This is a genomic window from Brevibacterium atlanticum, assembly GCF_011617245.1.
In the GTDB taxonomy this organism is placed as follows: Bacteria; Actinomycetota; Actinomycetes; order Actinomycetales; family Brevibacteriaceae; genus Brevibacterium; species Brevibacterium atlanticum.
The window spans coordinates 2934532-2991581 of the sequence record NZ_CP050152.1 but is presented as its reverse complement, the minus strand read 5'-3'; the positions used below and the strand labels follow the sequence as shown (position 1 = coordinate 2991581).

Genomic DNA, 57050 nt, shown 5'->3' with positions numbered 1-57050 from the left:
CCGCATGCGTGAGGCCGAGACGAACCGTGAGCTGACACGGGCGAGCAGCGCCGCGAGGCGCTTCGCCGCCGCACTGGCGCAGTCGGGACCGGCCGCCCTGGTGGCGGATCTGGCCGAGACGCTCGGCACTCGGGTGCGCTTCGTTTCGCCCACAGGGCGGGCCCTGACCGGGGACGATGCCGATCCCGACGTGCGCATGGTGCTCATCGAGGAGTGTCTGAAGCCCTCACTCGCCCCGCGGCTGGTCCGCACCGGCGAGCACATCGTCGAGGCCGTTCCGCTCGGCAGCGACCGGCCGCTGGGGTGGATTCTCACCCCCGCCGAGGCGGCCGGTTCTCCGAAGACGCGTGCCCTTCTCCTGTCGACTGCGGCCTCCCTGCTGGCGATGACGCTCTCGGATCTGCCTGCTCGGACCGGGCACTCACCGCTATTCACGACGGCGATGACCACCGAGGAGGCACGCGCCGAGTGGGTGCGGGCGACGGGGCTGGCACCGGTGGCGATGACCGGGATGCGCATCTTCGGCGGGGTGCGCGGGGACGCAGCGGAGAACCTCATCGCCGATATCGTCGGCGAAGCCCTGCTCACGCGTGCCGGGTCGATCCTCGCTGTCGCCGGGTCGACCGAACGGGGTCTCGACGATCTCGTGCTCCGCGCCGCCGAGGCGACGGGACTCGAGGCGCTGGCGGAGAAGAGAGTGGCACCCGCCGGGATTCACCACGCGTGGACGCTGTGGCGGAGCCAGCACGAATCCGCAGCATCGGAGGTCAGGGCTCTGCTGTCCTCGGTTGATGAGGACGCGGCCGCCCGCTTCGTCGACGGCGTCCTCGGCGAGCTCATCCGCGCCGGGGGAGGCCAGGAGCTGTTGGCGACGCTGCGGGTCTACATCGCCGCTTCGGGAGCTAGGGAGCAGGTGGCAGCGGAACTCGGCATCCACCGTCACACGGTGCGTGCGAGGCTGAAGAAGATCGAGGCGCTGCTCGGCCGGGACCTCACCCGGGCAGGCGACGTCCAGACCGTGGCGATGGCCCTCGAACTCGCCGAACTCTGACCGGTTTCGTCATTCCCGCTTCAGCCGAAGTGTTCGGTGCGGAAGGTCTGCGCGATCGACAGGACCCGTTCGAGCGCTTCGTCCTCGCCGATGCTGATGCGCACCCCGGCACCGAGGTTGCGCACCGCCACCGCCTGTTCGACGCAGGCGTCTTCGAAAGCGCCGGACTTCTCACCCAGCGGCAGCCAGACGAAGTTCGCCTGCGCCTCGGGCACGTCCCAGCCCTGTGCGCGCAGCGCCTGGGCGAAGGCGTCCCGTGTCGCAGCGATCGAGCGGGAACGTTCGAGCACCTCATCCCAGTGCTTGAGCGATTCGACGGCGGCGGCCTGGCTGAGGTCGGTGACGCCGAAGGGGATGACGGCCTTGAGCAGACCGGTGATGACCTGCGGGTGGGCCACCGCATAGCCGACGCGCAGTCCGGCCAGGCCGTGGGCCTTGGAGAAGGTGCGCAGCAGCACGAGGTTCGCGTGGTCTTTCACCAGTTCGAGTCCGCGAACGCGGTCGGGGGCAGTGGCGAATTCCCAGTACGCCTCGTCGAGGGCGACGAGCACATGGTCGGGAACCTCGTCGAGGAAGGCGCGCACCTCGGTGTCGGTGAGGACCGGGCCAGTGGGGTTGTTCGGTGAGCAGAGGATGATGAGGCTCGTCCGGTCGGTGATCGCTCGCGCCATCGCCGGCAGGTCGTGGCGGCCGTCGGCGGTCAGCGGCACTTCGATGCGCGCGGACCCGGCGAGTCCGGTCGTCTGCGGGTACATCTCGAACGACGGCCACGGGTAGATGGCTTCGGTGCTCGCATCCGAGGTGATCTGGGTGAGAGCCACGAGCAGTTCGGAGGCTCCGGTGGTGACGACGAGTTCATCGATGCCCACACCGAGGCGGCCTGCCAGTCCCTCTCGCAGCGTCAGAGCCGCGTCGTCGGGGTAGTGTGCCGGGTCCGTGGCATGGGCGACCATGGCGTCGAGCACCGCGGGCAGGGGTGGGAGGAAGTTCTCGTTCGAGGAGAGTTTGAACGACCGCAGCCCATCGACCTGACGCGGGGGCTTGCCCGGAATGTAGGGCGGGAAGGTGTCGAGGGCGGACCGCAGGCGCGGCCCCGATGGGGCAGAAGAGGAAGGGTTCTCGGCGTTCATGCCCTCATGATGTCACAGGCGCCGGGGCGGTCGACCGACTCACCACGGTTTGTCCGGTGCGGACCGTCCGCCGTCGCCGCCGGGGCCCTGCTGTTGCTGCTGCCGGTCGGAGTCCTCGCCGCGCTTCTCCAGCTCCTCCCGCTTCTTCTCGCGTTCGGACTTGCCGTCGGATTCCTCGGAGTTCTCCGAGTCATCGGAGCTCTCGTCCTCGGACTTCTCATCTCCCTCGGAGGACTTGTCGTCCTCGGACTTCTGGTCCCCATCCTGTGAGTCCCCATCCTGGGAGTCATCGCCCGAATCGCTGTCGTCGGTGCCGTCGTTCTTGGCTTTCTCGCCCTTCTTCTTGTCCTCGACGCGGTCTTTGGCCTGCTCGCTCTTCTGCTTCTCTTCGCTCTTCTTCGGCTGGCATTCCTCGGGTGCGTCCTCGAGGGTCTTGAGCGAACGGTCGTAGAGTTCCTGCGACTGGTCGGGATCCTGTGAGGAGATCTCATCGGCCTGTTTCTCGTAGACGAAGGACAGGTTGATCCGGACCGCGCATTCGGCGGAGGTCGGTGCGATCTTCAGCGCCGCCTCGAGGTCGGACTGGGCTTCGTCGTAGTCGCCGACGGCCGCCTCGGCGGTGCCGCGGTTGAAGTAGCCGATGTGCCGTTGGAGGGGGCTGAGCCGCAGGAAGGCGGTCGCGGCCTTCTTCGCTCCGGGAAAGTCGTTCGAGGTGTAGCGGACCTGGGAGGCGGTGCCGAAGTACGCTGTCACACCGATATAGGCGGCCACGAGTGTGAAGACCGTGCCGAGGATGAGGTTGATCTTCGTGATCCGGCGCAGCCGCGCCCACCGGCCTCTGATCCGGTTCATCGCGGGCCTCCTCGTTGGGCGGAGGATGCAGGCTGGCCGGACGACACGGGCTGGCCTGGTCCTGGCACCCCGCCGGGGGCGGGTCTGCCAGGCATGCCGCCTGGCCTCGGCTGGTAGGGAACATTCCCGGGCCCGGGAGGGCCGCCTCGGCGAGGGCGTGGGGGAGTGATCGCTTTGAGGCGGAGGTATTCGCGGACGCCGAAGACCAACTCCACGGCGATCCAGGCGAAGACGAGGATGAGGGGCACCCAGAAGTACTCGTCGACGGTGACCCGGCCGTCCTTCTTCACCAGGGCCTGATCGTACTTCGGGGCGGTGTAGACGCTGGAGATCGCACCCTTGCCGTCGCGGTGGTGATAGTCGACGCCGAGGTCGGAGGCGATCCGTTTGAGGTTTCCCTCGTCGATCTTCGAGATCCCCGGGTTGCCGTTGCCGTCGACGATGTAGTCATCGTGGTCGGCGCCGTTCGTGTCATCGTCACCGCCGAGACCCGGTTCGTCCCCTCCGGCGCCATCGCCGACGCCGGAGCCGAAGGGCTGCGAATCCCGCATCTTCCCGCCGGCTGCGGTGCCGTAGCCGAATACCGCTCCGCTGTCGATGCGGGAGGCGAAGGACGACCACGAGTCGGGGTCCTGATCGACCGTCTGCTCACCATCGCCGAAGTAGAACACGACGCTCTTGTTATCGGGGCGGTCCTCATCGTTGGCGCTCATGCGCTTGTCGAGCTCATCCCCGGCCTCGGTGATCGATGACCCCTTCGAATTCACGGAGGTCTCCGGGCTGAGCACGTCGACGGCGGAGGCGAAGGCGGTGTGATCGGTCGTCAGCGGCATCACGGTCGCCGCGGTCGAGGCGAAGGTGATGATGGACAGGCGAGTGCCGGGGAACTCCTTGGCGAGTGCGAGCATGTCCTCCTTCACCCCGTCGAGGCGGGTCCGGTCTCCGTCGAAGTCTTCGGCGGCCATCGACGTCGTCGTGTCGACGACGAAGTACACGTCCGCTTGGGCCTCGTACTCCTCGGTGGTGGACTTGATCGGGATGCCGGGGCGGGCGAGTGCCACTGCGAGGATCGCGACGACGCCCATCCGGGCGAACCATTTCCAGCGTGGACCGTCGCCGCGGATGGCGGGGATGAGGCACACGGTGAGAAGGGCGAGGACGAGGAAGCCCCAGCCGAACCAGGTGAAGACGGGATCGAAGATCATGATTTCGTCCTCCATGCCAGGACGAAGACTCCGGCGAGCCCGAACACGGCGAGCCCGAGCGGGATCGCGGGCATGTCGTGGACGATCGTGTAGGAACGGCCGGGAGTGTTCTCGGCCTCCTGGCTCTGGATCTCCTCGACGATGCGGTCGATGGTCGAGGCCGATCCCATATCGAACTGCTTGCCGCCGGTGCGGTCGGAGACCGATTTGAGCTCTTTCGTCTGCGTCGTCGTCAGGATCGAGGGCGGGGACAGGCTGTAGACGCGCACATCGGCATCGACGGCGATGTCGGCGGCCTCGTTGAGGTCGAACAGTGGATCTCCGGCGAGCATGTTGTCCGTGGCGAAGACGATCGACCGGGACCGCTTCTCGTCCTTCCGGTCGAAGTTGTCGACGCAGCTGACCAACCCGTCGCCGATGAGGGAGGAGCCGCCGATGTTCGGAGGCGAAGTCGACCACGAATAGTCGGTGCCCTCCGAGCCCCAGGTGCGGAAGCCGTCCTCGGCTTCGGCGAGGAAGTTCTCGACCATGTCGTAGTCGTCGGTGAGTGGGAAGGCCGAGACCGCTGTGGCATTGAAGACGGTCATGCCGATGCGTTCGCCGTCGAACCGGTCGACGAGTTCCTGATAGGCCTCGAGCAGGTCCGCGTCATAGCCGAGCATCGAACCCGAGACGTCGAGGCAGAGCATGACGTCGCGCAGCTTCTTCTCCGGGTTGACGGTTTCGATCCAGGCGGGGCGGGCGATGCCGGCCAGGGAGGACAGACCGGTGAGGACGATGACGCCGAGGAGGGCGACCGTGGTGAGCAGGCGGGTGCGCATGGCTCGGTGGAAGCTCGGCAGGCTCGTCATCCGACCGCTGTGGGCCACGGGCAGCGACGACGCTGTGGCTTTCGGGCGGCGGAAGAACCAGACCGCCGCGATGGCGAGGACTGCGAGGATGAGGGCCAGCCACCAGAACATCAGGACCATCGGGCCACCAGCTTCCTGGCATCGGCGATCTGTGCCTGCAGGTCCGCCGGCTCCGTTTCGGCGAACTCGGCTTCGTACAGGCCGAGGAGGCATGCGGCGAGGTCGTCGAGTCCGGCGACTGCGGCATCACGATAGGTCAGGTGTTCGGACTTGACGCCCCAGGCGTCGTGGGCGAAGTCGCGGACGATCTTCGCCAGCGTCCGCGCGGAATCGCGGACATCCGCGTTCTCCGTCTCCAGGTCCGACTCCACGCTCGAGATGCGCGAGAGGTAGGTGCTGCGCACCGGGATCGGGATGCGCGGGCCGCTGGCTCCGGTGGCACCGGCGGCGAGCCGGATGAGCGGGGCGAAGAAGTTGCCGGCGACGATGAGCAGCGCGAGGATCACCGCGACATACCAGGCGGGTGAGATCTGCAGGGGACCGACGAGTTCAGCGGGGCCCATGGCGGTGCCTCAGCAGAAGGGTGTGGAGTCGGCCCAGGGCCGACTTCGGATGATCGATCTCGGTGTGGGCGATGCCGAGCTTCGCGAGAAGGTCGATGCGATGCTGGCGGCGGGCCGCCTCGGCGAGGGCGAATTCCTGCCTCACCTGCGGTTTCGTCATCACCGCCGACGGCAGTCCATGATCGGGGCGGGCGACGTCGAACGGCGCCGAGGCGGCCGGCAGTCCCGCGAGATCCGCGTCGGTGACCGTGATCCACAGGACCTCGTGCTGGGCGCGGAGCCGGCGGATCATCGCCTCCTCGTCGGGACCGAGCGGGGCCTGGTCGGAGATGACGACGAGCAGCATCCGATGGTTGATGTGGGTGCTGATCCACTGCAGCTGGGTGTTGATCGCCCCGGGGGAGTCGGTGTCCGCTTCGGCGAGGATCTGCTGCAGGAGGTGCTCGAGGTGGGCTTCGCTGCCCTTGCGCGGGGAGGCGGTCGTGCGTTCGGCGCTGCCGTGGATGAGCATGACGTCGTCGCCGTGGCGCACGGCGAGGTAGCCGATCATTCCGGCCATGAGGATCGCCAGGTGGCGTTTGTCCGCTCCCGCCGAGGTCACGGCGTCGAAGTTCCGTGAGGTGTCGACGACGAGGCCGAGGATGTGCCGACGGTGAGCGACATAGCGTTTGACCAGCGGTTCGGTGTGTCGGGCCGTGGCCTTCCAGTCGATGTCGCGGATCTCGTCGCCGGGGATGTAGTCGCGCAGATCATCGAAGTCGAGGCTGTGGCCGTGGAACACCGAGGAGTAGTCGCCGTCGAGGAGGCGGCGAGTGCGGCGGTGGGCGTGGATGGTCATCCGCGCCTTGATGCGATTGAGCAGGACAGTCATCGTCGCAGCCGATCAGGGAGTGGGCACGGCCATGAGGAGGGCATCGACGACCTGGGCGCTCGTGATGTTCTCGGCGGCGGCTTCGAAGTTGAGCTGGATGCGGTGGGCCAGCACCCGGTGGGCGAGGTCCTTGATGTCTTCGGGGATGACGTAGTTGCGGCCGCGGATCATGGCGAGTGCCCGGCCGGCGTTCGTGAACGCGATAGAGGCGCGCGGGCTGCCGCCGTACTCGATGAAGGGGGCGTAGCGGCCGAGGTATTTCGACGTGTTGCGGGTCGCGTGGACGAGTTCGACGAGGTAGCGGGTGATCGCGGGGTCGATGTAGATGGTGCGGGCATAGCGCTGCATGGTCACCACATCGTCGAGGCTGCACGCCGGGTCCGGCACCGAGTCCTTGTCGAAGACGCCGGAGTCGAGTCGGGAGAGGATCTCGACCTCTTCGTTCGGGTTCGGATGGGTGAGCAGGTCCTTGATCATGAACCGGTCGAGCTGAGCCTCGGGCAGCTGGTACGTGCCTTCCTGCTCGATCGGATTCTGCGTGGCCATGACGAGGAACGGGCGGGGGAGTTCGAAGCGCTGACCGCCGATGGTCGTCTGCTTCTCCTGCATCGCTTCGAGCATCGCCGACTGCGTCTTCGCCGAGGACCGGTTGATCTCGTCGAGGAGGACGATGTTCGCATGCACCGGGCCGAGCACGGTGTTGAACGAGCCTTCCTGGGCGTTGTAGATCTGTGAGCCGATGATGTCGGCCGGCAGCAGGTCGGGCGTGCACTGGATGCGGGAGAACTTCCCGTCCACGGCATTGGCCAGGGCGGCCGCGGCCGTGGTCTTCGCGAGTCCCGGGACGCTTTCGAGGAGCAGATGGCCCCCGGAGAGGAGTCCGATGAGCAGGGATTCGCGCAGACGCTGCTGACCGACGACGAAATGGTCGAGATAGGACTCCAGCCCCTTGAGGATGGTCTGCGCGTGTGCGATCTCCTGGGTGTTGGCCGGTGCGGTCGCCGTCATAGTCCCATGCCTCTCGATTCGGTGCGGTGTGGTCTCCAGCATATTGGTTGGCACTGACGTGAGACAGTCCGTGACGTGTCAGTGCTGACACACGGGGCGGATGCCGGCCGTGATCCTCGCCTCCGTGTCAGTGCCGACCTGTAGCGTCGATGACACAGATCAGAACCGGGGAACCCGGCGCAGCAGAGGAGGTGAGGCAAGTGGTCCCGACACACCCACAGGCAGAAATTTTTTCTGTGGACAGCGGTGGAAAACTGCGTCGGGAAATCGGCGGAGAAACGACTCGTTCGTCGCTGTCCCCAGTGTCCTCGCAGGTGATCGAACTACATGGGTGTCTTTCACAGCCTGTGGACGAATGTGGACGGTGCGCACACAGCGATGTGGACCGTCGAAATGACACTGGTGTAACACTGGATATAGGGGTAAGGTCGTACCCGAACACAACATCTAGTGGTCGACCCTGGGCCTGCGCGTCGTGATCTTCATCATGATTCGGCAGGCGAAGGGCCCGATCACGCCACACAGAACGCGGAAGCCGCAAGGCAGAATTGAGGAGTCGCCATGATCACCGTGTACACCAAGCCCGCTTGTGTCCAGTGCAACGCCACCTACCGTGCGCTCGATGCCAAGGGACTGAAGTACAAGTCGGTCGATCTCAGCGTCGACGAGAACGCCCTCGACGTCGTCAAGGCCATGGGGTACATGCAGGCACCCGTCGTCGTCACCGACAACGATCACTGGTCGGGATTCCGCCCGGACAAGATCGCCACCCTGACCGGCGAGCAGACGGCGTCCGTCGTGGCCTGAAATGCTCCTGGTCTATTACTCCAGCAGCTCTGAGTTCACCCACCGCTTCGTCGGCAAGCTGCGGCATCCGGCTCTCCGGATTCCGCTGCTGACGAAGCAGGAGACGCTGAGAGTCGACGAACCGTTCGTCCTCGTGACTCCGACCTATGGGGCGGGACGCACCCAAGGCGCCATCCCCAAGCAGGTCATCAAATTCCTCAATAACGACGAGAACCGACGTCACCTCATCGGTGTCATCGGCGCCGGAAACACGAACTTCGGCGAAGATTACTGTCGAGCGGCCAAGAAGGTCGCCGTCAAATGTCAAGTACCCCTCATGTACCGAGTCGAACTCCTGGGAACCCCGGAGGACGTCGATGCGGTGAATCTAGGATTGGACAAACTGTGCGCGAGCTCGCTGAAGACCGCAATGTAGAGGACATCATCCGCGAAGAGACGGATCTGGACTACCACGCGCTCAACGCCATGCTGAACCTGTATGACGAGAGCGGTCGGATCCAGTTCGAACGTGACAAGCAGGCTGCCCGGCAGTACTTCCTCCAGCACGTCAACAACAACACCGTCTTCTTCCACGACCTCAAGGAGAAGCTCGACTACCTCGTCGAGAAGGACTACTACGAGCCCGAGGTCCTGGAGCAGTACTCGTTCGACTTCATCGAGGCGCTGTCGAAGCGCGCCTACGATCAGAAGTTCCGCTTCCAGACCTTCCTGGGTGCCTTCAAGTTCTACACCTCCTACACGCTGAAGACCTTCGACGGAAAGCGCTACCTCGAACGCTTCGAGGACCGCGTCGTCATGGTCGCCCTGTTCCTCGCCCGCGGCGATGAGCTGCTGGCGACCCAGCTCGTCGACGAGATCATCTCCGGTCGGTTCCAGCCGGCCACCCCGACCTTCCTCAACGCCGGCAAGAAGCAGCGCGGAGAACTCGTCTCCTGCTTCCTGCTGCGCATCGAAGACAACATGGAGTCGATCGGTCGGTCCATCAACTCCGCCCTGCAGCTGTCGAAGCGCGGCGGCGGTGTGGCCTTCGCCCTGACGAACATCCGTGAGTCCGGCGCCCCGATCAAGAAGATCGAGAACCAGTCCTCCGGCGTCATCCCGGTCATGAAGCTGCTCGAGGACTCCTTCTCCTACGCCAACCAGCTGGGTGCCCGTCAGGGTGCCGGTGCCGTGTACCTGCACGCCCACCACCCGGACATCTACAGCTTCCTCGACACCAAGCGCGAGAACGCCGATGAGAAGATCCGGATCAAGACCCTGTCCCTGGGCGTCGTGATCCCCGACATCACCTTCGAACTGGCCAAACGCAACGAGGACATGTACCTCTTCAGCCCCTACGACGTCGAGCGCGTCTACGGCATGCCCTTCTCCGACGTCAACGTCACGGAGAAGTACACGGAGATGGTCGACAACGCCTCGATCAAGAAGAAGAAGATCAACGCCCGCGAGTTCTTCCAGACCCTGGCCGAGATCCAGTTCGAATCCGGCTACCCGTACGTGATGTTCGAGGACACCGTCAACAAGGCCAACCCGATCGACGGCAAGATCATCATGTCCAACCTGTGCTCGGAGATCCTCCAGGTCTCCGAACCCAGCCGGTACGATGCCGACCTCGGCTACGACGAGATCGGCAAGGACATCTCGTGCAACCTCGGTTCGCTCAACATCGCCCTGACGATGGACTCGGAGAACTTCGGACAGACCGTCGAGACCGCGATCCGCGGACTCACCGCCGTCGCCGAGACCTCGGACATCCAGTCCGTGCCCTCGATCGCCCGCGGCAACAACATGTCCCACGCGATCGGCCTGGGCCAGATGAACCTCCACGGCTACCTCGCCCGCGAGCACGTGTACTACGGCTCCGACGAAGGCCTGGACTTCACGAACATGTACTTCTACACCGTCGCCTACCATTGTGTGCGGGCGTCGATGGAGATCGCGAAGGAGCGGGGCACCACGTTCGCCGGCTTCGAACGGTCGAAGTACGCCACCGGCGAATACTTCGACAAGTACACCGATAAGGCGTGGGTGCCGCGCACCGAGCGGGTCGCGCAGCTCTTCGCCGATGCGGGCGTGCACATCCCGACGCAGGACGATTGGCGCGAGCTCAAGGCCCAGGTGGCCGAGCACGGCATCTACAACCAGAACCTGCAGGCCGTGCCGCCGACCGGTTCGATCTCCTACATCAACAACTCGACGTCGTCGATCCACCCGGTGGCCTCGAAGATCGAGATCCGCAAGGAGGGCAAGGTCGGGCGCGTGTACTATCCGGCTCCCTTCATGGACAACGAGAACCTCGAGTACTACCAGGATGCATACGAGATCGGGTACGAGAAGATCATCGACACCTACGCCGAGGCCACGAAGCACGTGGACCAGGGCCTGTCGCTGACGCTGTTCTTCATGGACACCGCAACCACCCGTGACATCAACAAGGCGCAGATCTACGCATGGCGCAAGGGCATCAAGACCATCTACTACATCCGGCTCCGGCAGCTCGCGCTGCAGGGCACGGAGGTCGAGGGCTGCGTCTCCTGCATGCTGTGATCATCGAATCCGGCGGACCGAAGCGAATCGGTCCGCCGGATTCTTACGGGGTGCGCTTGAGCACCACGAGCATCGGCCCCGACACATCGGACGACCGCCTGCGCAGCAGACCGCTGAATCCGAGCACGAAGACGACTTCGTGACTCTTGCAGAACTGGACTTTTTGGGAAGAGGGAAACCCGTGGAGAATCTGACTCTGGCCTCGCATGTCGACGCCATCAACTGGAACCGCGTCGTCGATCCGATCGACGATGAGGTGTGGGATCGTCTGACCGGCAACTTCTGGCTGCCGGAGAAGGTTCCGCTGAGCAACGACATTCCCTCCTGGGCGACTCTGACCGAGGACGAGAAGACGCTGACGATGCGGGTCTTCACCGGTCTGACCCTGCTCGACACGATCCAGGGCACGGTCGGTGCGATCTCGCTCATTCCTGACGCTGTCACGCCGCACGAAGAGGCAGTGATGACGAACATCGCATTCATGGAGAGCGTGCACGCGAAGTCGTACTCGTCGATCTTCTCCACCCTGTGCTCGACGAAGGAGATCGACGAGGCCTTCCGCTGGTCGCGGGAGAACACTTACCTGCAGTCGAAGGCTGACATCATCCTCAGCTACTACCGGGGTGACGATCCGCTCAAGCGCAAGGTCGCCTCGACGCTGCTCGAATCCTTCCTCTTCTACTCCGGCTTCTACCTGCCCATGTACTGGTCAGCGCATGCGAAACTGACGAACACCGCCGACCTCATCCGGCTCATCATCCGCGATGAGGCCGTCCACGGCTACTACATCGGCTACAAATACCAGAAGGGGCTCGAGTCGCAGTCCGAGGAGCGCAGGCAGGAGCTCAAGGACTACACGATGAACCTCATGTTCGAGCTCTACGAGAACGAGGTCGCCTACACTCACGACCTCTACGATTCCGTGGGTCTGGCCGAGGACTGCAAGAAGTTCCTCCACTACAACGCGAACAAGGCGCTGATGAACCTCGGCTATGAGGCGATGTTCCCCAAGGAGGTCACCGACGTCAATCCGGCGATCCTCGCGGCACTCTCACCCGGCAGCGACGAGAACCACGACTTCTTCTCGGGTTCGGGTTCGTCCTATGTCATCGGCAAGGCCGAGAACACCGAAGACGAGGACTGGGACTTCTGAGACCCCAGAGCTTACTCGAGGCCCGAAAGGGGTGATGGGAGGCCCGGACCTGCAGGAAACTGCACGGTCCGGGCCTCTTTTCGTGCCTCCGTCCGAAGGACGGAGGAGGGCACGATGAGCACCACGAAGAAGCGTAAGACGGCGGCGTAGCGGGAGACCTGGGGGAGCCTTCGGAAGCTCTCGTCAGGACGGTGACAGGAGCGCTGCCCGGCCCCAGACGGGCCGATGCACTCGGCCCACACGGAGGACGACAAGGCGTTGACGTTCCTCACCAAGACCGACGCTCCCACGTGGCTCGCCAGTGTGCACACGATGATCGCGCAGGGAGAATGGGAGCCACCTTCAGGTGTCCGCTTCGTCCGATGACCCATTGTCCTGGGTGAGACGGTACGCCTGCGCGAGGGCTCCGATCTGTGCTGGGTTGTAGAGATCGGGCAGCGACTGGTACAGGGCGTGAATCGCCTCGCGTCTGCGCGCTGTTGTCGGCTGGGGCGGGATCCGTGTGTCGGGGTAGCTTTCGTGGATCCTGCGCAGCACTGGTACGAGCCGCAGGGCGACAGCGTGGATGGCCTCGGCGCTTGCATCGGCTGGCAGTTCGTTGAAAGCGATGTCGGTGTCCTGGTGGTGTTCGGCGATTTCGTGCAGGTCCTGCATGCCCTGTTCGTCATAGAGCAGTGTGCTGATCGCTATGAACGCCCTGTCCGACCCGGTGAGGCCGTCGGCAACGGATTCGAAGCCGACGGGAACGTCTGGTCCGGCTCGGTGGGCGAGCAGCTCGGCGAGGTCGGCTCTGATCTTCTGTTCACGTTCGATAGAGGCGGCGAGTCGAGCATCGAGCGCGCGTACGGTCTCGAAGAACATGTCCTCCGAGTCGTCCGCTGATCGGATCTCTGCCGTCGACATCCCCAGCTCCCGAAGCTGTTTGATCTGTAATAGTCGCACCAGGTGGGTCGTGCCGTACTGCTTGTAACCGTTGGACGCGCGTGCGGGCTCTTCGAGCACATCGGTCGCATGATAGTGCCGGATCGCCTTCACCGTGGTGTCGGCGAGGTCCGCGAGTTGGCGCATGCTCCAAGCCATCAACGGACACCAGGGCGAACATTCATGCCTCCATCCTCGTGGATGGGGGAGGGAATTGGAAGCACGGTCTTGACTGTGCCCTCGGGGCACGGGTTCCGATGGTAGTGAACATACCCGCCTTCGCGTAGGAGCCCCTGACATGACCAGTACTGGACAGACTTCCCAACGGCACGAGTTCGGGAAGCACTGCGTCCACCTTGGAGGAACGGCCTCATCCCGTTCGGCATCCGACTGCCGCCAGCCTACTGTTGCCCGGGACCGCTTCCGAACCCGGTGCCCCGAGCGCCGTACACAGGCACCGCTCTTCGCCGAGCAGACCCTCATCCCGCATGGGCCCTTGAGCTCCTCGCAGGAATGCGCTCACCGAGCCGTGCCGCCCGTCAGCCTCGGTGCGACGGATGGCTCCGCCGGATCGAGACCGTTCGAGGCCCTGCCCCAACGGGACGGGACGAGGCGCCACGATGGTTGACCTGCTCCTCTACGAAGGTGCGATGCAGGTTGTCCCGCTCATGCTCATCGTGTTCTTCACCTCGATGTTCCTGCTCGTGGGCACGGTGCCCATCAGCGCCCTCACCAATGCGATAGCCATCGCGGCTCTGAGTGGCTCAATCGGGTTGCTGTTCGGCGCCATCTGGCGACGCTTCGCCATCATCCCGGACGAATGCCCTGTCTCGTCCAACTCACACCGTCCCAAGGAGGACCACCATGACCGTCTCGCCTGACCCGACCCTCAACGAACCCCCGAGCGCCTCCCCGTCCGTCGACTTAACACGTCCTTTCGGCGCCCACCTGTCGATGCGGTGGTGGGTCCCCTTGGTCTTGACGATCGTCGTCGTCGCAGCGGTCTATGGCCTCCAGCTGATATTGGGAGGCATCGCCGCCCTCGTCGAGATCCGCCTGCTCGGCAAAGATCCCAATGACGCCTCGCTGACACCTTTGACCTTCCTGGCGATCAATCTCTCAACCATCCTCGTCGCCCCGCTGGCACTCGTCGTCCTCGCGAAAGCCGGGCGGGTTCCATGGCGATCCGCACTGAGCGTGGGACGGGCTTTCCGATGGCGCCGGCTAGGGATGTACGCCGGCCTCTTCGCCGCACTCATGATCCTCGCCAATGCGGCAGTCCAGCTGATCCACCCTTCACCGCTCTCGCTGTTCGCCGTCTCCGGCACCACCATCGCACTGCTGGTGGTGCTGGTGCTGACCACGCCATTGCAGGCTGCGGCGGAGGAAGTCGCCTTCCGCGGCGTCCTCACCGCCTCCTACGCCTCCTGGGTCCGTGCCTCCCGTCCGGCGCTCATCGTCGGAATCACCGGTTCGAGTGTGCTCTTCGCCGTCGTCCACACCAGCCTGGATCCGTGGATGATCCTGAACTACCTGGGCCTCGGGGCGAGCACCGCGGTCATGGCTCTGCTGAGCCGTGGTCTCGAAGCGCCGATCGCCTTCCACGTCATGAACAATGTCTTTGCCTACGGCATCGGGGCCCTGTTCGCCGAGGGCGGCGGTATCGGCCAGGACCGCAGCGCCGGTGCCGGCGGACCCTACATGCTGATCCTTCTCCTCGCACAGGCCATCGCGATCATCACTGTCTGGCAGATCGAAAAGCGCCGCCGGCGTCAGCGCTGCACGTCGAAGGCCATTGCCGGCGCATCGAGGTTCAGTGCAGGAAAAGGGCTGTGACGGCCTCAACCAGCGCAATGACCAGAAGCAGGATGACGATCATCGGATAGAGGCGCAAGTTGTCCTTGACACCGGCGAGGTACCCCTCCCAGGCCGATGACAGATTCAGTCGCCGGTAACCGAAGGTCGATCGCCAGAGGATGATCGATCCCAGCATCGCCAGGACATAGGCCTGGAACTCGATCAGCAGCACCGGCGAGACGGTGATCACGGTGATCAGCTCCTCGAGTGATGTCGGGGCGTAGGGCATGCCGATGAAAACAGCCCGCGCAATCGTCGCGACCACGCCGAAGAAGGGAATGATCAACGTGGGCAATGTCGTGGTCCCCAATGCTCCGAACAGCAAGTTGCCGAGGAAGGTCAGCAGCGCTGGTCTGACGATGCTGCCGCTGCTGTAGGCCTCGGCAACCAAGGACGACCCGGGCGAGCTGAGGAAGGCGTCGGTGTTCCGATGGCCGATGTCATGCAGGCCGGGGATGTAGACGGACACGATCATCGCCATTAGGAGAATGCCGTAGACCACGATGTTGGATACCAGGTACGGGTACCAGTTGACGCGCAGGATGGTCCGAAAGCTGTGGAAGATTCGCATGGGTAGGTTTCCTCACTCTGGTGGGTGTGATGGGAAGCGGGTGGACCGAATCGCCGAGTCGTGACCGGCGGTTCGCCTTGGTCCGGCAAAGGTGAAAGTCGAGACCTGCCACGAGAAGCCGGCGATCACCTGGAGGGCACGACGGTGCCCTGAGCCGTCGCCTGGCCGGCTGCGCAGGTAAGAGACAGGAGCCTAGGACGGCGGTCCCGTCTCGATGCGCATGAAGTCCTTCTGCCGGTCGTTCAAGTCGCGTTCTGCCAGATCGAGGATGACCTGTAACTGCTCCTCGGTCAGCGCCGGCAGTCCATCGGCGACCTCGGAGACCAGTCTCTGCGCCTGCGCCATGAGCTGACAGAGCTCGCAGTCGGTGGTGGTCTCGTCGATGGCGTCGAAACGCTCCTGCAAACGCGCCAGGGCCGACCGCATCTGCGGGTCCAGGAGCGCATCGGCGAAAACATCGATCTGCGGATGATCCCGGTATAAGTGGGCGATCGCGATGGCGACCGGTATGTCGGCGGATGTCAGGCTCAAAGCAGCCGCTGCCCTCGAGAGTCCGACGTGGCGCCCGGCGCGCGCTCGGGCCAGCCGCTCGCGTTGTTCGGTCAGAGCCGCGATCTTCTCTTCCAGGACCCGGTCCACCTCGTCCAGCGCCTCTTCGGTGGAAGAGGAACCGGAGTCAGCGGCCACGGCCCCAGCCTGTGCCAGCGACAGACCTGAGCTGGTCAACTGGCTGATCCTCAGCAGGGCAACCAGATGATCCGCAGTGTAATCACGGTATCCGTTGGACCGACGCGGCGGCTCCGGCAGCGCGCCGACCTGGTGGTAGTAGCGGATGGTTCGGACCGTCACCCCGGCGAGCTCTGCCAATTCTGCGATGCGCATCAGGGTGACACCTTCCCTAATCGATGGATACTGGGACTGAGCAGGGCCAGGGCGGCCGCGCCGATCCACAGGAGGACGAGAGCCGTCGTGGCCAGGTGCAGGCTACCGATCTCGATGAGCAGAGCGGCTCCACCGATGCCCGCCGACGGGACAAGAGTCATCAGGGCGTTCTGGGCACCCAATACTTTCCCGCGTTTGGCATCTGCGACGTTCTCCACGAAAGTCAGTCCGACGACGGCGTTCATGCAGCCGCCGCCCAGTCCGACGATCGCAGCCCCGGCGAAGATCGACCACACAGGTCCCAGGATACCGATGACGGCGAAACCGAGAGCGACGACGATGACACCGACGGCGAACCACCCCCGGCGCGGGATCCTGGCCCCGAATCCGGCGAAGAGCCCACCCCCGACAAGCAGACCCGCAGCCAACGCGCTGAGCACGAATCCAACGAATCCGGCCTCGTCCTGAAAGGCGAAATGTACCGGGATCACCATGCCCTGTGTGGCGGCGAGCACGACGGCCAGCGCCAATCCCAGCAGGACGACGGTGCGCAGGAGTGGTGTGCGGAAGATGATCGCCAGGCCGTGGAAAATGGAGCCGGGCGGCTCGGACTCAGAATTCTCCTGCTGCGCGGGCGGCAGTCTGGAGGCGTGGGAGGGAATGACGAGGGTCAGCAGGGCAGCCAGTGCCGCGATGCCGGCGGTCACCCACATGACCGTCACCGGTTTCAGGGAGGCGACGAGGATACCGGCGATGGCTGGGCCGACCAGCAGCGAGACCCCTGCGAGGGATTCCCGCAGGCCGATCAGCCGCGAAGAGTCCAGCCTGGCGGCCCGAGCGATGGCCGGGAGCATGGCCTCCCGCGCCGTGATACCGGGGACGTCGCCGAAGGAGTTCAGCATCGCCACGGCGATGAACCATCCCAGGTTCAGTCCGAAGGTGAGATCGATGACGGGCAGGACCATCAACGCCACAGCCGAGATCACGTCGGAGAGGACCGCGGCGGTGCGACGGTTGATTCGGTCGATGAGTGAGCCCATCAGCAGTCCGGCGAGAGCAGAGGGCACTGCGGCGGCGAGAGCAACGGCCCCGGCTCCCAGCGGACTGCCCGTGGTGAATAGGACGAGTAGTGGGAGCACTATCGCGGTGATCGAGTTGCCCAGCAACGATGTGCCGAAGGAGGTCAGGTAGAAGAAGATGATCCGTGTCATGTGACAAGCACAAACGATGACGTCGCGTCAGAGTCAAGCCCGTGATTGGGATGTCGTGGGCAGGCCCGGGGAGACGAGCAGGCGCCGACACCCATCGATCGTCTTCTCGTTTGTCTTTGGGACCTCGAGGCCGCGTCGGCTCAGAGCAGCGTCGGCAGGACGCCGCCGTCCGCACGGAGCGCGGCCCCGTTGACGGCGGAGGAGATCGGACTGGCGAGATAGGCCACGAGTCCGGCGATCTCCTCGACCACAAGAATTCCCGCCTCTCACCGGGAAGGACGATGACTGTGCTTCCTAAGAGAGCAAGAACTGGGACTTCTGAACTCCCATCCGATTCAGCTTCACGAAGCGGCCCATCCGGGCAGAGTGTTCCCGGAGGGGCCGCTTCTTGCTGCCGTCGCATTCGCAGTCATCCCCGCAGATGAGATGGTGTCCGCACACTGGATTCTCCACCGACGCCACCACCGAACTCCGCTAGGATGGTTCAACAGTTCCGTTCTTCGGTCAGAGGTGATTGGCAATGGCACAGGTGCGCGGCCGCAAGGTCGAATTCGACGACATCGACGAGGATGATCTCGTCGTCAGCACACCGAAGACCGCGGCGGCGGGCCTCAAAGCCGTCGAAGTCGCCTTCGAGCGCGGTCTCAAGCAGGGTGGAGCCAGCCGCACCGTGCGCTCGATGTTCCGGGTCAACCAGCCGGACGGAGTCGACTGCCCCGGATGCGCCTGGCCGGAATCGATCACCGGGGACCGGAAGAAGATCGAATTCTGCGAGAACGGTGCCAAGGCTCTCGCCGAGGAGAACACCACCCGTGTCGCCACCCCCGGCTGGTGGGAACAGCATCCCATCGCGGAACTCGAGCAGAAGACCGAATACTGGCTGGGCCAGTCGGGCCGGATTACCCATCCGATGATCATCCGCGACGGTGACACCCACTATTCGCCTATCGCGTGGTCCGAGGCCTTCGACATCATCGGCGAGCACATTCGGGCCACCGACCCGAACCGATCGGTCTTCTACACCTCGGGTCGGACTCCGAACGAGACGGCGTTCCTCTACCAACTCCTCGCGCGCAGCATCGGCACGAACAACCTTCCCGACTGCTCGAACATGTGCCACGAATCCTCCGGCACCGCCCTGTCGCCGACGATCGGCATCGGCAAAGGCACCGTCTCACTCGAAGACCTCGAGAAGGCCGAACTCATCTTCGTGGTCGGACAGAACCCGGGGACGAACCATCCACGTATGCTCGGCACACTCGCCGAATGCCGCCGCAACGGCGGCAAGGTCGTCGCGGTGAATCCGCTTCCCGAAGCGGGCCTGCTCCGGTTCAAAGACCCGCAGACTCCCAAGGGCCTGCTCGCCGACGGAAAGCGCACCAGCGACGAATTCCTGCAGATCCGCGTGGGTGGAGATCAGGCACTGTTCCAGGCTCTCGGCCACCTGCTCCTGAAGAAGGAGGCCGACGCCCCCGGCACCATCGTCGACCGCGACTTCATCGAATCCTCCACCGACGGATTCGCCGACTACGCGGACGCCCGCAAGGATCTCAACTGGGCCGAGATCGAACTCGCCACCGGTCTCGAACGCACCGAGATCGAACACGTCGCCGACATGCTCGCGGCCTCGAAGGCGACCATCTTCTGCTGGGCCCTCGGAATCACCCAGCAGCCCCACTCGGTCGACACGATCAAGGAGATCGTCAACCTGCTTCTCCTGCAGGGCAACTTCGGCAAACCCGGGGCCGGTGCCTGCCCCGTGCGCGGACATTCCAATGTCCAGGGCGACCGGACCTTCGGGATCTGGGAGAAGCCCAAGGAAGACTTCCTGCAGCGCCTCGACACCGAATTCGGCATCAGCGCACCGCGGGAGCATGGCTACGACTCGACCGAGGCGATGCACGCCATGTCCCGCGGCGAGGTCGACGTCTTCGTCTCCCTCGGTGGGAACCTCGCGATGGCGAACTCCGACACCCCCACCATGGAGGAGGGACTGAAGAAGACCGGCCTGACGGTGCACATCTCGACGAAGCCCAACCGCTCCCACGTCGTCCATGGGAAGACCTCGATCATCCTGCCGACGCTCGGCCGGACCGACCGAGACGACAAGCACCCGGGCGGGTCCCAGTTCCTCAGCGTCGAGAACTCCATGTCGGTGGTCAGTCGGACCCAGGGTCGGCTCGAACCGGTCTCGGATCACCTGCTCGCCGAACCCGTGCTGCTGGCCCGCATCGCCGAGGCGGTGCTCGGTCCAGAGCATCCTGTCGACTGGAAGGCCATGGCCGAGGACTACGACGTCATCCGCGACCACGTCTCCCGAGTCATTCCCGGCACCGAGGACTTCAATACCCGGGTGCGGGACAAGTACGGCTTCGTCTTGCCGAACCCGCCCCGCGATCACCGGTCCTTCGCCACCGCCGAGGGTCGTGCCCAGTTCTCCACCAGGCCGTTGGAATACCTGCACCCGCACGAGGGGCACCTGGTGCTGCAGACGATGCGCTCGCACGATCAGTACAACACGACGTTCTACGGCCTCGACGACCGCTACCGCGGCATCTCCGGCGGTCGCCGGGTGATCCTCATCAATCCCGATGATCTTGCCCCCGCCGGCGTCGAGGACGGTGAGCTCGTCGACGTCGTCTCCGTGTTCAACGGCGAAGAGCGGAGGGCGGAGAAATTCCGCATGGTCGCCTACCCCACGGCCAGGGGATGCGTCGCCGCCTACTACCCGGAAGCGAACGCCCTGGTCCACCGTGACCTCGTCGCCCGGGAGTCGAACACTCCGGGGTTCAAGGCCGTCATGGTTCGCTTCGAACCTCGGACGGTCGACGAAGAACCCGCCGAGGTGGTCAGCGAAGTCGACGCGTTCGCATAGTCGCACTTCGGTCGATAGGGAACGGCCGGACCGAGCCGGCTGGCCCTGACTCCCGCTGAACATGACAATGCCCGACATCCCTGCAGGAGCGACCTGCGGAATGTCGGGCAGAAGTTCATCTGTCGCGGCTCGTCCTCTGCTTGAAACCCAGCAGCAGGATGGGGACCGGACAGGCGGCGGCACGCGTGCCGCCGACGTCAGACGGCGCTCACGCCGAAGGCGTCGGCGCCGTCACACGTTCAGGCTGCCAGCGGCGTGATCTCACGCAGCGAGGTGCCCGTGAAGAGCACGATGCGGCCGGTCGCATCCTCGATGGCGACTTCGCCGGGAGCCTGACGGCTGATCCTGGGATCGATCATCCCTGCGTGTGCGAGTCCGCGCTGGACCCACTGTGGGAACTCAGACATGGGTTCCCTCCTTTCTTCAGTTGTGAATAGCGGCAACGACGCGCACTATTCCTCAGGTTGTCTAGTCGGCGATGGGTGGTCGCCGATGGGGATCTGCAGTTCGAAGAGATACAGTGTCCGGATCATTCATCCGAAATGATGAACCAGGATCGGAGCCTGCGACGCAAATGGATTGTCGTCAGGAGCAACGCATCGATCGGTTCGATGAATGCGGACAACTTGAACGCAAACCATCAGCATAGCCGTCCGCGCCCTTCGCTGTCCATTCGACGTGGTCAAGGCCACAGAATCCGGAGCGCGAGGGGAGCCCATGCGCGCAATTCCCCTCGCGGAGGCGGCGCGACGTGCGAAGGTGGCTCAGCGACCGCCGAGGTGGCTCAGCGACGGCCCTGCAGGCGTCCGCGCAGTCTGACCCACAGCACCGCTGTGAGGATGAGCAGGACGACGCCGGCTCCGAGGAGGCCGAGTGCCAGGGGGTTGTCCATGGCTGCACCCAAGGACCGAGAGGCGAGCGAGGAGGATGCCCGGCCGTCTCCCTCATCGCTCGCCGAATCCTTCGCCGAGGCGGCCGCTTCGTCCTCGTCCCCACCGGCATCGCCGCCGCTGCTCGGTGCCGTGGGCTTGGCCTCGGCGGTCGCCTGTACGCCGACGGGCACGGTCTGCAGCGACTTCGGATCCTTCTGCGCGAAGTCCCATTCGAGGAGGTCGACGGCGACCTGCCGGGAGTTGTTGTCGATGCCGAGCATCGTCGCGATCACACGGTGACCATCGCGTTCGGCAACAGCCACATACGAGCCCTTCGCAGCCCGAGTGAACCCGTTCTTCAGCCCCAGACCGCCGTCGACCTGGCCGACGATCTTCGTGTGGTTCTGGATCTCGTAGCCTTTGAACTTCTCCTTCGTCTGCGGATTCTTCCCGCCGGGGAACTTGAACGTCTCCGTCCCGATGACCTTCATCAGATAGTCGTCCTCGCACACCGCCCACGCGAGCTTCATGAGGTCTTCGGCCGTCGTGTACTGGCCCTTGGCGTCGAGACCCGAGGTGTTCACCGCATGGGTGTTCGACATCCCCAGCTCCGCGGCCTTCGCGTTCATCAGCGACACGGCCTTCTTCTGCCCGCCGGCGGCCCGCCCGAGGGCATTCGCCGCATCGTTGGCGCTCGACATGAGCATCGCGTGGAAGAGCAGGTCGATGGTGTACTTGTTCTTCTGCATGAGTCCGACCTTCGTCCCGTCGATCTCCATGTCCTCGAACTCGGCCGTGACCTTCTTCGTCTTGTCATCGAGGACATCGACGAGGGCCAGCGCCGTCAGCAGTTTGATCGTCGAGGCAGGAGCATGCCGCTTCTCAACGTTCTTCGCCACGTGCAGCTCACCGGAGTCGAGATCGCCCACGAGCCAGGAGGTGCCCGTCGGCTTCGGCGCCTTCGCTCCGTCGCCGAGATCTTCGGGACTCACATACGCCGGTGCCGTCTCTTCGCCGCTCGGAGTCGTCGCCGAGGCGGCGGGGGAGAGGACCACCTGAGCTGCGATGAGGGCGAGCGTCAGCAGCGCGGCGGCAATCGGGAGGACCCGCGCCCGCCCGAAACCGGAGCCAGGGCCCTCGACGGTCGCAGTCGCAGACTTCGCTGTCGGTACAGTCGTCGGGGAAGCAGTGGAGCCGGGTGAACGCATGCGTCCCAGTCTACTTTTGCCTCTCAGCGTCAGTATTCAGGTTCCCCTCACCGATCGGCTCGAGTAGGCAGCCCGTTTGCCACGCTCTGCTCTGGGATACTCACGTTCTTCGGTGAGTTTTCCGGAGAAAGGTGTGCCGAACGGAAGGCGGCTCCGCGATGGGCCGAACCATGGTTATCGCGCAGGCGAAGGTCGGTACACGCACGAAAGCGGCCCCGCACCGAGGCGGCACGCACGAAGACGGCCCCGCACCGAGGCGGCACAGACGAAAGCGGCCCCGCACCGATTGGTGCGGAGCCGCTCTCAGTCTGACTCAGACCGTCTGACACAGACCGTCGGACTCAGCTCACGTGGATCAGAAGGCGCGCTGGAGAACCGCCTGCTTCACCTCGGCGATGGCCTTGGTGATCTCGATGCCACGCGGGCAGGCCTCGGTGCAGTTGAAGGTGGTGCGGCAGCGCCACACGCCTTCCTTGTCGTTGAGGATCTCGAGGCGCATGTCCCCGCCTTCGTCGCGCGAATCGAAGATGAATCGGTGCGCATTGACGATCGCGGCCGGTCCGAAGTACTGGCCGTCGGTCCAGAACACGGGGCACGACGAGGTGCACGAGGCGCAGAGGATGCACTTCGTGGTGTCGTCGAAGGCCGCGCGCTGCTCGGCCGACTGCAGACGCTCACGGGTGGGCTCGTGACCCGAGGTGATGAGGAAGGGCATGATCTCGCGGTACGACTGGAAGAAGGGCTCCATGTCGACGATCATGTCCTTCTCGAGCGGCAGTCCCTTGATCGCCTCGACGGTGATCGGCTTGGACGTGTCGAGGTCCTTGAGCAGGGTCTTGCAGGCCAGGCGGTTGCGGCCGTTGATGCGCATGGCATCGGAACCGCACACGCCGTGGGCGCAGGACCGGCGGAAGGACAGCGAGCCGTCGATCTCCCACTTGATCTTGTGGAGGGCGTCGAGCACACGGTCGGTGCCGTACATCGTGACGTTGTACTCTTCCCAGTGCGGCTCCGAGTCGACCTCGGGATCGAAGCGGGCGATCCGGAAGGTGCAGTCGAAGGACGGAATGGAACCGCCTTCGCCCGAGACGCTCGTGGGCAGGTCGATCTTCGACGCTGGTTCGGCTGTTTCTGCAGTGGTGCTCATCAGTACTTACGCTCCATCGGCTGGTAACGGGTGACGATGACGGGCTTCGTCTCAAGACGCATGCCCTTGATGCCGTCGGTCTCCGCTTCGGGATCGAGGTAGGTCATCGTGTGGTGCATGAACTTCTCGTCGTCGCGATCCGGGAAGTCCTCGCGGAAGTGTCCCCCGCGGGATTCCTTGCGGTGGATGGCGGCGACGGAGATGACCTCGGCGAGCTCGAGCAGGAACCCCAGCTCGACGGCCTCGAGCAGATCGAGGTTGTAGCGCTTGCCGCGGTCCTGGATGCCCACGTTGTTGTAGCGTTCGCGCAGCTCGGCGATCTTGTCGAGGGCTTCCCGGAGGGTCTCGTCGGTGCGGAACACCTGGACGTTGGCGTCCATGACGTCCTGCAGATCCTTGCGGATGGCACCGATGCGTTCGGTTCCGTCCGAGGTTCGCATCTTCTCGAGCAGTTCGACGACGTCGGTCTCCGGGTTCTCCGGGAGCTCGACGGAATCGGCGGTCTTGGCGTATTCCGCGGCGGCGATGCCGGCGCGCTTGCCGAAGACGTTGATGTCGAGAAGCGAGTTCGTGCCCAGGCGGTTCGAGCCGTGCACGGACACGCAGGCGCACTCACCGGCCGCGTAGAGGCCGGGGATGATGTTGTCGTTGTCACCGAGGACCTCGGCCTCGATGTTCGTCGGGATGCCGCCCATCGCGTAATGCGCGGTCGGGAACACCGGCACCGGTTCGGTGTAGGGCTCCACGCCGAGGTAGGTGCGGGCGAACTCCGTGATGTCGGGCAGCTTCTCGTCGATGTGCGAGGGCTCGAGATGGGTGAGGTCGAGGAGGACGTAGTCCTTGTTCGGTCCGCAGCCACGGCCTTCGCGCACCTCGTTGGCCATCGAACGGGCCACGATGTCACGCGGGGCGAGGTCCTTGATCGTCGGAGCGTAGCGCTCCATGAAGCGCTCTCCCTCGGAGTTGCGGAGGATGCCGCCCTCACCACGGGCCGCCTCGGACAGCAGGATGCCCAGGCCGGCAAGACCTGTCGGGTGGAACTGGAAGAACTCCATGTCCTCGAGCGGGATGCCGCGGTTGTAGGTCACGGCCATGCCGTCGCCGGTCAGGGTGTGGGCGTTCGAGGTGGTCTTGAAGACCTTGCCGACACCGCCGGTGGCGAAGACGATCGACTTCGCCTGGAAGACGTGGATCTCACCGGTGGCCAGTTCGTAGGACACGACACCGGCCGGGCGCTTGACCCCGTCGACCTCGGTCATCACGAGGTCGAGGACGTAGAACTCGTTGTAGAACTCGACGCCGTGCTTGACGCAGTTCTGGTAGAGGGTCTGGAGGATCATGTGACCGGTGCGGTCGGCTGCGTAGCACGAACGACGGACGGCGGACTTGCCGTGGTCGCGCGTGTGACCGCCGAAGCGACGCTGGTCGATCTTGCCTTCGGGGGTGCGGTTGAAGGGCAGCCCCATCTTCTCGAGATCGAGCACGGCGTCGATGGCTTCCTTGGCCATCACCTCGGCGGCGTCCTGGTCGACGAGGTAGTCACCGCCCTTGACGGTGTCGAAGGTGTGCCATTCCCAGTTGTCCTCTTCCACGTTCGCCAGAGCGGCGCACATGCCGCCCTGGGCGGCGCCGGTGTGGGAACGGGTGGGGTAGAGCTTGGTCAGCACAGCGGTGCGGGCGCGCTGTCCCGACTCGATCGCCGCACGCATGCCGGCGCCGCCGGCGCCGACGATGACGACGTCGTAATGATGTACCTGCATGTTTCTCCTTTAGGCCTTGCAGAACTCAGCCAGGACCGAGGGGTCCGCTCCGGCCGGGCAGGGATCGAACGTGAAGATGACGAGCGTGCCGAGCACGATGACGATGACCGAGGCGATGTAGAGGATCACCTGCAGGGCCATGCGTGTGCCGGGCTTCTCGGAGTAGTCCATGATGATGGTGCGCAGGCCGTTGGTGCCGTGGAGCATCGCCAGCCACAGCATGAGCAGATCCCAGATCTGCCAGAACGGGCTGGCCCACTTGCCGGCCACGAAGCCGAAGTCGATGGCCTGGACGCCGTCGCCGGCCCACAGGTTGACGAAGAGGTGGCCGAAGATGAGGATGACGAGGACGACGCCGGAGACGCGCATGAACAGCCACGCGAACATCTCGAACTTCGAGCGGGTGGACTTGTGCCGGGAATAGCCGGTCCGCGGAGCCGGAATGGATGTAGTGCTCATGTCAGCCTCCGAAGGTGTGCATCAGCTGGCGGGGAACGAAGGCGATCATGATGATGAGCCACAGAATGATGACTCCCCAGAACAGCTTCTTCTGATTTTTCGGGCCGCTCTTCGAGAAGTCGACCAGAATGACGCGAAGACCGTTGAACGCATGGAATGCGATTGCGGCGACGAGCGCGATCTCACCGAATGCCATGACCGGTGTCTTGTAGGTTCCGATCACAGCGTTATAGGCCTCGGGTGAGACGCGAACGAGGGCAGTATCGAGCACGTGGACCAGAAGGAAGAAGAAGATTCCGACGCCTGTGACGCGATGCGCGACCCAGGACCACATTCCTTCGTTTCCTCGGTACAGAGTGCCCGTAGACGCTTTGGCCACGGAGCATCCTCCATCTTGATTATTCGGGTGTGTACGTCTAGAAGCTACGCTCCAGACCGCTTCCGTGCCAGTCGAGACACCGCGGAGCGCGCCGGATCACACGACTACCCTGGCAATTCCCTCCAAACTGGGATTGCGTGTCTCATGAAAATTCAATTACGGCACAACCGTGTTCCCTAAATGATTTCGCTCACGCTCTGACCTGCGTGGTCCTGTGAGATGCCCACCATCGCCGAGGTGGTGCCGAGCCGAGACCATCGACCCGCGCCGAGGTGGTGCTCGACTCGATCGGTCACCCGCGCTGAGGTGGTGCACAGGTGAGGATGGCCCCACCTCCGGTCTGGGGTGGACCGTCGCCGACACGGCGGACAACCTCGGCGAAGCGCTGCCCGAACTCTGAGACACTGAAATCGTGAACACGCACTTCCACGCCATCATCCCCGCCGGCGGTTCCGGAACCCGTCTCTGGCCCCTCTCGCGCCGGGCGACCCCGAAGTTCCTCCACGATGTGCTCGGCCTCGGCCGCAGCCTCATCCAGGCCACCTGGGATCGGGTGGCTCCCATCGTCGGAGACGACCGCGTCTGGGTGGTCACGGGCGAGAGCCATCTCGAGCAGGTCGTCGATCAGCTGCCGGAGATCTCACGGTCGAAGATCGTCACCGAACCCTCCCCGAAGGACTCCGCTGCGGCCATCGGCCTGGCCACGATGCTCATCGCCCGGGAGGATCCCGAGGCGATCGTCGGCTCCTTCTCCGCCGATCACTCGATCACGAACGTCGACGAATTCCGTCTCGTCATCGACCAGGCCGTCGCCGCCGCCGAAACCGGGGACATCGTCACCATCGGCATCATGCCGCGGAACCCGGCGACCGCTTACGGCTACATCAAGACCGGTGAGCTGCTCGGGCTCGACGGGGCTCCTACGGCCAGGCGAGCCCTGGCGTTCGCGGAGAAGCCCGCCGCGAGCACCGCCCGGAAATACGTCAACTCCGGTCGCTACCGCTGGAACGCGGGCATGTTCATCGCGAAGGCCACCGCCCTCCTCGACGTCCTCGCCGAGGAGGATCCTGCCCTCTTCGATGGACTCTCCCGCATCGCCGAGGCCTGGGACACCCCTGACCACGACACTGTGGTGGGCGAGGTCTGGCCCGGGTTGGAGAAGCGGGCCATCGACTATGTGGTCGCCGAACCCGCGGCCGCGGCGGGACGAGTCATCGTCATTCCCGGAGACTTCGGCTGGGACGACGTCGGGGACTTCGACTCCGTGGCCCGGCTGCGCCAGCCCGTGCCCGGTGAGCCGCGCGGGGTGATCTCGATCGGCGGCAACACCGACCTGCTCGAGGTCGACGCCTCGGGGGTCGTCTTCTCCGAAGGTCCGCGCACAGTGGCCATCGTCGGACTCGAGGACCTCGTCGTCGTCGACACCGACGACGTCCTGCTCATCACCTCCCGCTCGCACGCGCAGGATGTGAAGAAGGCTGTGTCCGTCGCCGGTGAACGCGGACTCGACGAACTGCTCTGAGCCACCGCTGCTGGATCGTCGCTCACGCAGGCAGGTCGCGTGCGAGTCGCGAGGCGCAGGCCGAGCCGCCGCGGCCGCACCGTCGCCGGAGTATGTCGAAATTGGTCGCAATCAGGACAATTGTGACGACCAGTGCCTAGCATTGCTTCCAATGTTCGACACTGCCCATCCCCGACCCGTGTTTCCCGAAGGACCCGACGTGATCAGCTCGACTATCGCTGAGATCGGTGCAGAGCTCATCGATTTCCGCCGCGACATCCATGCCCATCCGGAACTGTCCTTCCAAGAGTTCGAAACCACCGACAAGATCGTCGCCCGCCTCGAAGCCGCGGGCCTGAAGCCGCAGCGGCTCGAGGGAACCGGGGTCGTCTGCGAGGTCGGTCAGGGACCGTTGGCCGTGGGTCTGCGCGCCGACATCGATGCCCTTCCCGTCGATGACCTCATCGACGAGGAATTCCGCTCGACGGTGCCCGGTGTCGCGCATGCCTGCGGCCACGACGTCCACCTGACCTCACTCATCGGCGCAGGAATCGCTCTGCAGAAGATCCACGAGACTCGGCCCGGAGGACTCGGCGGCCGGGTGCGGCTGATCTTCCAGCCCGGCGAGGAGGTCACCCCCGGAGGTGCGCTGCGCGTGATCTCGCAGGGTGTCCTCGACGACGTGCCCGAGGTCTACGCCGTCCACTGCGACCCCAATGTCGACATCGGAAAGGTCGGTTCGCGCATCGGTGCCATCACCGCCGCCGGCGACACCGTCATCATCCGCCTGTCCGGTCACGGTGGGCACACCTCCCGGCCGCACCTGACCGAGGATCTCGTGTACGCGCTCGGCAAGCTCGCCACGGACCTGCCCTCGACGCTGGGCCGCCTCATCGACCCGCGCCACGCGATCTCGCTCGTGTGGGGCGAGATCAGCTCCGGCCACGCCGCGAACGTCGTCCCCAGCGAGGGGATCCTGCGCGGCACCCTGCGCTGCCTCGACGTCGACGGGTGGAACCAGGTCGCCGAGGTGCTGCCCGAACTCGTCGACCGCATCGCCGGCCCGTACGGGGTCGAGGTCGACCTCGAACACCGCCGCGGTGTCCCACCCGTGGTCAACACCGAGGACCAGGTCACCCTCATCGAAACCGCGGTCCGCGGCGAGCTGGGGGAGAACTCCGTCCAACTGACCCCGCAGTCGATGGGTGGGGAGGACTTCGCCTGGTACCTTACTCACTGTCCGGGCGCGCTCGTGCGTCTGGGCACCCGCACTCCCGGCGGCATCACCTACGACATCCATCAGGGAGATCTGCTCGTCGACGAACGCGCGGTCGAGATCGCCGCCCGTGTCTTCACCGCCACCGCACTCAAGGTCCTCGAGCGCGAACGCTGACCCTGCACTGCTCACCATCTGCCTGGACTGCTGACTCCGCGTCAGAACCGGGGGCGCCGTGCCTGGGCTGATCACGCCGTGTCAGGGCTGATTACGTCGTGTCAGCACTGGCCGATAATCTTGGACTCATGAGGATGAGAGCTCGGGCCACCGCGATCGCCGCACTCGCCGCTGTCGGCATCCTCACGCTCAGCGCCTGCTCCGTCACGGCCCCCGAAGCTCTCGAGGAGCCGAAGCTCGGCTGCTTCGTCTCCGCACCCGCCGGCTTCGACGATCATTCGGCCGGGGCCCTGACTCTCGAGGAGGCGGAACTGGCTCGCGGGGCCGGTGTCTTCTCCGGCACCTCGAGTCAGCGAGTATCGGGAGTCTCGGCCACCTCGGCGGCGCTGCAGCGGATGCACGATCAGGACTGCGCGCTGACCTCGGTGATCGGACCCGGCGGTGCCGATGCGCTCGGCAGCTTCGCCTCCGCCCACCCCGACGGTCTGTTCCTCGGCGTCTCCAGCGGTTCGCGTGATCTGCCGAAGAACGTGCTGAGCGTCGACTTCGACCTCGTACCGCCGGCATTCATCGCCGGCTACATCGCCGCCACCGCCAGCGAGACCGGGGAGGTCGGCGTCGTCGTCTCCCGCGGCTTCCCACAGTCGAAGAAGATCCTCACCGCCTTCGACGCCGGGGTCGACCTGTACAACAAGGAGAAGGACGAGGGTGCGCAGAAGGTGACGTCCCATCGCGGCGGCTCGGCGGTCGATCGCACGATCGATGACACCCGGGAGGCGGGGGAGGACTACTTCGGCGAGTCCTTCGACGATGACGTCGACGTGCTCGTGCCCTTCGGCTCGGCGGCCGCGATGGGAGCAATCACCTCGGCGGAGGAGGAGCGCACCGAGCTGCTCACGGACGCGGAGAAGTCCGAAGACGGGGCCGACGAACGGCCGAGCCTGCCGAAGATCGTCTGGTACGGAACTGCGGGAGGCTTCTCGAAGTCGATCGTCGCGACCGTCGAGCCCAACGTTCGGCGCGGCCTGCGCACGATGTTCCCCGACTGGCCGCAGAGCAAGAACCCCGACGAGGTGGCCCCGGCGTCGAAGGAGGCACCGGAGGAGATCGGCGGCTTCCGGGTCGGAGACCGACACTACCTGGGCACGCTCGACAACGGCGGGGTCCGGATCGTCGCCGAGGACGGATTCCTCTCCCGCGTCTCCGACGCCGGCCGCGGAATCACGGATCTGCGAGAGCGGATCAAGAGCGGGGAGATCGACCCGGAGGGGTGAGAGCGGTGCGGATCTCAGGCGAAGTGAGGTGTCATCGGATAAGCTGAGGCGGTGATGAATGTACCCGCTGGCGTCGCCTCCGACGACCCCATCCTGCAGCTGCCCAAAGTCTCCCTCCACGATCACCTCGACGGCGGTCTGCGCCCGTCGACGATGATCGAACTGGCCGATCGCATCGGCCATACCCTGCCGGCCGCCGACGCCGAGTCGCTGGGGAAGTGGTTCTCCGAATCCGCGAACTCCGGTGACCTCGTCCGCTACCTCGAGACGTTCACCCACACCGTTGCGCTCATGCAGGACCGTGAGGGTCTGCACCGGGTCGCCAAGGAATGGGTCCTCGACCAGGTCGCCGACGGCGTGTTCTACGCCGAGGCCCGATGGGCCCCAGAACAGCACCTCGAAGGCGGACTCGAACTCGACGAGGTCGTCGATGCTGTGCAGGGAGGCCTCGAAGCAGGTGTCTCCGAGGCGGCCGCCGACGGTAAGTTCATCCGCGTCGGTCAGCTCATCACCGCACTGCGTCAAGCGGAGAACTCGCTGGCGATCGCCGAGCTGGCCATCCGCCACCGTGAGAAGGGCTCGGAATCCGGTGTCGTCGGCTTCGACATCGCCGGACCGGAGAAGGGCTTCCCGCCGTCGGCGCACCTGTCGGCGTTCAACGCCCTGCACCAGGCGTACGTGCCGGTGACGGTCCACGCCGGAGAAGCCGCGGGAAAGGAGTCCATCCATGAGGCCGTGACCATCTGCCACGCGCAGCGCTTGGGTCACGGTGCCCGCATCGTCGAGGACATGGACATCGTCGAAGGGGAGGGCCAGCTCGGCAGCCTCGCCGCGTGGGTCCTCGATCAGCAGATCCCGCTCGAGCTGTGCCCGAGTTCGAACCTGCAGACCGACATCGGCGGAACCATCGCCACCCACCCGATCACCGGACTGAAGGACCTCGGCTTCGCCGTCACCATCAACCCGGACAACCGGCTGATGTCTGGCACCTCGGTGAGCCGTGAGATGCGACTGCTCGTCGACGAGGCCGGCTGGACGCAGACGGATCTCGAATGGGCCACCGTCAATGCGGTGACCGCTGCCTTCCTGCCCCTGGACGTGCGCGAGCGCATGCTTGATGAGATCCTCATCCCGGGATTCGCTCGGGTGACCATTTGAGTCCACGCAACGACGGAACCGCTGCGACCGGCGGCCCCCAGGAGCCGGGCGGTTCCTCGGGTCCCGGTGGCCACGGTGTCCCCACTCCACGGGCGATGCTGCTGGTCGTCGTGGTGCTCTGCCTCCAGGCACTGGCCCTCGCCGGTGCGGCTGTGTCGTTCCTCATCGCGGCCATCGGGGCGGGACAGTACGCGGTCCCGCTCACCGGCCTGGCCGTGATGTTCCTCATCTTCGCCGCCGGAATCGCGGCAGCGGCCCGCGGAGCCTGGCGCCTGCATCGGTGGGCCCGGCCGGCGTCGATCGCCTTCGAGCTGCTCGTCATCGTGTTCGGATTCTCCGTCATCGGCGGAACCCTGTGGCTGGGGCTGGCGTGCCTCGTCTCCGCCATCGCCGTGATCCTGGGTTTCTTCCTGCCGGCGACCGTCGACGCCTACAACCGCGCGCTGGCTGACTAGTCTGTCTCACCGAGGCAGGGCTGGAGGAGACCATTTCTGCACGCTCGCGGCCTGAGCCGCGATGATCCTCCCGGGAACTGCTGAGAAGACGGCGTCGCGGAGGCCGGCGAACAGTGGATTCTCGAGCTGGAAGATGCGCCCAATCAGCCGGGACTTCCTCGCGATTGTTTGCGTCCGCGGCCGGCGCAGCGCATCAAAACGCCGCAGGGCCGCAGTGAGTTCCGGGTCCATGTCGGATTCTGGGTCCGTGCCGGGTGCGTGGCCCGTGTCGTGTTTCGCACCCTCGCCGAGGTCGGACGACGGTTCGTGCGTGAGTTCAGCAGCGCTTCCAGCGCCGCGGTGTGCGAGCAGCGGGGTGAGCAGGGCGGTGAGTGTCGCTGCGTCCTCGAGTGCCTGCCCTCCGCCTTGGCCGAGGTTCGGAGTCATCGCATGCGCCGCATCACCGAGGAGCACGACCCGGCCGACGTAATAGGACCGCAGCGGGCGGCTGAGGTCGCAGATCGGGGTACGGCGGACCGCCTCGGCGTTGGTGGCGTCGATGAGCTCGGCGATGGGGGAGTGCCAGCCGGAGAACAGATCCCTGACCGTGGCCTTTTCATCGGGGAAGGCAGCGTCCTCGGGCATGTTCGCCACCGCAAACCAGTAGACCCGGCCGTCGGCCAGCGGGGCGATGCCGAACCGACGCCCGCGGCCGACTGATTCCCCGGCTTCACCCTTCAGATCCACCGGCGCCGAGGTGATGCCGCGCCAAGCGGAGTATCCCGAGTACCGCGGTGCCACCGCTTCCCCGGCGACGCTGGAACGGATGCAACTACGGAATCCGTCGGCACCGACGATGAGGTCGAAGCGGCTGTCGGCACCTGTGGCGAGGCTCAGCGTTCCGTCGGCCAGCGCCGAGGCCGCCTCGGCGCTCGTGCGCACGGTTCCGGGCTCCAGTGCATCGAGGAGGATCCGGTGGAGATCGGCACGATCGACGATGCGCAGGGCACCGACCGAGTCGTCGGGAACACGGGCGATCCACCTCCCATCGGAGTGCCGCTGACCTGCGGTCAAGCCTTCCACGCTGACGTCGGTGACGGCGGCGAACTCGTCGTGCAGCCCTAAGGCATCGAGGGCGGCCAGACCGTTGGCGAAGATCGACAATCCCGAACCACCGGCCCTGACCTCGTGCGCGCGTTCGAACACGGTCACCTCGGCGCCGGCTCTCTGCAGCCCTACGGCCGCCGAAAGACCGCCGATTCCCGCACCCACGATCGCGATTCTCATGACTGCATCATCCCATGGCCCCTGCCCGCCGCTTAAGTGGTCGAAACGGTCGGTTTCCGCTGCCTTGGGTGGGCGAAATGGTCGGGTGTCCGCGCGGTCGAGGCGACCATTTCGCCCACCTAGCGAACCGTTCCCGGGTCGCGCAGAGTCATAGGCCCGCTGCGGTGGGCCGTCAGGCTACTGGAGGTAGTCGCCGCAGGCCTCGGTGAGGTAGTCACCGGCAACGCCGCCCTCTTCACCGAGGCTGATCGCCGTCATCTGAATGCCCCACCACACGCGCGGTGAGCCGCCCCACTGCTGACGGAACTCTTCGCGGCGATCGGGATCATCGGCGAGGTCGTCGGCGGCGAGGCCGATCCGGTCCTGTGCATCCTCGGCGGTGCAGCGCTTCTCATCGTCAGGGCCCTTCGGGTCGAGCTCCGCGATGTCCTCATCGTCGACGGTCTTGAGCGTGTACGCGGAGTTGCCGATCTCGTCGACATCGAAGGTGCCGTGGATGAGCAGGAACGGCGAGAGATCATCGTCGACGTTCTCTGCATCGACGGTGACGCTGACGCTGTCAGGGCTGTCGGCGGTCACGGTCATCTCCCCGGAGTCGGGCACCTCAGGATTTCCGGTATGGACGTAGACCTTGAGGTAGGCGGGGGTCTTCTTCTCGGCCGCCTCGGCGAGTCCCTGCCACAGCGGGTCGGTGTCCTTCTTCCCGCCCGGGGAGGAGTCGACGACGGTGACTTTCGGAGCATCCTTGGGGGTCTCGATCGGAGTGACCTCCTCCTTGCTCACCGAAGGGCGCTCCTGGGGGCGGGTCTCCTCGGGCGTCGACACGCAGGCCGTCGTCGTGGCCAACAGAACAGCGGCGGACAGAAGGGCAAGTGGGCGAAGTCGCATGGTTCCTCGAGGTGTCATCCGGGGCCAAGTGGTGTCGCGTCCAGCCTAATGTGCGGGCACGCTCGAGCCCGGGCGGACGCGCGGCGAAGCGGCGAAAGCGCCGAGCGCCGACTCATCCCTGTCGTGCGTCGGCGATGAGTTCGCGCAGACCCTGCCTCTGCTGGCCGTCTGAGTCGAAGTTCGCGTCATCGAGCCAGGTCAGGTAGGCCATGCGCAGCGCCGGCCACTCGGAGTCGATGATGGAGAACCACGCGGTGTCGCGATTGTGGCCCTTGACGATGAGATGCTGGCGGAACAGGCCCTCGAAGGTGAAGCCGAAGCGTTCGGCCGCCCGCTTCGACGGCGCATTCGCGTCATCGCACTTCCACTCGAAACGGCGGTAGCCGTGGGTGAACGCGAAGTCGGCGCAGAGGAAGAGAGCCTCGGTGGCCGCTCGGGTCCGCGACAGGGCCGGGCCCCACAGAACGTGTCCGACCTCGATGACGCCATTGGCGGTATCGATGCGCATGAGTGCCTGTCGGCCCACGGCAACACCGGTGGATCGGTCGACGACGGCGAAGAAGAGGGGATCGGGACTGTCAGCCGCCTCGGCGATCCAGGAATCGAACTCCGCACGATCGGTCTGTGGGGTCTGCGGCAGGTAGCGGAACCGTTCCTCGATGCCCTCGGGCGTGGAGACCGCAGCGAAGAGCGCATCACCGTGCGCGGCGGGATCGAGGGGTTCGAGGTCGACGGTGCGACCGTGGATCGTCTCGCGCCGAGGCGGCTGTGCCCCTGCGTAGTGCGTGAGGTCATCGGTCATGGCTGGCTCCTCGTCGTCGGGGTCGGGTGGGCACGGAAGTGCCTCACTCCTCGTCGCTGTCGAAACCTGTGGAGAGTTCGCGCAGCAGGGAGGCGAGCTTGCGGCTGCCGGCGGGGGTGAGCCCGCTGAGGATGGCGCGCTCTTTGAGCAGCAGATCCGCCAGGGCCGAGTCGACGGTGGCGCGACCGCTGTCCGTGAGTTGGACGAGCACACCGCGACGGTCCCCCGGGTCCGGTCGGCGTTCGACCCAGCCGCGAGCGACGAGGCGGTCGATGCGGTTGGTCATGGTGCCGCTGGTGACCAGGGTCTCCTGCAACAGGGTCGAGGGAGAGAGCTGATAGGGCTCGCCGGAGCGGCGCAGTGCGGAGAGGACGTCGAAGGCCCACCCCTCGATGCCGTAGTCGGAGAAGCTGGCCTTCCGCGCCAGGTCGAGCTGGCGAGCCAGGCGCGAGACGCGGGAGAGGATCTCCATCGGTGAGACGTCGAGATCCGGACGTTCGTGTCGCCAGGCTGCGACTATTCGATCCACTTCGTCCATGAACCGATTTTACGTCCATATCAAGAATCTTGCCCACAAAGATACTTTTTGACGAGATATTGCTTACTCTCGAGGGTCCATCTAACCTGCGGGTTTGGAAGGACGGGTGCGTTTGGGAATATGGTTGTCCTTGGTTGTTGCATCCGTCAACGAACCTGCAAGGGCAAACCGCCCGGCAGCGAGAGCGAAGGAATACACGTGGATCTTTTCGAGTATCAAGCACGTGACCTGTTCGAGAAGCACGGAGTGCCCGTGCTCAAGGCCCAGGTCGCGACGACACCAGAAGCAGCGAAGAAGGCAGCGGAAGATCTGGGCGGCGGCGTGGTCGTCGTCAAGTCGCAGGTCAAGATCGGCGGCCGCGGCAAGGCCGGCGGTGTCAAGGTCGCGAAGAACCCCGACGAGGCCGAAGCCCGCGCCAAGGACATCCTGGGACTCGACATCAAGGGCCACATCACCGAAAAGGTGATGATCGCCGAGGGTGCCGACATCGCAGAGGAGTACTACTTCTCCGTCCTCCTCGACCGCTCCAACCGCACCTACCTGGCCATGTGCTCCAAGGAAGGCGGAATGGAGATCGAGCAGCTCGCCGTGGAACGCCCGGAAGCGCTCGCCAAGATCCCCGTCTCGGCCATCGACGGCATCAACGCCGAGAAGGCCGCCGAGATCGCCGAGGCTGCCGGCTTCGATGCCGACACCGCCGCGAAGATCGCCCCCGTGCTGACCAGCCTGTGGACCGTCTTCGAGTCCGAAGACGCCACCCTGGTCGAGGTCAACCCGCTGGTCAAGACCGGTGCCGGTGACATCATCGCCCTCGACGGCAAGGTCTCCCTGGACGATAACGCCGACTTCCGCCACAAGGAGCACGAAGAGCTGCGCGACATCAGCGCGGAGAACCCGCTCGAGCTCAAGGCGAAGAAGCTCGACCTCAACTACGTCAAGCTCGACGGCGAGGTCGGCATCATCGGCAACGGCGCGGGTCTGGTCATGTCGACCCTCGACGTCGTCGCCTACGCCGGCGAGAACCACAACGGGGTCAAGCCTGCGAACTTCCTCGACATCGGAGGCGGCGCCTCGGCCGAGGTCATGGCCAACGGACTCGACGTCATCCTCGGCGATGACCAGGTGAAATCCGTCTTCGTCAACGTCTTCGGCGGAATCACTGCCTGTGACGCAGTGGCCGACGGCATCGTCAAGGCCCTCGAGATCCTCGGCGACCAGGCCACCAAGCCGCTCGTCGTCCGCCTCGACGGCAACAACGTCGACGAAGGTCGCGCCATCCTCAAGAATGCCGCGCACCCGCTCGTCACTCTCACTGACACGATGGACGGTGGAGCCGACAAGGCCGCCGAACTGGCTGCTGCCAAGTAAGGAAAGGTCTCTACAACAATGTCTATCTTCCTGAATTCCGATTCGAAGATCATCGTCCAGGGCATCACCGGTGGAGAGGGCTCGAAGCACACCGCCCGCATGCTCGCCGCCGGATCGAACGTCGTCGGCGGTGTCAACGCCCGCAAGGCCGGCACCACCGTGAAGCACAACGACAAGGACGGCAACGAGATCGAGCTGCCCGTCTTCGGTTCCGTCGCCGAGGCGATGGAAGCCACCGGTGCCGACGTGTCCGTGGCCTTCGTGCCCCCGGCCTTCTCCAAGGACGCCGCGATCGAGGCCATCGACGCCAAGATCGGACTGCTCGTCATCATCACCGAGGGCATCCCGGTGCAGGACTCGGCCGAGGTCTGGGCCCGTGCGCAGGCGGCTGGCAACGCCACCCGCATCATCGGACCCAACTGCCCGGGCATCATCACCCCCGGCGAGTCGCTCGCGGGAATCATCCCGGCCAACATCACGAAGAAGGGCAAGCTGGGCCTCGTCTCCAAGTCCGGCACCCTGACCTACCAGATGATGTACGAGCTGCGTGACCTCGGCTTCTCGACCGCCATCGGCATCGGCGGAGACCCGGTCATCGGCACCACCCACATCGATGCGCTCGAGGCGTTCGAAGCCGACCCGGAGACCGAAGCCATCGTCATGATCGGCGAGATCGGCGGCGACGCCGAGGAACGTGCCGCGGCCTTCATCAAGGAGAACGTGTCGAAGCCGGTCGTCGGCTACGTCGCAGGCTTCACCGCTCCCGAAGGCAAGACCATGGGCCACGCCGGCGCCATCGTCTCCGGCTCGTCGGGAACCGCTCAGGCCAAGAAGGAAGCGCTCGAGGCCGCAGGCGTCAAGGTCGGCAAGACCCCGACCGAGACCGCCGAGCTCATGCGCGGACTCCTCGCCTGAGTCGAGTGCTCTCGAAACGGGTGAGCACCTGACCGGCACACACTGCCGAATCGGCAGGCAGCACGCACACAACTGTCCCCTTGAAGTGCACACGCAGTGAATCTATGCGCTGCGTCTGCACATCAAGGGGACAGTCGTCGTTTGGATGGGTCTGTGCGCGCCCGACTCCGGGGGGCATCCACCACCGTTCGCGTCATGACCTCCCGCTGCACCGGTGGTGTGTGCCGTGAACTGTAGTGCATGCGGCTGACGGTGGTGTGTGCCGCGACCGGTGTCGGATGCTCAGGAGGGGATAGTCTGAGGGGGTGAACGCCCAGACACCTGATCAGACAGCGCAGTCCCAGAATCCTGCGGACACACACTCCAACACCGGCACTGCCGCCCCGCCGGTCGACACCCGCCCGGACGCGCACCCGCGCAACTTCGGGTCCGACAACTGGGCCGGGGTCCACCCCGAGGTGCTCGCCGCCATCGCCGAGGCCAACGTCGGCCACACCCCCGGCTACGGCGGGGACCCCTGGACGGCCCGCTTCCACGACATCATGGCCCACCACTTCGGACCGGCCGCCCAGGCGTTCCCCGTCTTCAATGGAACCGGGGCCAATGTCCTGGCCCTGCAGTCGGCCCTGCCGCGGTGGGCGGCGGTGATCACGGCCGCCTCGGCGCATATCAACTACGACGAAACCGGTGCGCCGGAGAAGGTCGGTGGGCTCAAGATCGTCGGCGCCGCCACCGACGACGGCAAGCTCACCCCCGAGAGCGTCGAATCAGCGATCATCGGCCGCGGTCACGAGCACAACGCGCAGCCGCTGGCCGTGAGCATCTCTGAGTCCACCGAATGGGGCACGACCTACACCCCCGACGAGATCGCCGCCATCGCGGCCGCCGCCCACGAGAACGACATGATCGTCCACGTCGACGGCTCCCGCCTCGGCAACGCGGCCGCCCACCTCGGCGTCGGGCTCGGCGACATCACGACCGCGGTCGGCGTCGACATCATCAGCCTCGGCGGGACGAAGAACGGTCTGCTCGGCGCCGAGGCGGTCGTCGTCCTCAACCCTGACATCGGCCACGGCATGCGCTTCCTGCGCAAGATGAACCTGCAGCTGGCCTCGAAGATGCGCTTCCTCTCCGCGCAGCTGAACGCGCTGTACGAAGGCGACCTGTGGCGGAATTCCGCCACCCGGTCCAATGAGATGGCGAAATACCTCGCCGACAGCCTCGCCGAGGTAGCTGCCAGCGGGCGTGTCCCCGGGCTCGAGATCGTGCAGAAGGTCCAGTCGAACGTCGTCTTCGTCCACATGCCCGCCGAGGTGGCCACCCGCGCCCGGCAGACGTTCGCCTTCGCCGACTGGCCCTTGGAGAAGGACATCGTCCGTCTCATGTGCGCCTTCGACACGACCAGAGAGGACGTCGACGCCCTCGTGGCCGCGATCGCCGGAGACTGATCCTGCCGCGGCGAAACGTCCGACCTGCCGAGACAACGCCGGAGCGCCGAGACCACTGTGTGTGCACAGGTGTCTCGGCGCTGCACCGTTGTCTCGAGGAGCTGCCGGCCAGCCACCCCGCTGACTCAGTCGCCCTTGACGTTGACGAGCTGACGCAGCGTGTGGCGGATCTCGACGAGCTCGGCCGCGTCCTCCATCACCTGGTCGATGGGCTTGTAGGCCTGCGGGATCTCATCGATGAACGCGTCGGTGTCGCGGTACTCGATGCCGGCCATCGCCTCACGCAGCTGATCGCGGGTGAAGGTCTTCCGCGCCTGCGTGCGGGAGTACTGGCGCCCGGCCCCATGCGGTGAGGAGTTCAGCGCCACCGGGTTGCCCCGACCTTCGACCACGTAGGACGCCGTGCCCATGGACCCGGGGATGAGTCCGAGCCGGCCGGACTCGGCCTCGATGGCACCCTTGCGGGAGACCCACACCTTCTTGTTGAAGTGGGTCTCGGCCTGGGTGAAGTTGTGGTGGCAATTGATCCGCGCCTCCTCGACCACGGGCTCGCCCATGGTCTCGGCGACCTGCCTGGCCACACGGTCCATCATCTCCTCCCGGTTGAGCAGGGCGAAGTGCTGCGCCCATTTCAGCTGCCGGATGTAGGCAGTGAATTCCGGGGTGCCCTCGACGAGGTACGCGAGATCCGGGTCCGGCAGTTCGATCCACCACTGCTTACACAGTCGGGATGCGACCTTGATGTGGTGCGTGGCGATCTTGTTGCCGATGCCTCGGGACCCGGAGTGGAGGAACATCCACACCCGATCCTCCTCGTCGACGGAGACCTCGATGAAGTGGTTCCCGGATCCCAGGGAACCGAGCTGGTGGCACCAGTGCCCGGCGTGCTCGCCCGGGTCGAAGCCGGACTTCTCGGCCAGCTCTTCGAGCTCGGTGATGCGCGGGGCGGCGGTGGCCACGATCTTCTTGTTGTAGGCACCCGCCGAGGTCGGCACCGCCCGCTCGATCGCCTCTCGCAGGCCCGTGAGGTCGCGTGCCTCGAGCTGGGAGCCGGTGAACTGGGTGCGCACCGCGATCATGCCGCAGCCGATGTCGACACCGACGGCGGCGGGAATGATCGCGCCCAGGGTGGGGATGACCGAACCGACGGTCGCGCCCTTGCCCAGGTGCGCATCCGGCATGAGCGCCAGATGGGGGTAGATGAACGGCATCCGCGCCGTTGTGTGCGCCTGCTCCAGGGTCTTCTCATCGAGCAGAGATGCCCAGGAGATCAGCCGTCTGCTGAGTTTTTCCATGATCCTTTCCTTGGTGTGTTGTGCGGGTCCGGGCCCATAATTCTGGGGACCCATGGGTCCGTGACCCACTGGCCCGGGACCCGCATCGCACCGATCGGAAAGCCATGCAGAAATGAGAAATGCCCCGGACCGTGAACGGTGCGGGGCGATGAGATGCGCTGTCTCAGCGCTCGCGCAACCGAAGGGTCGACTGATGAAGGGATGCGAATTGCTTCGATCCCTTGAGTTCGCGCGAGTTCGCGACAACGTTCATCATCGGATTCCTTCGGATTCGTCGACCGCGCCGAGGTGGTGCGGCCCATGCGTCGAAACGACGCACGTCCTGCGCCGAGGCGGCGCAGACGTTCGACCATACACGAACCGTCCGGTTCGTGCCCTACTTCTTCTTCCGGCGGTCGACCTTGACGGAGACGACGGGGACGTCGGAGTCGAGGATGATGCGCTGAGCCGTCGAGCCCATGATGAGCTTGCCGACGGGGGAGCGGCGACGGGATCCGATGACGATCATGCGAGTGTCGGTGGTCGCCTCGGCCAGTGCCAGGAGCTCTTCGACGGGGTCGTTGCCGCGGAGGAACTGGAGGATCTCGTGAGAGACCTCCGAGGACTGCAGCGTCGCCTTGAGTTCGTCGATGTCCTTGTTCGTAGCCACACCGCGTTCGTCGGGAGTCTCGCCGATTCCGGCATTGAGGACGACGAGGACGTCGTCGAATGCGCGGGCCTGCTCGATGCCGAATTCGACGGCTGCTTTGCCTTCGGGCGAGGGGGAATAACCGACGAGGATTGTCATGATCTCTCCTGGTGCGACATTGGACGAAGCTCCCTCAATTTGTAGCACATCCGCCCTGCTCGAACGGGCGGTGTTCCACCTCTGAAGGTGTGCTGATCCAGCTCCGAGAGGAGATTCTGCTCACACGCAGACCGAGGGTGAGCGTTCGATTACTGAACAACTCGTCGGAGTTGCCTGGGAAGCAGTAGAGTGACCTGGGGCCGTTGTGCCTCTCCTCACGTATCAGAAAGTTGTATCAGTGACAGAATCGAATGAGTACCCCGGCAGCGCGGCCGCAGGCGGCGCGAATGCCGGCAAGGGTCAGAAGAAATCGGAATGGCAGACGGTCAAGGCCATCATGGCCGCATCGTCGGGCAACCTCGTCGAATGGTTCGACTTCTACATCTACGCCTTCTTCAGCGTCTACTTCGCTGAACAGTTCTTCGTCGAAGGCAACCCGGCGCTCTCGCTCATGCAGTCCGCCGGAGTCTTCTTCGTCGGCTTCCTCATGCGCCCGATCGGCGGGTACGTCTTCGGCCGCGCCGCCGACCGGCTGGGCCGCAAGAACTCCATGCTCATCTCGATCCTGCTCATGTGCGCGGGATCCCTGTGCATGGCGATCCTGCCCACCAGTGCCACCGCCGGTTCGTGGGCGGCCATCCTGCTGCTCCTCGTGCGCATGATCCAGGGGCTCGCCGTCGGCGGCGAGTACGGCGCGACCGCGACCTACATGTCCGAGGTCGCGACCGAGGGCAAGCGCGGCTTCTACTCCTCGTTCCAGTACGTCACCCTCATCGGCGGCCAGCTGCTGGCCAGCCTGCTCGCCGTCATCATGACCCACACGCTGGGTACCGAGGACATCGAGGCCGGCTGGTGGCGTCTGCCGTTCGTCATCGGTGCCGCTGCCGCGATCGTCTCGCTGTGGCTGCGTCGCGGTCTTGAGGAGACCACCTCGACGGATACCCGCAAGAACGAGAACTCCGGAAGCTTCCGCGAGGTGCTGCGCCACCCGCGCGCGTTCTTCGTCGTCCTCGGCATCACGTGCGTGGGCTCGCTCGTCTTCTACGTCTTCACCACCTACATGCAGAAGTTCCTGCTGCTGCAGAACGAAGGCACCCCCGGCGAGGAGATCTTCAACAAGGGTTCGATCGCCGACCTGATGACGGTCTGCCTGATCATCTTCGTCGTCATGCAGCCCATCGCCGGAGCGATCTCGGACAAGATCGGTCGCAAGAACAACATGCTCATCTTCGTCATCGGCATGATCGCCCTGCCGATCCCTCTGCTGAGCATGATCGGCAAAGCGCAGTCCATCGTGACCGCCGGCATCCTCATCATCGTCGCCATGGCGTTCATCAGCATGTACACGTCGATCTCCGGCATCGTCAAGGCCGAGATGTTCCCGGCCCACATCCGCGGCATCGGCGTCGGATTCACCTACGCGATCGGCAACTCGCTCTTCGGCGGCTCTGCCGAATACGTCGCCCTGTGGTTCCGCAACGCCGGCATCGGCGGCTGGTTCGCCGTCTACGTCGTCATCATCGCGCTCGTCAGCTTCGTGGCCGTGCTGTTCATGCACGACAACCGGAAGCACTCGACGATCGACAATGCCGATTCCTCGGCGTACAGGCGCATCGGCAGCTGAAACCCTCGCCGAGGCGGCCGACCCCGGTCGTCCCGACGGGCCCTGCGTAAGCGCCCCCTTCCAGTGTCGCGTCCATTCGTGCCCCGGAGCCTCGGCTCCGGGGCGCGAATGTGTTCCAGGGGCACCGTGCCGTTCCCATCCCTTGCGTCTCGAGATCGCCGCGCCCGTTCCGCATCGGTGTCTGTCCTCTCCACCAGCGTCTGTGGGCATTCCACCCGGCAGACCTGCACACGCAACGATGTTGGAATAGTTGGAAAAATGTTGGAATGTGATTGACTGCAAACGAATGCCGCCCTAAGATCGATCAAACCAACAGATAGCCAAATGGCTGTCGAAGGAGACGCAGGGTGGCCCGACAGGGGAGTCGGATCAGTCACCGGGAAGAAGGGGCCGGACATGTTCGCTGAGGAACGGCAACGCCGCATCGCTGAGATGGTCAGCGACGCCGGACGTGTCAACGTCACCGACCTGGCCGCCGACTTCGACATCACGACCGAGACCGTTCGCCGCGACCTCGCCGCGCTCGAGAAGGCCGGCATCCTGCAGCGTGTCCACGGAGGCGCCGTACCCAGGCGCGCCGACAGCGTGGACGAACCGACGTTCGATGATCGGGAGATCCACCTCCTCGAGGAGAAGACAGCGATCGCGGAGTCGGCGCTCGGTCTGCTGCGAGAGACGATGAGCATCTCCCTCGACGGCGGAACCACCTGTGCTGCGTTCGCCCGGGCGATCGCGCACGAGGCGAACGAGCGCAAGAACGCCGGGCAGACTCCGCGCCGGCTGCGCATCATCACCAACTCCCTGTCCGCCATCGACCATCTGGCCAACGCCCCGGGCACCGAGATCTTCGTCCTGCCCGGACGCTTCCGTCCGGTGACCCGAGCGATGGTCGGCCCGCAGACGATCGCAGCCATCGACGAGCACCGAGTCGATCTCGCCGTCCTCGGCACCAACGGGCTGAGCGAAGACGGACTGTCGACTCCCGATCACGACGAGGCGGCGACGAAGTCGGCGTATGTGCGTTCGGGCCGCAGGGTCGCCGTGCTCGCCGACTCCGCGAAGTTCGGTGCGATCTCGCTGGTCCGGTTCGCCGGTCTCGACCGCGTCGACCACCTCATCACCGACACCGTGCCGCAGTCGCCGATGTCCGCCCACCTGGAGAACGCAGAAATCGAGGTCCTGACTCCATGATCCTCACCCTGACAGCCAATCCGAGCCTCGACAGGACCATCGAGCTCGCCGGTCCGGTGCTGCGCGGGCAGGTGCAGCGGGCCGTCTGGGCCGGCCAGCAGCCCGGCGGCAAGGGCGTCAATGTCTCACGAGCCGTCGCCTCGGCGGGCCGTTCCACCCGGGCGGTCCTGCCCGGCGATGCCGGAGATCCCGTGCTCAGCGGCCTCGACGCGATCGGACTGGCCCATGACTCGGTGCCCACCGGTGCTCCCATCCGCTCGAACATCACCGTGACGGAGCCGGACGGCACGACCACGAAGATCAACGAACCCGGCTCGTGCCTGAGCCCGGAGACGCAGACCGAACTGCTCGACCTCGTAGCCGCACTTGCCACAGACGCCGACTGGGTGGTCCTGGCCGGATCGCTGCCTCCCGGCGTCGACGATGACTTCTATGCCCGGGCCATCGCCGTCATCCGAACACTGCCGCAGCCGCCGTCGATCGCTGTGGACACCTCCGGGGCACCATTGGCGGCAGCGCTCAAGCAGTCACCGGACCTCATCAAGCCCAATGCCGAAGAACTCGCCGAACTTCTCGGCGCCGCCGGCCTGCTGGGTGAAACCGGAGCGGACGACGTCGGCCTGCACGATTCGCGTCTGGCCGACTCCGCGCGGAGTGATGCCGAAGCGGTCGAGGGAACATTCGGCCATCCCGACCGCGGAACCGCCACACAACTGGCAACCGGTGAACTCCATGCGATCGCCGCCCGACTCGAGGCGTCCCCGGAACTCACTGCCCAGGCCACTCGGGCCCTGCTCGACTCTGCCGCACCTGGGCCGCGGTCGATCCTGGCCACCCTCGGCGCCGGGGGAGCGGTGCTTGCTGCACGCGATGCCGCCTGGCACGCCGTGCACCCGCCGATGGAGGTCGTGAGCACCGTGGGTGCGGGCGATTCCACCTTGGCCGGCTATCTGCTCGGGCGCACCGAGGGTGAGGAACCGCAGATCGCACTGGCCAGGGCTGTCGCCTACGGAACAGCAGCCGCGACCCTGCGCGGCACCGGCGTGCCGACACCCGATCTCATCGACCTCGGCACCGTGACCGTCACACCGCTGAGCAACACGACACCCACCCCGACCACCGACCAACCGAAGCAGCACGCGGGGACAGCCCCCGAAGCCGAGGAGGCATGATGGCATCGCTCATCACAACTGAACTGGTGACCCTCGACGCAGATCAGGGGACGGAGTCGTCCTCAGTCATCCGCGCCCTGGCCGCCGCCGTCGCCGAACAGGGACGGGCAACCTCCGCCGACGATCTGGCCGCAGCGGCCATCGCCCGCGAGGAGAAGACCCCGACCGGTGTGCCCGGCGGCATCGCCATCCCGCACGCCCGCACCGAGGCCGTCACCGAGTCCAGCTTGGCGATGGCCCGGCTCGATCCGCCGGTCGACTTCGGTGCCAAGGACGGCCCCGCCGACCTCGTGTTCATGATCGCCGCCCCCGACGGCGCCGGCAAGGAGCACCTCGCGCTGCTGTCGAAGCTCGCCCGTTCGCTGGTGAAGAAGGACTTCGTCGCCTCCCTGCGTGCCGCCGAGGATCCGCAGGAGGTCGTCGACCTCGTCGAAACCGCACTCGGCCTGCGCGAATCGACAGAAGCGCAGACCCCCACCGAGGCGGCCTCCACCGAAGCTCCCACCGCTCCGTCGGCCACCCCGGCCGGAGCCGAGGCAGCCCCCACCGAATCCACGGCCGAGCGCCGCCGCGTCGTCGCCGTGACCGCGTGCCCGACCGGCATCGCCCACACCTACTTGGCCGCCGACGCCCTCGTCGCCGCCGGAGCCGAACTCGGCATCGACGTCGTCGCCGAAACCCAGGGCTCGTCCGGCACCACCCCGATCGACCCGGCCGTCATCGCCGCGGCCGACGCCGTCGTCTTCGCCGTCGACGTCGACGTCCGCGACAAGTTCCGCTTCGCCGGCAAACCCTACGTCCAGGTCCCGGTCAAGGCCGGGATCGACGATCCGCAGGGACTCATCAACAAAGCCCTCGCCGAGGCGGCCGACCCCGAAGGGCGCCGCCTGACGTCGACACATGCGAACGATGAGGACACCGACGGAACCCAGAACGGCGGTCGCGAGAGCGTGGGCGCCCAACTCAAACGCGTGCTGCTCACCGGCGTGAGCTACATGATCCCGTTCGTCGCCGCCGGCGGTCTGCTCATGGCTCTGGGCTTCCTCCTCGGCGGATTCGACATCCCCGACTACGCGGAGGACATCGTCCTCGGCAACTCCCTGTGGCACCTGCCGACCGAATACGGCGACCTCGCCCTCGGACCGGTCGGCGCCTATCTCGGCGCCGTGGCCTTTCAGATCGGCAACCTGTCGATGAGCTTCCTCGTCGCGGCGCTCGCTGGCTACATCGCCTTCGGCATCGCCGACCGCCCGGGCATCGCCCCCGGGTTCACCGTCGGGGCCGTCGCCGTGCTCATGGGAGCCGGCTTCATCGGCGGTATCATCGGCGGGCTGATCGCCGGCTACATCGCTCTGTGGATCGGTTCTTTCAACGCACCGAGGTGGCTGCGCGGACTCATGCCCGTCGTCATCATCCCGCTCGTGGCCTCCCTCATATCGTCGGGGCTGATGTTCATGGTCCTCGGCGGACCGATCAGCGCCCTGACCAAGGGACTCGACGCATGGCTGAGCTCGATGACCGGGGCGGCGGCGATCCTCCTCGGGCTCATCCTCGGTGTCATGATGGCTGTCGACCTCGGCGGACCTGTCAACAAGGTCGCCTACTCGTTCGCGGTGGCAGGGCTGTCCGCGGGCTCCGTTGAGAACCCCGTGCCGTGGGAGATCATGGCCACCGTCATGGCCGCGGGCATGGTTCCGCCCCTGGCCATGGCTCTGGCGACCGCGGTGCGACCGCGCATCTTCTCGCAGGCCGAACGGGAGAACGGCAAGGCCGCGTGGCTGCTCGGCGCCGCATTCATCTCCGAGGGTGCGATTCCCTTCGCCGCCTCCGACCCGCTGCGCGTGATCCCCGCTTCCGTGGTCGGCGCCGGCGTGACCGGCGGGATGACCATGGCACTGTCGGTGACGAGCCAGGCCCCGCACGGCGGTGTGTTCGTCTTCTTCGCCATCGACAGCTTCCTCTACTTCGTCCTCTCCATCGTCGTCGGCACCCTCATCAGCGCCGCCATCGTGCTCGCGCTGAAGATCGTCGTCCGCAAGGGCGGATCCGCCGGAGCCGGAAGCGCGCAGGGCCAAGCGTCGGAGCCGAGCTCCGCTGAGACTTCCGCAACCACCGCAGACACGAACGCAACCCGTTCAAGCACCGAGGCGGCCGCGCTGTGACCGCGCGGACGGAAGGAGGAGCGGCCATGCGCGCAGAGTACTCAGGCATCGGCGTAGTCCCGGGCCGTGTCATCGCCCCGGCATGGATCATGCCCCCACCGGTGGCCGCACCGCAGAAGCAGCCGGCCCCGCAGGACCCCGAAGCCGAAGCGGAGCGGATCCGCGAAGCCTCGGCGGCGGTGCACGCACAGCTGCGCGAACGCGCCGAGACCGTCACCGGCGATGCCCGCGATGTCCTCAAGGCCACGGCGCTCATGGCCAAGGACCCGACGCTCATCAAAACCGCGATCAAACGCCTGACCAGCACCGACGCCGAGACCGCGATCTGGGAGGTCGCCGCCGAGACCGCTGCCCAGCTGGAGAAGCTCGGCGGCTACATGGCCGAACGCGCCGCCGACGTCCTCGATGTCCGAGCCCGCATCGTCGCGCAGCTGCGCGGAGTCCCGGCTCCGGGCATCCCGCACGCGGACGCGCCCTTCGTGCTCATCGCCACTGACCTCGCCCCGGCCGACACCGCCACCCTGGACCCGGAGTCCGTCGTCGCCCTCGTGTGCGCCGAAGGCGGACCACAGAGCCACACGGCGGTCCTCGCCAGGTCGCTCGGCATTCCAGCTGTGGTCGCGGCCACCGGAGTCCTCGACGTCACCGACGAGGCCGACGTCTTCGTCGACGGTGCGGGCGGAACCATCCGCACGGCACCCGGCGCGGCCGAGGCCGAACTCGTCACCGCATGGCAGGACACCGTCGGTCGGCTGCAGACCTACTCCGGTCCCTGCCTGCTCAAGGACGGCTCCCGGATCCCGCTGCGAGCCAACGTCGGTGACGGCACCCAGGCGCGGGAGGCAGCCGCGGCCGGTGCCGAAGGCGTGGGTCTGCTGCGTACGGAGTTCTGCTTCCTCGACCGGGACACCGAACCGAGCGTGGCCGAGCAGACGCGGGCCTATGCCGAGGTGTTCGCGGCCTTCGACGATCACAAGGTCGTCGTGCGCACCCTCGATGCCGGTGCCGACAAGCCGCTGCCCTTCCTCACCGACACCGATGAACCCAACCCGGCACTCGGCGTCCGTGGGTTCCGCACCAGCCGCAAGGCCGTCGGTGTGCTGGAACGTCAGCTCGAAGCCATCGCCGCTGCGGCGCGTCAGTCCTCGATCGACGTCCATGTCATGGCTCCGATGATCGCCACTGCTGAGGAGGCCGCACAGTTCGCCGGACTCGTCGCCGCGGCCGGCCTGCCCGTCGCCGGGGTCATGGTCGAGGTCCCATCGGCGGCGCTGCAGGCCGGGCCGATTCTCGATCAGGTCGAGTTCGCCTCGATCGGCACCAATGACCTCACCCAGTACGTCATGGCCTCCGACCGGATGCTCGGCGGACTCGCCGAACTCAGCGACCCCTGGCAGCCCGCGGTCCTCCAGCTCATCAGGATGACCGCGGCGCAGGGGATCTCGGCGGAGAAGTCCGTCGGCGTCTGCGGCGAGGCCGCAGCGGATCCGGCCTTGGCCGTCGTGCTCGTCGGACTCGGCGTGAGCAGCCTGTCCATGGCACCTCGGGCCCTTCCCGCCGTGGCGGAGGTGCTGCGCAGCGTCACACTCGAACAGGCGCAGCGGATCGCCGAGGCGGCACGAACTGCGACCAGCGCCGCCGGAGCCAAGGCGGCGGCCAGGGAGCAGCTGCCGGTGCTCGAGGACCTCGGGCTCTGAACGCACAACCTGAAGACACGTCATCGGTCCACCGGGCCGAAGAGCAGAAGGAACCGCGACCGGCGGCAAGGAGCCGGCGCAGACAGGAAGGACGCCGTCATGGCAGAGATCACCGCAACCGTCGGAAGCACCGTGGGACTCCACGCACGCCCGGCCGCACTGCTGGCCGAGGCCGCAGCCGACTACGACTTCGAAATCACGATCGCTCTCGAGGGTGAACCCGCCGACGAGGCCATGGACGCCTCGAGCGTGCTCTCACTCATGGGACTCGGTGCGGAATACGGCCAGACGGTCGTGCTGCGCTCCGAGGCAGAGGGCGCCGATGAAGCACTGGCCGCACTCAAGGACCTCATCGAAACCGATCACGACGCCGAAGGCTGAGGCGGGCGAGGGCGCGGCCACCTGCAGGAACGGATTAGACTGACCGAATGTCCGCCTCCCTGCTGCCCGCCGATTCTGCCGCCGCCCAACGCAGCCGGGACCTGCTGGCGGAGTTTCCGCACTTCGACGACGCTCCCGGTCTGCCGCAGGCACGCATGCTGCTCGAGTACGTCATCGGTCGCCGGTCCGGTGAGCTCGACGTGTCCGGTCGTGACGCGGCCGGGGCATTCATCGCCGCCGAGGAGGTCGCGGAACTTCCCCACGACATCGTCGTCATCGACGACGCCCGTGGCATGCAGGCCGCACTGCTCAGCCGCCTCGCCGAGGTGGCCGTCCATCATGATCGCCTCGATGAGTCCCGTACAGCGGCCGAGGTCGCCGATGACGCACAGATCCCCCGGCCCGAGGAGATCCCCACACTCGACGAGCTGGGAAACGCCCGCACCGCCTCCGGGGGTGACGTGAAGAACGGCTCAGCGCGTGCCACGGGATCAGCCGCCTCGGCGGGGGAGCAGGACCGGGAGACCTGGGCGGTCATCAACGCTCCGAAGGCGGTGGGCGCCTTGGCCGAATCCGTGGCCGCACTGCAGCCGCACGTGTCGACGATCATCGTCATCGGACGCAGCGACGCGATGAGCCGGGCGGTGAACAAGGAACTCTCGCGCGGCTTCGGCCGGGTCGACGTCTCGCCCGGGGTGGGCAAACATCGGATGATCATCGGCAGCCGACCGCTGTCCTCGCCGAGCCTGCCGAGCTTCCCGAAACACGGCGTCATCGGGCACCCGCAGATCGGAGACCTCGAGGTCAGAGCCCATGGCGCATGCTTCTCCGGGGTCAAGAGCGACGAAGGGTCGACTCTGCTCGTCGATGCTCTGCTGGATACGCTGCCTGGGGCGCGCGCCACAGCCGATCCGACGACCTCGCCCACCTCACATTCCTCACCCGGACAGTCGGATAACCGGACCTCGAAGTCCGTCCTCGACCTCGGCTGCGGCAATGGGTGGCTGCTGAGTGCGGCGATGCGTGCCACGGGAGCGTCACGCGGAGTCGGGGTGGATGTGTCGAAGGCCGCGGTCGCCTCGGCGCGGGCCACGACGGAGGCGAACGAAATCGATGTCGACATCGTCCTCGGAGATGCCGCGAACCCCGACGATGATGCTGTCGCCGCTCTCGGCACCTTCGACCTCATCGTCCTCAATCCGCCGTTCCACCAGGGCACGACCATCGAAACCGACACAGCCGGGGCGCTCATGGCCACGGCCGCAGCGCATCTGGCGCCCGGCGGCCACGTGCTCACGGTCTTCAACACGCATCTGCAATACCGTCAGCGTCTCGAGTCCCTCATCGGACCCAGCGAGCAGCTGGCCCGGAACAGCAAGTTCACGGTGATCGCCAGCCGAGGCTGAGGTGGAAGAGTCCCGGAGGCTCGCCGCGGTGGGCGGGACCAGGTCCGTCTGAGCTCACACGTGGTGTTTCCGGCGGTAGGTCCGCCAGGTGCTCACCTGATCCCAGATGACGATGATCCAGACCGCGATGACCGTGATCATCTGCTGGATGTCGGCGTCCGGGGTGCTCGTGAGCTCCGGGTGGAGGACCGGCTGGGTGAGCAGCGCGATGGTGAGGAAGACAGCCATGGCCACATCGACGATGCCGCCGATGAGCACCACAGTCGGCTTCGCCGAGGCGGTCGTGAACTTGATGATCTCGACGGCGGCGAAGAGGGCGAGGAAGGCCCAGTAGCCCAGCAGCCATCCGATCCCCAGATCCGGATTGATGAACGTCTCACCATTGTTGAGGTGGCCGACATAGAACAGCGAGGTCGGAAGGAACGGAATGATGGCCAAGGCCACGATGAAGACCAGCCCGAGCCCCGCCTCGGCGCGGATCTGCTTATCGTGGGAATCGCGACGATCGAGGTCATCGACCGTCCACGTGCCCGGCTGCCGTCTCCGCATCGCTTCGGCCGCGCCGCCGTCCATTCCGCGATCGCCGAGGCCGATGATGATCGTGATCGCGGCGAATGCGGTCAGTAGGGCGATGACCGTGTTGCCTGTCGTCTTGCCGATGATCTCCCCGATCTGGACCTCGGGGGAGAGGGTGATGGTGGTCACGACGTTCGTGAGCACCGCGAGCAGACCGACGACGGGCAGGACCCAGCGCAGAGCCCAGATGTAGAGCGGGTAGGAGCTGGGGCCGATGAGGTGCTGAGGGGAGTTCGAGTACTCTCGCGACAGGGCCACCGGATCGCCGAGCTCTTCGAGGACCTCGCGTTCGACGATGGCCGTGCGATCCGGGGTCGGATCCGGATCCTCACCGAGGCGGTCGTCGACCATGTCATCGATCGTGGCGGTGATCTCGGCGGCGATGTCCGGTCGGGTGTCTTCGGGGAGGTGGCGGGTGACGTTGTCGACGTAGATGTCGGTGAGGGCACTCATGGTGTGCCGTCCTTCCACAGGGTTGTGATGCTGGAGTTGAGTTCGAGCCATTGGGCGTGCAGCGCGCCGGCGACTTCAGCACCGCGCTCGGTGAGCGTGTAGTACTTACGAGGGCGGGTCTGCTCGGTGTTCCATTCGGCCGTGAGCAGGCCCTGCTTCTCGAGCCGTCGCAGCAGCGGGTAGAGGGTGTTGGCCTCGGTGGGAATGCCCGCTTCGGTGAGTGTAGTCAGCAACGAGTACCCGTACTGCGGACGCCTGCAGGCGACGAGGCTGGCGAAGACGACGCTGCCGCGCCGCAGCTCCTGTTCGTGTGTGGCAAGTGCTTTGTCAGTGTCTTCGTCCATGCGTGACACGATAGTGTGTGTCACACAGTATTACAAGAGTCGGGGTATGCGTTTGTGGCCCGGCGGTGCGGTTTTCTGCAGGTAGTCTTGTTGCATGGAGTCGCGATCCTATCGAAACCGGCAGGCATCCTCGCTGGAGTCGAGTGACAGCGGAGACGTCGGACGGAGGTTCATGTGGCTCAACGGTATGCACCGGCTGGATTCATCTTCGGACTTGCGGTTTCGGCGGGTCTGTTCATCCTCACGATTCCGGGCCTGTTCGGCGGTGCTTCGAGTGAGCATTCGTGGATAGACTGGGTGCCGTTCGGGACGGCTACGGCTTGCGGCGCAGGTGTGGTTCTCACTCGTCGACACTGCAGCAGATCGGGTGTGCTCACTCGCTCAGATCGAGCATCGGCGTCGGACGCCGGAACCCGCGGGTGACGAACGCGAGATAGGCGGTGCCGAGGACGAGCCAGACCAGGCCGATGAGCAGCGTCCGCGGTGACAGGCTCGTCCACAGCCACAGGGTGAGGCAGAAGCCGATTCCCGGCAGCACGATGAAGCTCAGAACTGCGCGCGCCCCGCGGCGCTTCTCATCGATGATGAAGTGTTTGATCACCGCGAGGTTGACTGCGGAGAACGCGATGAGTGCACCGAAGCTGACCATCTCGGAGATGAAGCTGAGGTCGACAGCCAAGGCGAACAGCGACACGACGCCGACGGAGAGAGTCGCGAGGATCGGGGTGTGGAAGCGCGGCGAGAGGCGTCCGAAGAAGCTCTTCGGCAGCACGCCGTCGCGGCCCATTGCGAAGAGGATGCGCGAGACCGAAGCCTGGGACGTCAGTGCCGAACCGCAGGCACCGGCGACGTAGGCGGCGGTGAAGAAGATCGTGAGGAACTCTCCTCCGGCCGCGCCCATGACGTCGAGTGCGCCGGAGTCGACGTCGGCGAATCGATTCGACGGGTAGACCAGCTGGGCGAGGAAGGAGAGCAGGATGTAGATGAGCCCACCGGTGAGAGTCGCGATGACGATGGCCCGCGGCACGGTGCGCTTGGCGTCCTTGGCCTCCTCGGACAGGGTCGAGACCGCATCGAAGCCGAGGAAGGACAGGCAGAGGATCGCAGCACCCGCCATGACGTTGCCGAAGCCCGGTGCGGTTCCGTCACCGGTGAAGGGCGCGGCGAGATCGACCGTGCCCGATCCCGACATCGACGCGATCCCGAGGGCGGCGAAGGTGAGGATGAAGATCGCCTGCGCCACGATGATGACGATGTTCGCCCTGGCCACCGAGACGATGCCGATGACGTTGAGGACCGTGACGAGGACGATCGCGGTGAGCGCGAACACCCACGCCGGGATCATCGGGAACGCTGCGGAGAGGTAGATGCCGATGACGAGGTAGTTGATCATCGGGAGGAACAGGTAATCAAGCAGCAGCGCCCACCCGGCGACGAAGCCGATCCCCGGTCCGAAGCTCTTCTGCGTGTAGGTGTAGGCCGAACCGGCGAAGGGCATCTCATGGGCCATCTTCGCGTACGACCGGGCAGTGAAGACCATTGCGGCCAGGGTGATGATGTACGCCAACGGCACACGACCGCCCGTGACCTGGGTGACGATTCCGTAGGTGGTGAAGATCGTCAGCGGCACCATGTAGACGAGTCCGAAGAAGACGAGCGAGGGCACACCGAGGGCCCGCTTGAGCTGGGCGCCGTCGGTCGGGGGAGTGCCGTGAGTGTCGGGAACCTGAGACATGGCGGTCCTTCCGGGTCAGTCGCCGGTGGCAGCGACGACGCCGCCGAGGTAGGTGGTGCGCACCGTCAGCATCGCCAGTTCACGAGGGTCGAGTCCGCGAGGATCGGCATCGAAGACGATGAGGTCCGCGCTCGCCCCGGGACGGATTACGCCCCACGGGGTGGGTGCAGTGTCGGCAAAGGCCTGGTAGGCCACGGCTGCGGAGTAGGCGTCGAGGGAGCGGTCGATGTCGAGGATCTCATGCGGGGTCCACCCGCCGGCGGGCTCGCCTTCGTCGGTCTCTCGGCTGATCGCGATCGCCAGACCCTCGACCGGGGTGCCCGAGGTGCATGGCCAGTCCGAGCCGAAGGCCAGACGTCCGCCGCCGTCGAGGAGGCTGCGCATCCGATACTGCTGCCGGGCCCGATCCTCGCCGAGGCGGGGCACCGTGAGAACGGTCATGAGGTCATCGAGCTGTGCCCACAGGGGCTGCATGTTCGCGATGACCCCGAGCTCGGCGAACCGGTCGAGATCGGCGGTGTCGACGAGTTGAGCGTGGGCGATGACCGGCCTGCGGTCCCGCGGCCCATTGTCGGTGATCGCGGACTCGATGGCATCGAGGGCCTGTCGCACGGCGGCATCGCCGATCGCGTGGATGTGGACCTGGAAACCGGCAGCGTCGACCGCGCTCACAGCTTCGGCCAGCGAATCTCCCTCCCACACCCGCAGTCCGTGGTCGTGGAGAGACGAACAGTAGGGTTCGAGGAGCGACCCGGTCTCGTTCTCGACGACACCATCGGCGAAGAACTTCACGGTGTGCGCGCTCAGCAGGGGATCGGCGAGGTCCTCGACCCGCCGCCTCGCCTCGATCATCTCGGGCAGCTGTGCCGAGAAGCGCCGCGGATCCGCGTAAAGCGCGAGGTTGGATCGGAGCTTCAGGCGACCCTGAGCCGATGCGGCGAGGTAGGTCTCGACATCGGCGGGTTCGACCCAAGCGTCCTGGACCCAGGTGACTCCTCGGCGCAGGTAGTAGTCGGCGGCGCGTTCGAGGGCGCGCAGCCGGATCGACTCGTCCAGAGGCGGGCGGACGGCGTCGACGAGGTCGACCGCGCCCCACTCGCGCAGAGTGCCCAGCGGCGATCCGTCCTCGCGGCGGGGGATCTCGCCGATGGCAGGATCCGGGGTCTGCGCGGTGATGCCCGCGAGTTCGAGGGCGCGGGAGTTGCACCACACCGTGTGGTAGTCCCACGCGCGCAGCACGACGGGGCGATCGGGAACGGCCTCGTCGAGCCAGCGGGCATCGAAGAGTCCACCGGCGACGAGGCTGCCGTCGTACGATGCGCCGGTGATCCATTCGAGCTCGGGATGCTCCTCGGCGCAGCGGGCCACCTCGGCGATGATCTCGGCAACACTCGAACACGAGCGCACCTGCGGTCCTTCGGCCTCGAGTCCGCCGAAGATCGGGTGGGCGTGACCGTCGCCGAAGGCGGGCATGAGGAAGCCGCCGTCGAGATCGACGACCTCGGGATCGACTGATTCTGCCGGGGAGCCCGACTCCACGGCCGCCTCGGCGAGCATCGCCTCGACGTTGGTCGAGCCGATTGCGACGATGACACCGTCATCGACGAGCAGGGAGTCGGCGGGTGCATTGGAGGCTCCCAGCCAGATGGTGCCGTTGCGGAAATGCGTCAAAGTCACGGTGGGTCTGTCCCTCGCTTCACTGCCGGCGATCTCTGATCAGCCACTTTTACGAACAGTGTTCGTATTTGTGACTGAGAACACGATACACTTCCTGTGAGGTCAGCGGAAGAGGGGAGCGAGATGGGATTGCGGCTCAACCGGGAACGACTCGTGGATGCGGCGCTCGTCCTCGTCGACGAGGAGGGTGCGGAGGCGCTGTCGATGCGCACCCTCGCCGCCCGTGTCGACCGGCAGGTGTCCTCGCTCTACAACCACGTCTCGGGGCGGACCGAGCTCATCGAACTCATGCGCGCCCGCATCGTCGCCGACATCGACGTCAGTGCCTTCGCTCCCGCCGAGGACTCGGAGCCCCGTGCGCGGACGGCTGTCAAAGGCTGGGATGCGGCGCTCGAGGAGTGGGCGGTGTCCTATCTGCGGGCGTTCGCGGCCCACCCCAACCTCATCCGACTGCTGGCGACCACACCGATCCGCCACCATTCCGCGTATGCGATGTATGACGCCGTCGTCGCCGGTCTGGTCCGGGCAGGATGGCCCGAGAACCTCGTCTTCGCGGTCGTCCGCACCGTCGAGGCACACGTCCTCGGCTCGGCTCTCGACATCGTCGCACCCGGGGATCTGCTGGTCCAGGGTGCCGTCGACGCCGGGCTGCCTGCTGTTCGTGAGGCGCTGGCCGAACGCCACGCGTCGACCTATGGTGCGGAAGCGGCGTTCTCCCTGGGTCTCGCCGCCCTCATCGACGGTCTGCGGCTGCAGCTGGAAGGACTCGCACCGTGAATGAGGGACCTCTCGAACGCTTCTGGTTCTCGGTCCGCACGCGCATCCCGGAACTTCCGGAACGGGTACCCGAAGCGTGGGCGTTCGGTGCGACAGCGGACCATGCGGACGAACTCCTTGACCTCGTCGTGTCCAGAATCAAGACGGGAACCGCCTCGGCGCTGTGGGACATCGAAGCCGATGGCGAGTCCGTCCCCGAGGTGGGGGAGCTGAGCATCATCCTCGACGGGCAGGAGCGGCCGCGTGCAGTCATCGAGACTACTGCCGTCGACACCGTCCCCTTCGCCGAGGTGACTGCCGAGCATGCCTGGTCCGAAGGGGAAGGCGACCGCACCCTGGAGGCCTGGCGTGAGATCCACGAACGCTTCTGGCGCGAGCACGGCCGTCGCGAATTCGCCGTCGATATGCCCGTCGTCTGCGAACGTTTCGAACTCATCTATCCGATCAGTCACGTCGACCAGGTGCTCAGATCATGACCGCAGCAGAATCCGCCGAGCATTGGACGCTCATCCACACAGAACGCGCCCGTCTTCTCGGGGTTCTCGAGGACCTCGCCCCGGAGCAGTTCGCCCAGCGTTCGCTGTGCG

At 65.8% G+C, this 57050-nt stretch carries 53 protein-coding genes (2 of these 53 only partly in view); 26 read left to right on the top strand and 27 right to left on the bottom strand.

Annotated elements, in window-relative coordinates:
* Positions 1–1051: the 3' portion of a PucR family transcriptional regulator gene (locus GUY23_RS13390; protein WP_166973065.1), read on the top strand. The gene continues 371 nt to the left of window position 1, outside the view; 1051 of the gene's 1422 nt are visible here — the last part of the coding sequence; its start codon lies off the left edge, out of view; the stop codon is at positions 1049–1051.
* A gap of 20 nt (positions 1052–1071) precedes the next feature.
* Here the strand turns inward: GUY23_RS13390 and GUY23_RS13385 are convergent, their stop codons facing one another.
* Genes GUY23_RS13385 through GUY23_RS13355 form a run of 7 tightly spaced genes read right to left on the bottom strand, consistent with a single transcriptional unit; the run spans position 1072 to position 7531 of the window.
* Entirely contained in the window at positions 1072–2181 is a 1110-nt protein-coding gene (locus GUY23_RS13385; RefSeq protein ID WP_166973063.1) for a histidinol-phosphate transaminase, read from the bottom strand.
* A 39-nt stretch (positions 2182–2220) separates the two neighbouring features.
* Positions 2221–3033 carry a tetratricopeptide repeat protein gene (locus tag GUY23_RS13380; RefSeq protein ID WP_166973061.1) on the bottom strand — a complete coding sequence of 271 codons (813 nt, stop codon included), beginning with the start codon at positions 3031–3033 and terminating at the stop codon, positions 2221–2223.
* Positions 3030–4238, bottom strand: coding sequence for a vWA domain-containing protein (locus GUY23_RS13375; RefSeq protein WP_208085364.1), 1209 nt, complete (start codon positions 4236–4238; stop codon positions 3030–3032). Before GUY23_RS13375 ends, GUY23_RS13380 begins: the two co-directional genes overlap by 4 nt.
* Entirely contained in the window at positions 4235–5209 is a 975-nt protein-coding gene (locus GUY23_RS13370) for a vWA domain-containing protein (protein WP_166973059.1), read from the bottom strand. Before GUY23_RS13370 ends, GUY23_RS13375 begins: the two co-directional genes overlap by 4 nt.
* Positions 5200–5652, bottom strand: coding sequence for a hypothetical protein (locus tag GUY23_RS13365; RefSeq protein ID WP_166973057.1), 453 nt, complete (start codon positions 5650–5652; stop codon positions 5200–5202). The genes GUY23_RS13370 and GUY23_RS13365 overlap by 10 nt, the downstream gene beginning before the upstream one ends.
* The gene (locus tag GUY23_RS13360; protein ID WP_166973054.1) at positions 5639–6523 is read right to left on the bottom strand and encodes a DUF58 domain-containing protein; all 885 of its coding nucleotides are present in this window, start codon (positions 6521–6523) and stop codon (positions 5639–5641) included. The genes GUY23_RS13365 and GUY23_RS13360 overlap by 14 nt, the downstream gene beginning before the upstream one ends.
* A gap of 12 nt (positions 6524–6535) precedes the next feature.
* The gene (locus GUY23_RS13355) at positions 6536–7531 is read right to left on the bottom strand and encodes an AAA family ATPase (protein ID WP_166973052.1); all 996 of its coding nucleotides are present in this window, start codon (positions 7529–7531) and stop codon (positions 6536–6538) included.
* A gap of 561 nt (positions 7532–8092) precedes the next feature.
* Here GUY23_RS13355 and nrdH point away from each other — a divergent pair.
* From nrdH to nrdF, 4 genes are all read left to right on the top strand, one after another.
* Positions 8093–8338: a glutaredoxin-like protein NrdH gene (nrdH, locus tag GUY23_RS13350; protein WP_166973050.1), complete on the top strand. Its 246-nt coding sequence runs from the start codon at positions 8093–8095 to the stop codon at positions 8336–8338.
* Between the two features lies 1 nt (position 8339).
* The gene (gene nrdI, locus GUY23_RS13345; protein WP_166973048.1) at positions 8340–8753 is read left to right on the top strand and encodes a class Ib ribonucleoside-diphosphate reductase assembly flavoprotein NrdI; all 414 of its coding nucleotides are present in this window, start codon (positions 8340–8342) and stop codon (positions 8751–8753) included.
* Between the two features lie 5 nt (positions 8754–8758).
* Positions 8759–10885, top strand: a complete 2127-nt coding sequence (nrdE, locus tag GUY23_RS13340) for a class 1b ribonucleoside-diphosphate reductase subunit alpha (protein ID WP_228282843.1) — start codon at positions 8759–8761, stop codon at positions 10883–10885.
* 181 nt (positions 10886–11066) lie between these two features.
* Positions 11067–12038, top strand: a complete 972-nt coding sequence (nrdF, locus tag GUY23_RS13335) for a class 1b ribonucleoside-diphosphate reductase subunit beta (protein WP_166973043.1) — start codon at positions 11067–11069, stop codon at positions 12036–12038.
* Positions 12039–12380: 342 nt separating this feature from the next.
* Here the strand turns inward: nrdF and GUY23_RS13330 are convergent, their stop codons facing one another.
* Positions 12381–13106: a helix-turn-helix domain-containing protein gene (locus GUY23_RS13330; RefSeq protein WP_208085362.1), complete on the bottom strand. Its 726-nt coding sequence runs from the start codon at positions 13104–13106 to the stop codon at positions 12381–12383.
* Positions 13107–13579: 473 nt separating this feature from the next.
* Between GUY23_RS13330 and GUY23_RS13325 the strand changes: the two genes are divergently transcribed.
* Both GUY23_RS13325 and GUY23_RS13320 read left to right on the top strand, forming a co-directional pair.
* Positions 13580–13840, top strand: coding sequence for a hypothetical protein (locus GUY23_RS13325; protein ID WP_166973039.1), 261 nt, complete (start codon positions 13580–13582; stop codon positions 13838–13840).
* Positions 13824–14795, top strand: a complete 972-nt coding sequence (locus tag GUY23_RS13320) for a CPBP family intramembrane glutamic endopeptidase (protein ID WP_166973037.1) — start codon at positions 13824–13826, stop codon at positions 14793–14795. The genes GUY23_RS13325 and GUY23_RS13320 overlap by 17 nt, the downstream gene beginning before the upstream one ends.
* Here the strand turns inward: GUY23_RS13320 and GUY23_RS13315 are convergent.
* The 3 genes from GUY23_RS13315 to GUY23_RS13305 form a co-directional block, all read right to left on the bottom strand.
* Positions 14773–15387: a hypothetical protein gene (locus tag GUY23_RS13315; protein ID WP_166973035.1), complete on the bottom strand. Its 615-nt coding sequence runs from the start codon at positions 15385–15387 to the stop codon at positions 14773–14775. The genes GUY23_RS13320 and GUY23_RS13315 overlap by 23 nt on opposite strands.
* A 192-nt stretch (positions 15388–15579) precedes the next feature.
* Positions 15580–16269 (bottom strand): MerR family transcriptional regulator, encoded by a 690-nt coding sequence (locus GUY23_RS13310; protein WP_166973033.1) that lies wholly within the window; start codon positions 16267–16269, stop codon positions 15580–15582.
* The gene (locus tag GUY23_RS13305) at positions 16269–17480 is read right to left on the bottom strand and encodes an MFS transporter (protein ID WP_166973031.1); all 1212 of its coding nucleotides are present in this window, start codon (positions 17478–17480) and stop codon (positions 16269–16271) included. The genes GUY23_RS13310 and GUY23_RS13305 overlap by 1 nt, the downstream gene beginning before the upstream one ends.
* 520 nt (positions 17481–18000) lie before the next feature.
* Here GUY23_RS13305 and GUY23_RS13295 point away from each other — a divergent pair.
* The gene (locus tag GUY23_RS13295; protein WP_166973029.1) at positions 18001–20355 is read left to right on the top strand and encodes an FdhF/YdeP family oxidoreductase; all 2355 of its coding nucleotides are present in this window, start codon (positions 18001–18003) and stop codon (positions 20353–20355) included.
* A gap of 239 nt (positions 20356–20594) precedes the next feature.
* Here GUY23_RS13295 and GUY23_RS13290 read toward each other — a convergent pair whose 3' ends face one another.
* The 6 genes from GUY23_RS13290 to sdhC all read right to left on the bottom strand — a co-directional run bounded on the left by GUY23_RS13290 (position 20595) and on the right by sdhC (position 26180).
* Positions 20595–20762, bottom strand: a complete 168-nt coding sequence (locus tag GUY23_RS13290) for a hypothetical protein (RefSeq protein WP_166973027.1) — start codon at positions 20760–20762, stop codon at positions 20595–20597.
* Positions 20763–21139: 377 nt separating this feature from the next.
* Positions 21140–22435, bottom strand: a complete 1296-nt coding sequence (locus GUY23_RS13285) for a D-alanyl-D-alanine carboxypeptidase family protein (protein WP_166973025.1) — start codon at positions 22433–22435, stop codon at positions 21140–21142.
* A 355-nt stretch (positions 22436–22790) separates the two neighbouring features.
* Positions 22791–23582 (bottom strand): succinate dehydrogenase iron-sulfur subunit, encoded by a 792-nt coding sequence (locus tag GUY23_RS13280; RefSeq protein WP_166973023.1) that lies wholly within the window; start codon positions 23580–23582, stop codon positions 22791–22793.
* Entirely contained in the window at positions 23582–25342 is a 1761-nt protein-coding gene (gene sdhA, locus GUY23_RS13275; protein ID WP_166973021.1) for a succinate dehydrogenase flavoprotein subunit, read from the bottom strand. The genes GUY23_RS13280 and sdhA overlap by 1 nt, the downstream gene beginning before the upstream one ends.
* A 9-nt stretch (positions 25343–25351) precedes the next feature.
* Entirely contained in the window at positions 25352–25801 is a 450-nt protein-coding gene (locus GUY23_RS13270) for a succinate dehydrogenase hydrophobic membrane anchor subunit (protein ID WP_166973019.1), read from the bottom strand.
* 1 nt (position 25802) lies between these two features.
* Complete coding sequence (gene sdhC, locus GUY23_RS13265; protein ID WP_166973017.1) at positions 25803–26180, bottom strand: succinate dehydrogenase, cytochrome b556 subunit; 378 nt, start codon at positions 26178–26180, stop codon at positions 25803–25805.
* Positions 26181–26592: 412 nt separating this feature from the next.
* Here sdhC and GUY23_RS13260 point away from each other — a divergent pair, with 412 nt between their 5' ends.
* The 5 genes from GUY23_RS13260 (at position 26593) to GUY23_RS13240 (ending at position 31961) form a co-directional block, all read left to right on the top strand.
* On the top strand, positions 26593–27702 hold the full coding sequence (locus tag GUY23_RS13260) for a mannose-1-phosphate guanylyltransferase (RefSeq protein WP_166973015.1): 1110 nt from the start codon (positions 26593–26595) through the stop codon (positions 27700–27702).
* A gap of 199 nt (positions 27703–27901) precedes the next feature.
* Positions 27902–29074 carry an amidohydrolase gene (locus GUY23_RS13255; protein ID WP_166973013.1) on the top strand — a complete coding sequence of 391 codons (1173 nt, stop codon included), beginning with the start codon at positions 27902–27904 and terminating at the stop codon, positions 29072–29074.
* A gap of 128 nt (positions 29075–29202) precedes the next feature.
* Positions 29203–30348, top strand: a complete 1146-nt coding sequence (locus GUY23_RS13250; RefSeq protein WP_228282320.1) for a BMP family ABC transporter substrate-binding protein — start codon at positions 29203–29205, stop codon at positions 30346–30348.
* Between the two features lie 54 nt (positions 30349–30402).
* Positions 30403–31506 carry an adenosine deaminase gene (locus GUY23_RS13245; RefSeq protein ID WP_166973011.1) on the top strand — a complete coding sequence of 368 codons (1104 nt, stop codon included), beginning with the start codon at positions 30403–30405 and terminating at the stop codon, positions 31504–31506.
* A complete protein-coding gene (locus GUY23_RS13240; RefSeq protein ID WP_228282318.1) occupies positions 31503–31961 on the top strand; it encodes a hypothetical protein in 459 nt (152 codons plus the stop codon). The genes GUY23_RS13245 and GUY23_RS13240 overlap by 4 nt, the downstream gene beginning before the upstream one ends.
* 6 nt (positions 31962–31967) lie before the next feature.
* Here GUY23_RS13240 and GUY23_RS13235 read toward each other — a convergent pair whose 3' ends face one another.
* The 4 genes from GUY23_RS13235 to GUY23_RS13220 all read right to left on the bottom strand — a co-directional run bounded on the left by GUY23_RS13235 (position 31968) and on the right by GUY23_RS13220 (position 35455).
* A complete protein-coding gene (locus GUY23_RS13235; RefSeq protein ID WP_166973009.1) occupies positions 31968–33227 on the bottom strand; it encodes an FAD-dependent monooxygenase in 1260 nt (419 codons plus the stop codon).
* A 177-nt stretch (positions 33228–33404) separates the two neighbouring features.
* Positions 33405–34115 (bottom strand): hypothetical protein, encoded by a 711-nt coding sequence (locus GUY23_RS13230; protein WP_166973007.1) that lies wholly within the window; start codon positions 34113–34115, stop codon positions 33405–33407.
* A gap of 112 nt (positions 34116–34227) precedes the next feature.
* On the bottom strand, positions 34228–34917 hold the full coding sequence (locus GUY23_RS13225) for a GNAT family N-acetyltransferase (RefSeq protein WP_166973005.1): 690 nt from the start codon (positions 34915–34917) through the stop codon (positions 34228–34230).
* A gap of 43 nt (positions 34918–34960) precedes the next feature.
* Positions 34961–35455 carry a MarR family winged helix-turn-helix transcriptional regulator gene (locus GUY23_RS13220; protein ID WP_166973003.1) on the bottom strand — a complete coding sequence of 165 codons (495 nt, stop codon included), beginning with the start codon at positions 35453–35455 and terminating at the stop codon, positions 34961–34963.
* 198 nt (positions 35456–35653) lie between these two features.
* On the opposite strand from GUY23_RS13220, the gene sucC reads away from it, so the two are divergent.
* The 3 genes from sucC (at position 35654) to GUY23_RS13205 (ending at position 39186) form a co-directional block, all read left to right on the top strand.
* Positions 35654–36823 carry an ADP-forming succinate--CoA ligase subunit beta gene (gene sucC / locus GUY23_RS13215; protein ID WP_166973001.1) on the top strand — a complete coding sequence of 390 codons (1170 nt, stop codon included), beginning with the start codon at positions 35654–35656 and terminating at the stop codon, positions 36821–36823.
* A gap of 18 nt (positions 36824–36841) precedes the next feature.
* Positions 36842–37738, top strand: a complete 897-nt coding sequence (gene sucD, locus GUY23_RS13210) for a succinate--CoA ligase subunit alpha (protein WP_166972999.1) — start codon at positions 36842–36844, stop codon at positions 37736–37738.
* 305 nt (positions 37739–38043) lie between these two features.
* On the top strand, positions 38044–39186 hold the full coding sequence (locus tag GUY23_RS13205) for a threonine aldolase family protein (protein WP_166972997.1): 1143 nt from the start codon (positions 38044–38046) through the stop codon (positions 39184–39186).
* Positions 39187–39311: 125 nt separating this feature from the next.
* Here the strand turns inward: GUY23_RS13205 and GUY23_RS13200 are convergent, their stop codons facing one another.
* The gene (locus tag GUY23_RS13200; protein WP_166972995.1) at positions 39312–40481 is read right to left on the bottom strand and encodes an RtcB family protein; all 1170 of its coding nucleotides are present in this window, start codon (positions 40479–40481) and stop codon (positions 39312–39314) included.
* Between the two features lie 376 nt (positions 40482–40857).
* Positions 40858–41268, bottom strand: coding sequence for a universal stress protein (locus tag GUY23_RS13195; RefSeq protein ID WP_166972993.1), 411 nt, complete (start codon positions 41266–41268; stop codon positions 40858–40860).
* A 238-nt stretch (positions 41269–41506) separates the two neighbouring features.
* On the opposite strand from GUY23_RS13195, the gene GUY23_RS13190 reads away from it, so the two are divergent.
* The 7 genes from GUY23_RS13190 (at position 41507) to GUY23_RS13160 (ending at position 50901) form a co-directional block, all read left to right on the top strand.
* Positions 41507–42892, top strand: coding sequence for an MFS transporter (locus GUY23_RS13190; protein ID WP_228282317.1), 1386 nt, complete (start codon positions 41507–41509; stop codon positions 42890–42892).
* A 324-nt stretch (positions 42893–43216) separates the two neighbouring features.
* Positions 43217–44083 carry a DeoR/GlpR family DNA-binding transcription regulator gene (locus GUY23_RS13185; RefSeq protein ID WP_208085359.1) on the top strand — a complete coding sequence of 289 codons (867 nt, stop codon included), beginning with the start codon at positions 43217–43219 and terminating at the stop codon, positions 44081–44083.
* The gene (locus tag GUY23_RS13180) at positions 44080–45255 is read left to right on the top strand and encodes a 1-phosphofructokinase family hexose kinase (protein WP_166972990.1); all 1176 of its coding nucleotides are present in this window, start codon (positions 44080–44082) and stop codon (positions 45253–45255) included. The genes GUY23_RS13185 and GUY23_RS13180 overlap by 4 nt, the downstream gene beginning before the upstream one ends.
* A complete protein-coding gene (locus GUY23_RS13175; RefSeq protein ID WP_166976119.1) occupies positions 45255–47417 on the top strand; it encodes a PTS fructose transporter subunit IIABC in 2163 nt (720 codons plus the stop codon). The genes GUY23_RS13180 and GUY23_RS13175 overlap by 1 nt, the downstream gene beginning before the upstream one ends.
* A gap of 26 nt (positions 47418–47443) precedes the next feature.
* Positions 47444–49114 carry a phosphoenolpyruvate--protein phosphotransferase gene (ptsP, locus tag GUY23_RS13170; protein ID WP_166972988.1) on the top strand — a complete coding sequence of 557 codons (1671 nt, stop codon included), beginning with the start codon at positions 47444–47446 and terminating at the stop codon, positions 49112–49114.
* A gap of 99 nt (positions 49115–49213) precedes the next feature.
* Entirely contained in the window at positions 49214–49495 is a 282-nt protein-coding gene (locus tag GUY23_RS13165; RefSeq protein ID WP_166972986.1) for an HPr family phosphocarrier protein, read from the top strand.
* Positions 49496–49542: 47 nt separating this feature from the next.
* On the top strand, positions 49543–50901 hold the full coding sequence (locus GUY23_RS13160; protein WP_166972984.1) for a class I SAM-dependent methyltransferase: 1359 nt from the start codon (positions 49543–49545) through the stop codon (positions 50899–50901).
* Positions 50902–50955: 54 nt separating this feature from the next.
* Here the strand turns inward: GUY23_RS13160 and GUY23_RS13155 are convergent, their stop codons facing one another.
* From GUY23_RS13155 to GUY23_RS13140, 4 genes are all read right to left on the bottom strand, one after another.
* Positions 50956–51930 carry an HAAS signaling domain-containing protein gene (locus GUY23_RS13155; protein WP_166972982.1) on the bottom strand — a complete coding sequence of 325 codons (975 nt, stop codon included), beginning with the start codon at positions 51928–51930 and terminating at the stop codon, positions 50956–50958.
* Complete coding sequence (locus GUY23_RS13150) at positions 51927–52274, bottom strand: PadR family transcriptional regulator (RefSeq protein ID WP_166972980.1); 348 nt, start codon at positions 52272–52274, stop codon at positions 51927–51929. Before GUY23_RS13150 ends, GUY23_RS13155 begins: the two co-directional genes overlap by 4 nt.
* Positions 52275–52647: 373 nt before the next feature.
* Positions 52648–54009, bottom strand: a complete 1362-nt coding sequence (locus GUY23_RS13145) for an APC family permease (RefSeq protein WP_166972978.1) — start codon at positions 54007–54009, stop codon at positions 52648–52650.
* 15 nt (positions 54010–54024) lie between these two features.
* Positions 54025–55686, bottom strand: coding sequence for an amidohydrolase (locus GUY23_RS13140; RefSeq protein WP_166972976.1), 1662 nt, complete (start codon positions 55684–55686; stop codon positions 54025–54027).
* 123 nt (positions 55687–55809) lie between these two features.
* Here GUY23_RS13140 and GUY23_RS13135 point away from each other — a divergent pair, with 123 nt between their 5' ends.
* The 3 genes in view from GUY23_RS13135 to GUY23_RS13125 are tightly spaced (each overlapping or abutting the next) and all read left to right on the top strand, a layout consistent with a single transcriptional unit that may run on beyond the window.
* The gene (locus GUY23_RS13135; RefSeq protein ID WP_228282314.1) at positions 55810–56463 is read left to right on the top strand and encodes a TetR/AcrR family transcriptional regulator C-terminal domain-containing protein; all 654 of its coding nucleotides are present in this window, start codon (positions 55810–55812) and stop codon (positions 56461–56463) included.
* Positions 56460–56939, top strand: a complete 480-nt coding sequence (locus GUY23_RS13130; protein ID WP_166972974.1) for an ASCH domain-containing protein — start codon at positions 56460–56462, stop codon at positions 56937–56939. The genes GUY23_RS13135 and GUY23_RS13130 overlap by 4 nt, the downstream gene beginning before the upstream one ends.
* Positions 56936–57050, top strand: the 5' end (the start) of a protein-coding gene (locus GUY23_RS13125; protein WP_166972972.1) for a maleylpyruvate isomerase family mycothiol-dependent enzyme. 257 nt of this gene lie beyond the right edge of the window; 115 of the gene's 372 nt are visible here — the first part of the coding sequence; the start codon lies at positions 56936–56938; its stop codon lies beyond the right edge, outside the window. The genes GUY23_RS13130 and GUY23_RS13125 overlap by 4 nt, the downstream gene beginning before the upstream one ends.

Coding starts and splice junctions, on each gene's coding strand:
- GUY23_RS13165 (WP_166972986.1), top strand. CDS start 49,214: ATGGCAGAGATCACCGCAACCGTCGGAAGCACCGTGGGACTCCACGCA.
- GUY23_RS13380 (WP_166973061.1), bottom strand. CDS start 3,033: ATGAACCGGATCAGAGGCCGGTGGGCGCGGCTGCGCCGGATCACGAAG.
- ptsP (WP_166972988.1), top strand. CDS start 47,444: ATGCGCGCAGAGTACTCAGGCATCGGCGTAGTCCCGGGCCGTGTCATC.
- GUY23_RS13145 (WP_166972978.1), bottom strand. CDS start 54,009: ATGTCTCAGGTTCCCGACACTCACGGCACTCCCCCGACCGACGGCGCC.
- GUY23_RS13280 (WP_166973023.1), bottom strand. CDS start 23,582: ATGAGCACCACTGCAGAAACAGCCGAACCAGCGTCGAAGATCGACCTG.
- GUY23_RS13270 (WP_166973019.1), bottom strand. CDS start 25,801: ATGAGCACTACATCCATTCCGGCTCCGCGGACCGGCTATTCCCGGCAC.
- GUY23_RS13245 (WP_166973011.1), top strand. CDS start 30,403: ATGAATGTACCCGCTGGCGTCGCCTCCGACGACCCCATCCTGCAGCTG.
- GUY23_RS13310 (WP_166973033.1), bottom strand. CDS start 16,269: ATGCGCATCGCAGAATTGGCAGAGCTCGCCGGGGTGACGGTCCGAACC.
- nrdI (WP_166973048.1), top strand. CDS start 8,340: ATGCTCCTGGTCTATTACTCCAGCAGCTCTGAGTTCACCCACCGCTTC.
- GUY23_RS13175 (WP_166976119.1), top strand. CDS start 45,255: ATGGCATCGCTCATCACAACTGAACTGGTGACCCTCGACGCAGATCAG.
- GUY23_RS13305 (WP_166973031.1), bottom strand. CDS start 17,480: ATGACACGGATCATCTTCTTCTACCTGACCTCCTTCGGCACATCGTTG.
- GUY23_RS13155 (WP_166972982.1), bottom strand. CDS start 51,930: ATGAGTGCCCTCACCGACATCTACGTCGACAACGTCACCCGCCACCTC.
- GUY23_RS13290 (WP_166973027.1), bottom strand. CDS start 20,762: ATGTCTGAGTTCCCACAGTGGGTCCAGCGCGGACTCGCACACGCAGGG.
- GUY23_RS13370 (WP_166973059.1), bottom strand. CDS start 5,209: ATGGTCCTGATGTTCTGGTGGCTGGCCCTCATCCTCGCAGTCCTCGCC.
- GUY23_RS13360 (WP_166973054.1), bottom strand. CDS start 6,523: ATGACTGTCCTGCTCAATCGCATCAAGGCGCGGATGACCATCCACGCC.
- GUY23_RS13180 (WP_166972990.1), top strand. CDS start 44,080: ATGATCCTCACCCTGACAGCCAATCCGAGCCTCGACAGGACCATCGAG.
- GUY23_RS13375 (WP_208085364.1), bottom strand. CDS start 4,238: ATGATCTTCGATCCCGTCTTCACCTGGTTCGGCTGGGGCTTCCTCGTC.
- GUY23_RS13225 (WP_166973005.1), bottom strand. CDS start 34,917: ATGACCGATGACCTCACGCACTACGCAGGGGCACAGCCGCCTCGGCGC.
- nrdH (WP_166973050.1), top strand. CDS start 8,093: ATGATCACCGTGTACACCAAGCCCGCTTGTGTCCAGTGCAACGCCACC.
- GUY23_RS13365 (WP_166973057.1), bottom strand. CDS start 5,652: ATGGGCCCCGCTGAACTCGTCGGTCCCCTGCAGATCTCACCCGCCTGG.
- GUY23_RS13355 (WP_166973052.1), bottom strand. CDS start 7,531: ATGACGGCGACCGCACCGGCCAACACCCAGGAGATCGCACACGCGCAG.
- GUY23_RS13250 (WP_228282320.1), top strand. CDS start 29,203: ATGAGGATGAGAGCTCGGGCCACCGCGATCGCCGCACTCGCCGCTGTC.
- GUY23_RS13185 (WP_208085359.1), top strand. CDS start 43,217: ATGGCTGTCGAAGGAGACGCAGGGTGGCCCGACAGGGGAGTCGGATCA.
- GUY23_RS13330 (WP_208085362.1), bottom strand. CDS start 13,106: ATGCGCCAACTCGCGGACCTCGCCGACACCACGGTGAAGGCGATCCGG.
- GUY23_RS13150 (WP_166972980.1), bottom strand. CDS start 52,274: ATGGACGAAGACACTGACAAAGCACTTGCCACACACGAACAGGAGCTG.
- GUY23_RS13160 (WP_166972984.1), top strand. CDS start 49,543: ATGTCCGCCTCCCTGCTGCCCGCCGATTCTGCCGCCGCCCAACGCAGC.
- GUY23_RS13195 (WP_166972993.1), bottom strand. CDS start 41,268: ATGACAATCCTCGTCGGTTATTCCCCCTCGCCCGAAGGCAAAGCAGCC.
- GUY23_RS13295 (WP_166973029.1), top strand. CDS start 18,001: ATGGCACAGGTGCGCGGCCGCAAGGTCGAATTCGACGACATCGACGAG.
- GUY23_RS13285 (WP_166973025.1), bottom strand. CDS start 22,435: ATGCGTTCACCCGGCTCCACTGCTTCCCCGACGACTGTACCGACAGCG.
- GUY23_RS13135 (WP_228282314.1), top strand. CDS start 55,810: ATGGGATTGCGGCTCAACCGGGAACGACTCGTGGATGCGGCGCTCGTC.
- GUY23_RS13230 (WP_166973007.1), bottom strand. CDS start 34,115: ATGCGACTTCGCCCACTTGCCCTTCTGTCCGCCGCTGTTCTGTTGGCC.
- GUY23_RS13325 (WP_166973039.1), top strand. CDS start 13,580: ATGGTTGACCTGCTCCTCTACGAAGGTGCGATGCAGGTTGTCCCGCTC.
- sdhA (WP_166973021.1), bottom strand. CDS start 25,342: ATGCAGGTACATCATTACGACGTCGTCATCGTCGGCGCCGGCGGCGCC.
- GUY23_RS13385 (WP_166973063.1), bottom strand. CDS start 2,181: ATGAACGCCGAGAACCCTTCCTCTTCTGCCCCATCGGGGCCGCGCCTG.
- GUY23_RS13235 (WP_166973009.1), bottom strand. CDS start 33,227: ATGAGAATCGCGATCGTGGGTGCGGGAATCGGCGGTCTTTCGGCGGCC.
- GUY23_RS13315 (WP_166973035.1), bottom strand. CDS start 15,387: ATGCGAATCTTCCACAGCTTTCGGACCATCCTGCGCGTCAACTGGTAC.
- GUY23_RS13320 (WP_166973037.1), top strand. CDS start 13,824: ATGACCGTCTCGCCTGACCCGACCCTCAACGAACCCCCGAGCGCCTCC.
- GUY23_RS13200 (WP_166972995.1), bottom strand. CDS start 40,481: ATGGAAAAACTCAGCAGACGGCTGATCTCCTGGGCATCTCTGCTCGAT.
- GUY23_RS13220 (WP_166973003.1), bottom strand. CDS start 35,455: ATGGACGAAGTGGATCGAATAGTCGCAGCCTGGCGACACGAACGTCCG.
- sucD (WP_166972999.1), top strand. CDS start 36,842: ATGTCTATCTTCCTGAATTCCGATTCGAAGATCATCGTCCAGGGCATC.